39 protein-coding genes and 1 pseudogene are annotated in these 53,010 nt (G+C 59.8%); 17 read left to right on the plus strand and 23 right to left on the minus strand.

The annotated features are described in order from the left end of the window. Positions 1 to 175: 175 nt before the first annotated feature. Positions 176 to 1,747: a DHA2 family efflux MFS transporter permease subunit gene (locus HMPREF2749_RS00985; RefSeq protein WP_070593072.1), complete on the minus strand. Its 1,572-nt coding sequence runs from the start codon at positions 1,745 to 1,747 to the stop codon at positions 176 to 178. A gap of 287 nt (positions 1,748 to 2,034) precedes the next feature. On the opposite strand from HMPREF2749_RS00985, the gene HMPREF2749_RS00990 reads away from it, so the two are divergent. After that, positions 2,035 to 2,352, plus strand: coding sequence for an acylphosphatase (locus HMPREF2749_RS00990; protein WP_049334014.1), 318 nt, complete (start codon positions 2,035 to 2,037; stop codon positions 2,350 to 2,352). A 36-nt stretch (positions 2,353 to 2,388) separates the two neighbouring features. Here the strand turns inward: HMPREF2749_RS00990 and HMPREF2749_RS00995 are convergent, their stop codons facing one another. Beyond that, positions 2,389 to 3,039 (minus strand): GNAT family N-acetyltransferase, encoded by a 651-nt coding sequence (locus HMPREF2749_RS00995; protein ID WP_070593074.1) that lies wholly within the window; start codon positions 3,037 to 3,039, stop codon positions 2,389 to 2,391. Positions 3,040 to 3,304: 265 nt separating this feature from the next. Between HMPREF2749_RS00995 and HMPREF2749_RS01000 the strand changes: the two genes are divergently transcribed. From HMPREF2749_RS01000 to HMPREF2749_RS01010, 3 genes are all read left to right on the plus strand, one after another. After that, positions 3,305 to 3,886: a peroxiredoxin gene (locus tag HMPREF2749_RS01000; RefSeq protein ID WP_049346562.1), complete on the plus strand. Its 582-nt coding sequence runs from the start codon at positions 3,305 to 3,307 to the stop codon at positions 3,884 to 3,886. A 3-nt stretch (positions 3,887 to 3,889) separates the two neighbouring features. Further along, positions 3,890 to 4,420 carry an alkylhydroperoxidase, AhpD family gene (locus HMPREF2749_RS01005; RefSeq protein ID WP_049346559.1) on the plus strand — a complete coding sequence of 177 codons (531 nt, stop codon included), beginning with the start codon at positions 3,890 to 3,892 and terminating at the stop codon, positions 4,418 to 4,420. A gap of 157 nt (positions 4,421 to 4,577) precedes the next feature. Next, positions 4,578 to 5,018 (plus strand): GNAT family N-acetyltransferase, encoded by a 441-nt coding sequence (locus tag HMPREF2749_RS01010; protein ID WP_049346711.1) that lies wholly within the window; start codon positions 4,578 to 4,580, stop codon positions 5,016 to 5,018. A 129-nt stretch (positions 5,019 to 5,147) separates the two neighbouring features. Here the strand turns inward: HMPREF2749_RS01010 and HMPREF2749_RS01015 are convergent, their stop codons facing one another. Continuing rightward, on the minus strand, positions 5,148 to 5,798 hold the full coding sequence (locus HMPREF2749_RS01015) for an L-alanine-DL-glutamate epimerase (RefSeq protein WP_070593076.1): 651 nt from the start codon (positions 5,796 to 5,798) through the stop codon (positions 5,148 to 5,150). A gap of 42 nt (positions 5,799 to 5,840) precedes the next feature. After that, positions 5,841 to 6,014, minus strand: a complete 174-nt coding sequence (locus tag HMPREF2749_RS09270) for a hypothetical protein (RefSeq protein ID WP_168162422.1) — start codon at positions 6,012 to 6,014, stop codon at positions 5,841 to 5,843. Between the two features lie 271 nt (positions 6,015 to 6,285). On the opposite strand from HMPREF2749_RS09270, the gene HMPREF2749_RS01020 reads away from it, so the two are divergent. Further along, positions 6,286 to 7,077 (plus strand): trimeric intracellular cation channel family protein, encoded by a 792-nt coding sequence (locus HMPREF2749_RS01020; RefSeq protein WP_070593079.1) that lies wholly within the window; start codon positions 6,286 to 6,288, stop codon positions 7,075 to 7,077. A gap of 100 nt (positions 7,078 to 7,177) precedes the next feature. Here HMPREF2749_RS01020 and HMPREF2749_RS01025 read toward each other — a convergent pair whose 3' ends face one another. From HMPREF2749_RS01025 to HMPREF2749_RS01060, 8 genes are all read right to left on the minus strand, one after another. Continuing rightward, a complete protein-coding gene (locus HMPREF2749_RS01025) occupies positions 7,178 to 7,927 on the minus strand; it encodes an amino acid ABC transporter ATP-binding protein (protein ID WP_005507268.1) in 750 nt (249 codons plus the stop codon). After that, a complete protein-coding gene (locus HMPREF2749_RS01030; protein ID WP_070541738.1) occupies positions 7,920 to 8,594 on the minus strand; it encodes an amino acid ABC transporter permease in 675 nt (224 codons plus the stop codon). The genes HMPREF2749_RS01025 and HMPREF2749_RS01030 overlap by 8 nt, the downstream gene beginning before the upstream one ends. 28 nt (positions 8,595 to 8,622) lie before the next feature. Beyond that, positions 8,623 to 9,441: a transporter substrate-binding domain-containing protein gene (locus tag HMPREF2749_RS01035; RefSeq protein WP_049346550.1), complete on the minus strand. Its 819-nt coding sequence runs from the start codon at positions 9,439 to 9,441 to the stop codon at positions 8,623 to 8,625. A 258-nt stretch (positions 9,442 to 9,699) separates the two neighbouring features. Continuing rightward, positions 9,700 to 10,545 carry a transporter substrate-binding domain-containing protein gene (locus HMPREF2749_RS01040; RefSeq protein WP_070593081.1) on the minus strand — a complete coding sequence of 282 codons (846 nt, stop codon included), beginning with the start codon at positions 10,543 to 10,545 and terminating at the stop codon, positions 9,700 to 9,702. Positions 10,546 to 10,643: 98 nt separating this feature from the next. Then, positions 10,644 to 11,804: a trans-sulfuration enzyme family protein gene (locus HMPREF2749_RS01045; protein WP_070593083.1), complete on the minus strand. Its 1,161-nt coding sequence runs from the start codon at positions 11,802 to 11,804 to the stop codon at positions 10,644 to 10,646. Positions 11,805 to 12,113: 309 nt separating this feature from the next. Next, positions 12,114 to 13,265, minus strand: coding sequence for a trans-sulfuration enzyme family protein (locus HMPREF2749_RS01050; protein ID WP_012904272.1), 1,152 nt, complete (start codon positions 13,263 to 13,265; stop codon positions 12,114 to 12,116). 493 nt (positions 13,266 to 13,758) lie between these two features. Further along, a complete protein-coding gene (locus HMPREF2749_RS01055) occupies positions 13,759 to 14,265 on the minus strand; it encodes a CoA-binding protein (protein ID WP_005509183.1) in 507 nt (168 codons plus the stop codon). Further along, positions 14,265 to 15,725 carry an O-acetylhomoserine aminocarboxypropyltransferase/cysteine synthase family protein gene (locus HMPREF2749_RS01060; RefSeq protein WP_070593085.1) on the minus strand — a complete coding sequence of 487 codons (1,461 nt, stop codon included), beginning with the start codon at positions 15,723 to 15,725 and terminating at the stop codon, positions 14,265 to 14,267. Before HMPREF2749_RS01060 ends, HMPREF2749_RS01055 begins: the two co-directional genes overlap by 1 nt. A 364-nt stretch (positions 15,726 to 16,089) precedes the next feature. Here HMPREF2749_RS01060 and HMPREF2749_RS01065 point away from each other — a divergent pair, with 364 nt between their 5' ends. Continuing rightward, complete coding sequence (locus tag HMPREF2749_RS01065) at positions 16,090 to 17,691, plus strand: ATP-binding protein (protein ID WP_070593087.1); 1,602 nt, start codon at positions 16,090 to 16,092, stop codon at positions 17,689 to 17,691. A 93-nt stretch (positions 17,692 to 17,784) separates the two neighbouring features. Here the strand turns inward: HMPREF2749_RS01065 and HMPREF2749_RS01070 are convergent, their stop codons facing one another. Both HMPREF2749_RS01070 and HMPREF2749_RS01075 read right to left on the minus strand, forming a co-directional pair. Next, positions 17,785 to 18,705, minus strand: coding sequence for a YwqG family protein (locus HMPREF2749_RS01070; RefSeq protein WP_070593089.1), 921 nt, complete (start codon positions 18,703 to 18,705; stop codon positions 17,785 to 17,787). Between the two features lie 266 nt (positions 18,706 to 18,971). Next, positions 18,972 to 19,991: an ABC transporter substrate-binding protein gene (locus HMPREF2749_RS01075; protein WP_070593126.1), complete on the minus strand. Its 1,020-nt coding sequence runs from the start codon at positions 19,989 to 19,991 to the stop codon at positions 18,972 to 18,974. 123 nt (positions 19,992 to 20,114) lie between these two features. On the opposite strand from HMPREF2749_RS01075, the gene HMPREF2749_RS01080 reads away from it, so the two are divergent. The 3 genes from HMPREF2749_RS01080 (at position 20,115) to HMPREF2749_RS01090 (ending at position 23,405) form a co-directional block, all read left to right on the plus strand. Next, complete coding sequence (locus tag HMPREF2749_RS01080) at positions 20,115 to 21,386, plus strand: FecCD family ABC transporter permease (RefSeq protein WP_070593092.1); 1,272 nt, start codon at positions 20,115 to 20,117, stop codon at positions 21,384 to 21,386. A gap of 25 nt (positions 21,387 to 21,411) precedes the next feature. Further along, positions 21,412 to 22,449, plus strand: coding sequence for a FecCD family ABC transporter permease (locus HMPREF2749_RS01085; RefSeq protein ID WP_083301074.1), 1,038 nt, complete (start codon positions 21,412 to 21,414; stop codon positions 22,447 to 22,449). 272 nt (positions 22,450 to 22,721) lie between these two features. Beyond that, entirely contained in the window at positions 22,722 to 23,405 is a 684-nt protein-coding gene (locus tag HMPREF2749_RS01090; protein WP_049350446.1) for a hypothetical protein, read from the plus strand. Positions 23,406 to 23,471: 66 nt separating this feature from the next. On the opposite strand, the gene HMPREF2749_RS01095 is transcribed toward HMPREF2749_RS01090, so the two are convergent. From HMPREF2749_RS01095 to HMPREF2749_RS01110, 4 genes are all read right to left on the minus strand, one after another. After that, positions 23,472 to 24,497 carry a magnesium and cobalt transport protein CorA gene (locus HMPREF2749_RS01095; protein WP_012904285.1) on the minus strand — a complete coding sequence of 342 codons (1,026 nt, stop codon included), beginning with the start codon at positions 24,495 to 24,497 and terminating at the stop codon, positions 23,472 to 23,474. Positions 24,498 to 24,666: 169 nt separating this feature from the next. Continuing rightward, positions 24,667 to 25,959: an adenylosuccinate synthase gene (locus tag HMPREF2749_RS01100; protein WP_012904286.1), complete on the minus strand. Its 1,293-nt coding sequence runs from the start codon at positions 25,957 to 25,959 to the stop codon at positions 24,667 to 24,669. Between the two features lie 235 nt (positions 25,960 to 26,194). Further along, positions 26,195 to 26,665 (minus strand): DUF4870 domain-containing protein, encoded by a 471-nt coding sequence (locus HMPREF2749_RS01105; RefSeq protein ID WP_012904287.1) that lies wholly within the window; start codon positions 26,663 to 26,665, stop codon positions 26,195 to 26,197. Positions 26,666 to 26,947: 282 nt separating this feature from the next. Beyond that, entirely contained in the window at positions 26,948 to 28,117 is a 1,170-nt protein-coding gene (locus HMPREF2749_RS01110; RefSeq protein WP_049350445.1) for a hypothetical protein, read from the minus strand. Positions 28,118 to 28,521: 404 nt separating this feature from the next. Between HMPREF2749_RS01110 and HMPREF2749_RS01115 the strand changes: the two genes are divergently transcribed. From HMPREF2749_RS01115 to HMPREF2749_RS09275, 4 genes are all read left to right on the plus strand, one after another. Then, entirely contained in the window at positions 28,522 to 32,469 is a 3,948-nt protein-coding gene (locus HMPREF2749_RS01115) for a S8 family serine peptidase (RefSeq protein WP_141747347.1), read from the plus strand. Between the two features lie 245 nt (positions 32,470 to 32,714). Further along, on the plus strand, positions 32,715 to 36,701 hold the full coding sequence (locus HMPREF2749_RS01120; RefSeq protein WP_070593096.1) for a S8 family serine peptidase: 3,987 nt from the start codon (positions 32,715 to 32,717) through the stop codon (positions 36,699 to 36,701). Positions 36,702 to 37,118: 417 nt separating this feature from the next. Further along, positions 37,119 to 41,159: a S8 family serine peptidase gene (locus HMPREF2749_RS01125; protein ID WP_070593098.1), complete on the plus strand. Its 4,041-nt coding sequence runs from the start codon at positions 37,119 to 37,121 to the stop codon at positions 41,157 to 41,159. Positions 41,160 to 41,254: 95 nt separating this feature from the next. Next, positions 41,255 to 41,395 carry a hypothetical protein gene (locus tag HMPREF2749_RS09275; RefSeq protein ID WP_168162423.1) on the plus strand — a complete coding sequence of 47 codons (141 nt, stop codon included), beginning with the start codon at positions 41,255 to 41,257 and terminating at the stop codon, positions 41,393 to 41,395. 130 nt (positions 41,396 to 41,525) lie between these two features. On the opposite strand, the gene HMPREF2749_RS01130 is transcribed toward HMPREF2749_RS09275, so the two are convergent. Both HMPREF2749_RS01130 and HMPREF2749_RS01135 read right to left on the minus strand, forming a co-directional pair. Continuing rightward, a complete protein-coding gene (locus HMPREF2749_RS01130) occupies positions 41,526 to 42,695 on the minus strand; it encodes a GmrSD restriction endonuclease domain-containing protein (RefSeq protein WP_049356098.1) in 1,170 nt (389 codons plus the stop codon). Next, positions 42,685 to 43,929: an adenine-specific methyltransferase EcoRI family protein gene (locus tag HMPREF2749_RS01135; RefSeq protein ID WP_065425405.1), complete on the minus strand. Its 1,245-nt coding sequence runs from the start codon at positions 43,927 to 43,929 to the stop codon at positions 42,685 to 42,687. The genes HMPREF2749_RS01130 and HMPREF2749_RS01135 overlap by 11 nt, the downstream gene beginning before the upstream one ends. A gap of 361 nt (positions 43,930 to 44,290) precedes the next feature. On the opposite strand from HMPREF2749_RS01135, the gene nadE reads away from it, so the two are divergent. Then, complete coding sequence (nadE, locus tag HMPREF2749_RS01140) at positions 44,291 to 45,124, plus strand: ammonia-dependent NAD(+) synthetase (RefSeq protein WP_049343527.1); 834 nt, start codon at positions 44,291 to 44,293, stop codon at positions 45,122 to 45,124. 101 nt (positions 45,125 to 45,225) lie between these two features. Here the strand turns inward: nadE and HMPREF2749_RS01145 are convergent, their stop codons facing one another. Further along, positions 45,226 to 46,746 (minus strand): MATE family efflux transporter, encoded by a 1,521-nt coding sequence (locus HMPREF2749_RS01145; RefSeq protein ID WP_070593103.1) that lies wholly within the window; start codon positions 46,744 to 46,746, stop codon positions 45,226 to 45,228. A gap of 196 nt (positions 46,747 to 46,942) precedes the next feature. Continuing rightward, the gene (locus HMPREF2749_RS01150) at positions 46,943 to 48,583 is read right to left on the minus strand and encodes a Na+/H+ antiporter (RefSeq protein ID WP_005507297.1); all 1,641 of its coding nucleotides are present in this window, start codon (positions 48,581 to 48,583) and stop codon (positions 46,943 to 46,945) included. Positions 48,584 to 49,018: 435 nt separating this feature from the next. On the opposite strand from HMPREF2749_RS01150, the gene pdxS reads away from it, so the two are divergent. Continuing rightward, positions 49,019 to 49,924: a pyridoxal 5'-phosphate synthase lyase subunit PdxS gene (pdxS, locus tag HMPREF2749_RS01155; protein WP_005507298.1), complete on the plus strand. Its 906-nt coding sequence runs from the start codon at positions 49,019 to 49,021 to the stop codon at positions 49,922 to 49,924. Between the two features lie 107 nt (positions 49,925 to 50,031). Then, the gene (pdxT, locus tag HMPREF2749_RS01160) at positions 50,032 to 50,670 is read left to right on the plus strand and encodes a pyridoxal 5'-phosphate synthase glutaminase subunit PdxT (protein ID WP_049346512.1); all 639 of its coding nucleotides are present in this window, start codon (positions 50,032 to 50,034) and stop codon (positions 50,668 to 50,670) included. A 110-nt stretch (positions 50,671 to 50,780) separates the two neighbouring features. Here pdxT and HMPREF2749_RS01165 read toward each other — a convergent pair whose 3' ends face one another. Continuing rightward, a complete protein-coding gene (locus HMPREF2749_RS01165) occupies positions 50,781 to 51,446 on the minus strand; it encodes a hypothetical protein (protein WP_070593105.1) in 666 nt (221 codons plus the stop codon). 1,206 nt (positions 51,447 to 52,652) lie between these two features. On the opposite strand from HMPREF2749_RS01165, the pseudogene HMPREF2749_RS01175 reads away from it, so the two are divergent. Next, a pseudogene (locus HMPREF2749_RS01175) lies at positions 52,653 to 53,010 on the plus strand (hypothetical protein); the annotation flags it as partial.

The raw sequence follows: 53,010 nt of genomic DNA on the forward strand, positions 1-53,010 counted from the left end.
ATCTCCACGAAGATGTCCTTCTACAGCGGGTTATTGCGCTCTCACGAGGTTTCAACACCTCAGGGCAACAATAACCCGCTTCATCATACACAGAGTGCATATAGATTTTCTCCGGTATAGCACCATATCTCAGGTTTATGCACCGAATATGACGTAAAACTGTTCTAGCAAGTCTCTATTTGGCGTTTTCTGCCCCAGCGTTCTGTGCGGCGGCTTTTGCCTCGGAGGTCTTCTTGGAGGCATAGAACAGGCACACGACCGCGCCCACCGCCGCGGCAACCAGGGGCAGCATCATGGAATCAGCCATTGCCGCCGCGTAGGGTTCACGCAGGACCTGCGGAAGCACGCCTCCAGCAGCGCTGCCGTGAGAGCTACCGCCCGCTGCGGCAGCCGGACCCAACGCGGACAGGTGCGAGGTAATCGCAGAAGCCATAATCGTCGTAATCGCAGCCGAACCCAGCACCGACGCCATCTGGCGGGTCTCGTTGTACACGCCCGAACCCGCACCGGCACGCTGCGGCGGCAGGTTACGGGTCGCAGACACCGACAGCGGACCCCAAATGCAGGCGTTCGCCGCACCCAGAATAATCATCGGACCAACCATCAGCCACAGGTTGCCGTCCGCAACCATCGTCGGGCGGAGCAGAGCAAAACCAATAACCAGCAACGTAAAGCCAATCACGGCAATCCACTTCGGGTCGTTACGGTTCAGACGCGCACCCACCACCGGCGCCAACGCGCCCGAGAACAACGCCATCGGGGCGGTCATCAGCGCAGCCTGGGTCGGGTCCAGGCCCTCCACCTGCTGCAGGTACAGGGTCAGCGGGAACGCCATGCTGATAGCGACCACACCCATAGCGGAAATAGCCACATTCGACACAGAGAAGTTACGGTCACTGAACAGGCTCAACGGAACCAGCGGCTCACGCGGGTTAATGGCCTGCCAACCGATGAACAGGCCCAGCACCAGAATGCCGGCAATAATCAGGCCCCACACGCTCACCGGAACACCGGTGCCCATGAACGAGTCAGTGATGGTGCCCCAGTCGTAGGTGGCACCTTCCTGGATACCGAAAACTAGCAGGAACAGACCGACCGCCGAAAGCACCACGCCCAACCAGTCGAAGCTGTGCTTCTTCTGCTCGAACACCGGCACGTTACGCCACGCCAAGAACAGGCCGACCAGGCCAACCGGAATGTTGATGAAGAAGATCCAGCCCCAGCCGAGGGTATCCACCAGCACGCCGCCCAGAATCGGGCCGACCAGCGAGGCGACACCCGCAGTCGCACCCCAAATGCTCATGGCGACACCGCGCGCATTCGGCGGGAACATCAGCGTAATCAGAGACATGGTCTGCGGGGTCATCAGCGACGCGCCCAGGCCCTGCACCACGCGGGCGGTAATCAGCGACTCAACATTCGGCGACAGACCACACCACAGGGAGGCAAGCGTAAAAATAGCCATACCGATCATGTACAGGTTCTTCTGACCGAAGCGGTCACCCATACGGCCGGTAATGAGCAGCGGCACCGCATACGCCAGCAGGTAGGCGCTCGTCACCCACATGCCCGCCGACAGCGACGCATCCAAATCCTGCAGCATGTGCGGCAGGGCGATGGTGACAATATTGCCGTCCACCAGAATCATGAAGAAGCCAACAACCAGGGACCAGAGAGCAGGCCAGGGCTTGTACGGTGCCTTCGCCGGGTTACCGACGAGAGGCGCTTTTTTAGGGCGTGAACTCAATGATCCTCCAGGGGATGGGTTGTATGCGGGTAGATGTCTGTGTGTTCAGTATTGCCGCTAAGTGAATGCCCCTAATGTTACTCCTTTTCAGGCCGCGGCTTCGGTTGCTCTACCCTAATTCAGCTGTTCACGACGCGTGCGCGAGGCAACCAGGCAACAGGCGCCCTGATGCCACCCCGAAGCACTCTGAACCCACTAGACTGAAGCTATAGAAACTGACAGGGCGCCGCCAATGCTGGCGCGCCCCCCATCAGACCACCCTCAACGAGACGACCACGGGAGGACCCATGGGTTTCTTTGATTTCTTCACCGACCGCACCCCGGCAGAACCCGCCGAAATCCGCCTCGTCGCTTTCGTAAGCGGCAAAGTGCAGGGCGTGGGCTTCCGCTGGTGGTGCGCCGGAACCGCCAAGCCCATGGGGCTGACCGGCTACGCCGAAAACCTCGACGACGGGCGCGTGAAAGTCGTTGCGGAAGGTACCGCCGTCTCCTGCGCTCGCCTGGTAGATATTCTGCGCGGCGGCGACACCGCGGGCCGCGTGGATGAGGTGCTCGTCGAGTGGGAGGAGCCGTCCGGCTCGTTCCGCGGCTTCGGCATCAGGTAGCGCGGACTAAAGTAGCGCGGTTTAGCTAGCCCAGAGCTAGTCAGACCAGAGCGCCGCGAACTGGGCGCGGGTCATATCGGCGCGGCGCACCCGATGCTGCACCGGGTGGCCGTTCTCGTCGGGGCGGCCGGAGCTCGGGTCAATATCGTCGTAGATGCCGGTGAAACCCGCCTTAACCGCCACCCGTTCCGAGGGCTCGTTACCCGCCAGGGCGGTCCAGCGCACACTCTCAAGACCCAAGCCAAGCGGGTCGAAAGCGTAGCCGAGGACGGCACGCAGCGCCTCGGTCATGTAGCCCTTGCCGCGCACTTTCGGGGCGGTGTAATAGCCCAGTTCGGCGCGGGTTCCGGGGCTTTCGGGGGTGCCGTCAGGTAGGCGCAGCTCGATACTCCCCGCGAACACACCGGAGGCGTCAATCGCCCAGCGCTGAATCTGCCCGGCGGCAATCTGGCGGGCGGTGGTGAGCAGGTAGTCCTCGGCGTCCGCGCGCGTGTAGTTCAGCGGAATACGGGTGTAGCGGAGGGTTTCTTCGTCACGGCAGGATTCTACGATGTCGGGGATATCCGCCTCGCGCAGGTGGCGCAGGGTGAGGCGTTCGGTAATGAGTTCGGGCTGGTTGGGCTCTACATATTCGCTGTGTTCTGAGAAGTCACTGCGTTCTGAGAAGTCGCTGTGTTCGGGGGTCATGATTCGAGCTTAACCCCTGGGGTTTGTAGGTGGGATTTGCGCATGGAAATTTGCACGTGGAGATTTGTGCGGGGAAGAGCTTTTTGAACACCTCGGAATGTTCAGTGATGCATATCATAGTTAAACCTTCGGGTTTTAATCCAACATCACTTGATTATTATGAATTATTCATAATAAAATAGTTATCGAGCCCGCCCAATGGGCACCACTTAGAACAAGCGCCGCGCAACGAATCCGCGCGGCACAAAGCAGAAAGAAGAACACTATGGCAGTTCTGACCATCGGCGACCAGTTCCCCGCATACGAGCTCACCGGCGTTGTCCCCGGTAAGCTGGCTGACATCGAAGCAACCAAGCCCGAAGACTACTTCACCACCGTCTCCTCCGAGGGTCTGGACGAAGACACCTGGCGCGTCGTCTTCTTCTGGCCGAAGGACTTCACCTTCGTTTGCCCCACCGAGATTGCTGCATTCGGCAAGCTCGCTGACGAGTTCGAGGCACGCGACACCCAGGTGATCGGTGTTTCCGTTGACAACGAGTACACCCACTACGCATGGCGCCGCTCCCACGAAGAGCTCCTGGACCTGCCCATCGTCATGGCATCCGACCTCAAGCGCGAACTGACCGCAGCGCTGGGCATCCTGAACAAGGACGGCGTTGCAGACCGCGCAACCTTCATCATCGACCCCCACAACACCATCCAGTCGGTCTCCATTACCGCTGACTCCGTCGGCCGTAACACCGACGAGGTACTCCGCCAGCTGGACGCGCTGCAGTCCGACGAGCTGTGCGCATGCAACTGGAAGAAGGGTGCAGCAACCATCGACGCATTCAAGGAGATGAAGTAATCCATGAGCATCGATAACCTGCGTTCGGCTCTGCCTTCCTACGCGAAGGACATGAACCTCAACCTGTCCTCCCTGCCCCGCATTAGCTCTCTCACCGAGCAGCAGCTTTGGGGCGCGATCCTCGCAACCGCAGCAGCAACCAAGGTTGACTCTGTTGTTGTTGAGATTGCTGCAGAGGCTAAGGAGCACCTGAGCGACACCGCTTACGAGGCTGCTCTGGGCGCTGCAACCATCATGGGCATGAACAACATCTTCTACCGCACCCGTGGCTTCCTGAACGGCGCCTACGATGACCAGCGCGCAAACCTGCGCATGCAGATCATCGGTAAGAACGGTGGCATTGAGAAGCTGGACTTCGAGATGTTCGCACTGGCAGTGTCCGCAGTCAACGGCTGCTCCCACTGCGTTGAGGCTCACGAGCACACCCTGCGCGAAGAGGGCGCAACCAAGGAGCAGGTCAACGACCTGATTCGTATTGCTGCAACCCTCGGTGGCGTGGCACAGGGCATTCAGCTGGCTGAGGCACTGGGCTAAACCCACTCAGCGTTAGAGCACACACAGAAGCGGCGCATCCACCCCTTTACGGGTCGGATGCGCCGCTTCCTTTATGCACAGATTATGCCCTGCAGTAGCTAAAAACGCGTTGGACGGCTTTCCTAGCTCCCTCGATTTGGCGCTATACAATGCCTGTATGCGGTACTGTATTTTGGACTCCACCAGCCCTCTTCCCAGCGTAGAAGAACTTACTGAGCTTTACGATTCTGTGGGCTGGAGCGCCTATACCAAAACGCCCGAACGTCTCATCCCGATGTTGGAAGGGTCGCGGTATCTATACACCGCACGAGAGGCAACCACGGACGGAACGGGACGACTCGTCGGGCTAGTCCGCGCCGTCGGGGACGGACAATCTATCGCCTACATTCAGGACCTCCTAGTGCATCCACACGCCCAGCGTCAGGGCGTTGGCTCTGCGCTTCTAAAGCGTGTCATTGATGACTTTGACCGAGAAGACATTCGACAGCGACTCATTACTACCGACGTCGCTAGTGAACACGCCGTTGCGCTCTACAAATGCTACGGTTACGCCCCCGTAGAGGTAGCAGGATGCATCACCCTTGCATGCTATCGATGAGGCAATATCTCATACGGCTCGACTCGTTCAAACTGGCTGAGGCACTGGACTAAACCCACTCAGCGTTAGAGCACACACAGAAGCGGCGCATCCACCCCATCACGGGTCGGATGCGCCGCTTTGTTTTAACTACTTTTGGCTGTCCGCAGCGCCAATGCGCAGGGCTGCATCCCAGCTACTCGCCAGGCGCGTCGCCGCGGCCACCAGAGCCACCAGATCCTCGGCGTACACCGGGGTCGAGCGCACGCCCGCACACCAGTCAATCGTGCCCAAACCCAGCCAGGGCTTACCGGGGAAGAACTCGCGCCGCAGCGCCACACGGCGCTTACCCAGGGCGCGGCGACCGGGCACGTACCCGCCGCGGCTGATGAACAGCGTCTCGCGGCCCTCGAACTCCACCAGCGCCTCCAGGGCCCTCAGCGCAGGAACCCAGCTCGGCTCCCCCACGCTCGCCAGGTCGGCCAGTTCGGGATACTCGCTCTCGTGCTCCGCCACGCTCACGCCCAGGATGTACTGGTAGCGCACCTGCCCGAGCTCCTGCGGCAGGCCGCGGTCAGCGGTCTGAATCGTGCCGCACAGGTGCCGAACGACCGGCTCACCTTCGGCGTTCACGCCGGTCAGGGGCTCGCCGTCCCGGTAGATTGCGGGGCCGTCCAGATAGAGCCCCACCGCGCCGGTACCCGTAATGTTGGGGCGCACCGACCAGCCGGGAAGCGCCTCCTCCAGACGGGGTACGATTCCCTGCAGGACCCCGAAAACTTCGTCGCGAGATACCGCCACAGCGGCTCCTTTCACCTTACGCAGATTTCGTCTAGTCCCAGCTTAGCGAGCGTTCCGGCTACGCGAAGGCAACCACACCATGAGCGCCGACAGCGCCGTGCCGGCAAACATCATGACCGCCATGGACTCCACCGCATTCAGGGGGCTCAACGCCAACAGTAGCGAAGAAATGATGCCGTTACCGTACTGGAAAGAACCCAGCGCAAAAACAATCATGACAGAACATTGGGGGTGGAGATTCACTCATTCTACGCCCATCTTTTAGCGCGTCCACAAGCTTCTTGGTTCCGTCTCAGAGCTCGTCATGAGCACCTTTCAAATAGGAGCAGGAGCGGCGGCGGGTCTACAATGAATCGGTGCCATATCAGGTGCGAGCACAGGCTGACAGAGCCGGATGCGGTGATAACGTCGTCACCCGACCCCCCCCGTTGCGCGCTCCTCCCCTTGTCGGCACCCCACAGCACACATTACGCACGCAGGAGAGCCCATGCACGAGTTCTTTGACCCCGACCAGGTATTCCGCATCGTCGACATTGCCGCCGTTGTCGCCAACGGCCTGCTCGGCGGTGCCGTGGCGCGCGCCTTCCGATTCGACATCGTGGGCTTCCTGCTGCTCGCGGTCGCCTGCGGCATGGGCGGCGGTATGATCCGTGACATCCTGCTGAATTCGGGTCTGCCCGTGGCGCTCACCGACGGCGGCTACTGGGTGGGCGCTATCGGCTCCTCGATTCTGGCGTACAGCATCGACTTGAGTGCCCGCTGGGCGACCCGAACCATGCTCATCATTGACTTCATCGGTATGGGTGCGTGGGCGGCAACCGGCACCATTAAGTCCCTGAACTTGGGCCTGCACTGGCTGCCCGCTATTGCACTGGGTGTGACCACCGCGGTTGGTGGCGGCGTTATCCGTGACATTATGGTCAACCGCATTCCGGCGATTTTTGGCGGTAACTCGCTGTACGCGACGGTCGCGTTTGTGGGTGCGACCGAGACGGCGATTGTGTCTGGTTTCTTCCACCGCCCGAACCTGGCGATGGGTCTGTCTATTCTCCTGTGCCTGGTGTTTGGTGTGCTCTCCCATATGAAGAATTGGCAGCTGCCGACTACCCCGGCTGAGCTGCGTGTGCCTCGCCCGCGTCTCTTCACTTTTGGTAAGCAGGAGGACCGTGCCGTTGCTAATGAGGGCTGGGCCCCTGGTGCTCCGCTCACTGAACAGCTTGAGGTGATTAATGCTGAGCAACTGGAGGAGTACCGCCGCTCTAAGGGTCTTTCAGAGTAAAAACCAATATATGCTGAATATAGAATATGGGATGGTTTCCGCTCGTCAGATGATTATCTGACCGGCAGAAACCAGCCCATATTTACTATGTGCAGTACGGCTAAATCGTGTACTCGGTGCTGTCGTACACCGTCAAGAACTTACGGATACGCTCATCATCCGAAGCAAAGAAACCGGTCGGCTCACCGTTATAGCGCAGGGTACCGTTCTCCAGGAACACGATACGATCCGCAACCTTCTTCGCAAACGCCATATTGTGCGTCACGATGACCAGGGAGCGCCCCTCCTTCGCCAGCTGCATCAGCACGCGGATCACCTCCGCCTCCAGCTCGGGATCCAGCGCACTCGTCGGCTCATCAAAGAGCAGGTAGGAGGGTTCCAACGCCAAGGCGCGGGCAATCGCCACACGCTGCTGCTGGCCACCAGAGAGAGCGTCCGGGTAGGAATCAACCTTGTCGGCAAGACCCACCTTAGCCAGCAGCTCACGGGCACGCTCCTGCGCCTGCTGAGCATTCAGGGTGCCGTTGAGGGTCGGGGCGAGCGCCACGTTCTTCAACGCCGTGTAGTTCGGGAACAGGTTAAACTGCTGGAACACCATCGCCGAACGGGAACGAATATCACGCACCTGCGCGTCGGTGAGCTTCTGACTGTAGTCCACCTGCGCGTCGTCAATGGTGAGCGTGCCGGACTGCGGGGTTTCCAGCAGGTTCAGGCAACGCAACAGAGTCGACTTGCCGCTACCAGACGGGCCCAGAATCACCGTGGTCTCACCGTCGGGGATGTCCAGGCTGATGTTCTTGAGCACCTGCGTGTCGCCAAAGCTCTTCGACAGGGAATCAACGCTAAGCATTGTTGCTCCTTACGTAACGGTTACTGTACTTCTCCAGGGCCGACTGCGCGGCGGTCAGCAGAGTGAAAATCACCAGGTAAATGATGGCGACCTCGGAGTACATTGCCAGCGGCTCGAAAGTACGCGACGCGATCTGCTTACCGGTCTGGAACAGGTCAACCATCGAAATAACCGACACCAGCGAAGTGCCCTTAATCAGGTCGATAAAGTTGTTGCCCAGGTTCGGCAGAGCAATACGCACCGCCTGCGGAATGACCACGTGGCGCAGGGTCTGCATGCGGGTGAAGTTCAGGGTTGCCGCCGCCTCAAACTGGCCGCGCGGAATAGCCGCCACCGCGGAACGGAACGTCTCCGCCACGTACGCGCCGGTGTGCAGGCTCATCGTGATGATCGCGGCACTCCACACGTCCAGGGCAATACCGACCTTCGGCAGGCCGTAAAAGACGATGAACAGCTGCACCAGCAGCGGGGTGCCGCGGAAAACCCAGATATACAGCCAGGCCAGCCAGTTCACCGGGGCGAAGCGGCTCGTGCGCGCGCCGGCGGAGATGATGCCCACCAGCAGCGCCAGCGCGAAGGAGATGAGCGATAGCGGAATGGTCACTGCCAGGGTCGAGCCCAGCAGCTGCGGCAGTGATTCTGCCCAGAGGTTGAGGTAGCGTTCCATGCGCGGAACTCAGCTCCTTATGAGAGTGTTAGTTCTTCGGGGAGAGGTCTTCGCCCACGTACTTCTCGTAAATCGCCTTGATGTCACCGTTGCCCAGGTGCTTCTTCAGCGACTCGTCGATAGCGTTACGCAGAGCATCCTGGCCCTTAGGCAGCAGGATGGAGGAGTTGCTGCCGGTGCCCAGGTCACCGGAGAGCAGGCGCAGGTTAGCGTCCGGGTGCTCCTTCAAGTACTCGGCGAAGGACACGGAGTCGTTCGCGGTCATCTCTGCACGGCCCGAGAGGACCTGCTCGATAGCCTCGTCGAAACCGGAAACAACCACGATCGAGGCGCCCTTCGCCTCCACCATCTTGCGGAAGTTCGAGGTCTCAGACTGCGCCGAGGAGTGACCGGAAATCTCGCTCACGTTCTGCAGGGAAGAATCCTTCTTCACGGCGACCTTCGGCTCGGAGTACAGGTAGGGTACGGAGAAGTCGTACTTCTGCTTACGCTCGTCGGTTGCAGAAACGTTGTTGATGACGATGTCGTAGCGGTCAGCGTCCACGCCGGCGATCAGCGAATCCCAGGGGGTTTCGGTGAACTCTGCAGTCACGCCCAGGTCCTTAGCGACCAGGTCGATGATTTCCTTCTCGAAACCGACCAGGGCGCCGTTCGAGTCGTGGAAGGAGAAGGGGCGGTAGGTGCCCTCCAAGCCCACACGGATCTTGCCGGCAGACTTGATAGCCTCCAGCTTGTTGGTGCTGGATGCGGTGCTGCTGCTGGACGAACCGCACGCTGCGAGCAGTGCAGCCAGGCCGGTGAAGGCGGTGCCTGCGAGGACTGTGCGGCGGTTAATCATTGCGGACATGTTTCTTCCTTTGCGTCGTAGTCGATGCTCTTGTAGGTGCGGGTTGTCACCTTGCGATAACCCGGGGCATCATGCGGTGTGCCCCTTACTCTGCGGGTACAACGCTGGCTATCGTACAGCTATTCCCGATGGGAAAGAATTCAACGTAACATTCCGTCATATTCTCTCATCAATACGGGAAAAGCGGCTGAGACATCAACCACGACGCAGTGCCGGAAGTCCTAGAAGGCGAACCCCTTCCGAGCCTTTCACGAAAGCTTAGGAGGCGGGGCTCAAGTCCTCGCTCACATGCTTCTCGAAAATTGCTTTGAAGTCGCCGTTGCCCAGGTGCTTCTTGATGGAGGCGTCAATCGCATCCTTCAGCGCGGTCTGGTTCTTGGGCAGCAGAACGGCGACGTTGGTGCCGGGGCCGACCTCACCCTCCAGCAGGCGCAGGTTGGCGTCCGGGTGCTCCTTGAAGTACTCGGCGAAGGACACGGAGTCGTTGGCGGTCAGCTCGGCGCGGCCGGTGAGCACCTGCTCGATGGCCTCGTCGAAGCCGGTGACTTCGATGATGGTGGCGCCGCGTTCCTCCACGAGCTTGCGGTAATTGCTGGTCGCGCTCTGGGCGGCGCTGTGGCCGGAAATCTCGGAAGCGTTCTTCAGGCTCGAGTCCTTCTTCACGCCCACGCGGGCACGGGAGTGCGCGTAGGGCACGGAGAAATCGTACTTCTTCTTACGTTCCTCGGTGGGTGCCACGTTATTGAGTACGATGTCGTAGCGGCCCGCGTCCACGCCGGCGATAAGCGAGTCCCAGGGGGTTTCGATGTACTCGGCAGTCACGCCCAGGTCCTTGGCGAGGGTCTCGGCGATGTCGTACTCAAAGCCGGCGAGCTTACCGGAGGCGTCGTGGTAGGTGTAGGGGCGGTAGGTACCCTCCACGCCGATGCGGATTTTGCCCGCGGACTTGATGGACTCCAGCAGGTTGGAGGAGCTCTGTGCGGAGCCCGAGCTGGAGCCGTTACCGCCGGAGCAGGCGGCGAGCAGGCCGGTGGTTCCGGCGAGGGCCGCGCCCAGTAGCAGGGAGCGTCGGTTCAGCACGGCGGAGGTGTTGAGAACGGTCATTCTTGGTTCCTTAATCTACGTTGATGTGTGGTGTGAAAGTTGAAATCTGCGGTATGGATCGGCGACGTTCGCCAGCGGTATGAACCGGCGGCACGAACCTAGCCGGCGAAGGCGGCCTTCAGACCAATCTCCAGGGCCGCGATGAGGTCCTGAACATCCTCAATGCCGATTGCCAGGCGCACGAGGCGGTCATCCACGCCGAACTCGTCGCGGTGCTCCTGGGCGTATGCGCCGTGCGTGGTGTACGCGGGCAGGCTCACGAGTGATTCGATACCACCCAGGCTCACGGCGTTCACGAAGATGGGCAGGGCACGGGCGAAGGCCTGCGCGTCGCCGCCGTCCTTGAGCAGCAGCGAAAAGACGGAGCCGATGCCGTGGGACTGGCGGGACTGCACCTCCGCCTGTTCCTCGGAGGAGTTGCCGGCGTAGAAAATCTTCTCGACCTCGGGACGCTCGGAGAGGAACTCGATGAGCTCGCGGGCGTTCTGCTGCTGGCGTTCCAGGCGCAGGGCCAGGGTCTTCACGTCCTGCAGCAGGCGGTAGGAGTCAATCGGGGGCAGCAGCGCGCCGCTAACGAGCTGACCGCGGTGCAGCAGAATAGCCAGGTCGGGGTCGTTCGTGGCCGCGACACCGGCGAGCAGGTCGGCGTGGCCGGCCAGGAACTTGGTGGCAGATTGCACGGTGATGTCAGCGCCGAGTTCCAGGGGACGCTGCAGGTAGGGCGTCATGAAGGTGTTGTCCACGATCAGTAGGGCGCCGTGGCGGTGCGCCAGCTCCGCAACCGCGGCAATGTCGGTGACCTGCAAGGTAGGGTTCGTGGGGGTCTCAAGGAAGACGACCTTCACGTCCGGGGTGAAGTCCTCATCGCTCAGGGCCGTGAAGTCGCTGATAAAGCGGGTCTTCACAGCACGTTTAGTCAGCTCGGTGGTCGCGAAGCGGTAGGTGCCGCCGTAGGTCGGCATGCCCAGCAGCAGGGTGTCGCCCGCCTCCAGAACGCCGAGGGCCGCCGCGGTGGCCGCCATGCCGGAGGGGTACGCGTAAGCGTGCTCGGCCCCCTCGAGCGCGGCGAGGGTCGCCTGCAGGTTATCGCGGGTGGGGTTCGCGCCGCGCTGGTACATGTAGGTGGTGTCCTCACCTGCGGTACCGAAGGTGCTAGCCAGGTAGACCGGCGGCACGGACGCATCGTAGCGGGCATCGTGCACGGCGTGGATGGTGCGGGTCGTGAAACCGGTCGGTTCGAGCTGGTTCTGGTGGCTCATGGTGGTTCTCCTCCGTTCGGGCTACCCCGAACGCGGGCGTAGCTGGTATTCGTCGTGTATCTGAGATTTACCCTACCCGCATTTTTTATGCCGTTCTAGCTAAACTTCACGGGGGTTAATATGTTCACGCAACGTCATATAAAAATGCGGTGAGGGTACACAAAATACCCGAATCAAAAACATTCTTTTACATTGAAAGAAATACGTTAATCCGGGTATTTTGAGTAATTATTATGGGTGACATTACACCGCGTATTTGGGGCACCTCGAATCACGCGATACGGTCGTGCGGTGCCTCATGTTCAGGGACTATGCCTGATGCGCCAGGGCTGCGGTCAGGCCGCGCTCCAGGTCCTCGATGATGTCCTCAATCTCCTCAATACCGATCGCCAGGCGGATGAGGTTGTCGCTCACGCCGTACTCGTCGCGGTGCGCCTGCGTGTAGGCAGCCTGCACCATGAGCGCGGGGCGAACCACCAGCGACTCGATACCGCCCAGGCTCACCGCGTGGGTGAAAATCTTCAGGGCTTCGAGGAAGGCGGGCAGGTCTGCGCCGTCCACCAGCTCCATGGAGATGAGCGCGCCCAGGCCGTTCGCCTGGCGGGCGTGCACCTGCGCCTCGTACTCGCTGTGCGAACCCGCGTAGAGCACGCGCTTCACGGCGGGGTGCGCCTCCAGGTAGTTGATGACCTCGATGGTGTTCTTCTGCTGCTGGGTCAGGCGCAGCTTGAGGGTCTTGACCTCCTGCAGCAGGCGGTAGGAGTCGGTGGGCGAAAGCATTGCGCCGGTAATCATCTGCAGGTGCCAGAGGCGCTCAGCGAGCGCGTCGTCGTTGGTTGCGGCGACGCCTCCGAGCAGGTCGGCGTGGCCGCCCAGGTACTTGGTGGCGGACTGCACGCTGATGTCCGCGCCCAGGTCGAGGGGCTTCTGCAGTAGCGGGGTCATGAAGGTGTTGTCGACAACCACGATTGCACCGTTGCGGTGGGCGATTTCTGCGATGGCGGCAATATCACTCACGCGCAGGAGCGGGTTGGAGGGGCTCTCCAGGAACACCATGGTCACGTTGTCGGCGAAGTCCTCGTCGGTGAGGGCCGTGAAGTCGCCGATGAAGCGGGTCTTGACGCCGCGGGCGGGCAGTTCGATGGTTGCGAAGCGGTAGGTGCCGCCGTAGGAGGGCATGCCCAGCAGCAGGGTTTCGCCTTCCTTGAGGATGCCGAGGGCGGCAGCGGTGGCGCCCATTCCGGAGGGGTAGGCGAAGGCGTGCTTGGCGCCTTCGAGGGTTGCGAGCGTGGTTTCGAGGGCTCCGCGGGTGGGGTTGCCGCCGCGCTGGTAGTCGTAGGGGCCTTCGGTGCCGTCACAGGGCTGGGCGTAGGTGGTGGTCGTGTAGATCGGAGGCAGGATGGAGCCGTACGGGTTGTCGCGGTCCGTGGTGTGAATTGCCTTCGTGGTGAATCCGGTCATGCTGTCCTCGGCTAAGGGTTATGCATAAAATGCGGGGATAAATATATTGTTAGCTTAGGGCTCTTTTTGAGAGCTGACTAGTTTTTTCTTTTCTGTGACCGAGTGACTTTTTATGACTGAAAAACGGCGTTATATTTCGACATTTTAGACATATATTTCGTCATATTTCGGGCGTGAAAAGACCCGGCGGTCGGTACACGTGTGTGCTGAGTACCGGCCGCCGGGCTCCACACTAGGATACCGGCTCAGCACCCCAGAACATAAGGGTAGGTTTACCTTAAAGCTGAACTGCCCTCCACTAGGGGCGATGCTGCGCCCTCAATCTCGCCCAAACGCGCCGGATGCCCTGCCGGGTATTACACGGGTATTACACCGGGCATAGAAGGAGGGGCGCACCCGGGAAACACCCCGGGCACGCCCCCCTCTTTCAAACGCTCACAAGCGCCTAATTTTTGTAATTACAAGCTACAGCGGCTTATACAGCACAGGCTGCTTACTTCGACAGCACCTGACGCTTCGAAGAAATCACGCCCGTGTTGAAACCAGCCAGGTGCAGGCCACCGTGGAAACGCGCATGCTCAATCTTCACGCACTTATCCATCACCACGTTCAGGCCGGCAGCCTCACCAATCGCGGCAGCCTCCTCGCTCCAGGAGCCCAGCTGCATCCACACGGTCTTCGCGCCCAGATCCACAGCCTCCTGAACCACGCCCGGCAGGTCCTCATTACGGCGGAAAATCTCCACCAGATCCGGGACCTCCGGCAGGTCCTGCAGCGACGGGTACACCGGCTGACCCAGTACAAGCTTGCCCTTCGCCGCCAGAATCGGGTTCACAAAATACAGCTTGTACGGCGACGCCGACTGCAGGTACGTTGCCACAAAGTACGAGGCACGCGAAATCTTATCGCTCATACCCACAATCGCGATCGTGCGGGTATTACGCAGAATGTTCAGACGCTCAGGGGCGGAAGGACCCACCCAGGTACGCTTCTCAGTCATTACTTCTCCTCCTGAGTGGTAGTAGGCAGGGAGCAGGATGCGCCAGCAGCAGCCTCAGCGGCGGCGGCGTCCTCGGCGGCCTTAGCGGCGGCAACCGCCTCCTCAGCCTCCACAATCTTGTCTGCGCTGGACTCACCCACACGCTCACCGGCGTGGTTCAGACCGGTTGCGTAGGTCAGCGCCTGGTCCAGGTCCCAAATGATGTCTTCAATGTCTTCCAGGCCCACCGAAATGCGAATCAGGTCCTCACCCACGCCGGCAGCCTCAAGCTGCTCACGCGACAGCTGCTGGTGCGTGGTCGAACCCGGGTGCAGCACGAGAGTGCGGGAGTCACCAATGTTTGCCAGGTGGCTTGCCAGCTGCAGGGCGCCAATGAACTCGCCACCGACCAGACGGCCGGACGCCTTCTCGGTGCCCTTCACACCGAAGGAGAACACGGAACCGACACCCAGCGGCAGAAGCTTCTTCGCACGCTCGTGGTGCGGGTGGTCTTCCAGGCCGGCGTAGTTCACGTAGGCGATACGCTGATCCTCAACCAGCCAGGAGACAACCTGCTTAGCGTTCGCCAGGTGCGCATCCATACGCTGCGGCAGGGTCTCAACACCCTGCAGCAGGTTGAACGCGGACTGCGGGCTCAGCGACGGACCGAAGTCACGCAGCTGCTCAGAACGCAGCTTAGTCAGGAAACCGAACTCACCGAAGTTACCCCACCAGGACACGCCATTGTAGGAGGGAACCGGCTCGGTCATGGACGGGAAGTTGCCGTTACCCCAGTTGAAACGACCGGACTCGACGACGATACCGCCGAGGGTGGTGCCGTGACCGCCCAGGAACTTGGTGACCGAGTGAATGACGATGTCCGCGCCGTGCTCGATGGGGCGGATCAGGTAGGGGGTGGACAGGGTTGCGTCCACGACCAGGGGGATGCCCGCCTCGTGGGCGACCTCTGCGAGGCCTTCCAGGTCGGCAACCTCACCGGAGGGGTTCGCCACGATCTCGGTGTAGATTGCCTTGGTGTTCTCGGTCAGTGCCGCCTTGTAGTCGGCGGGGTCGGTGCCGGGCACGAAGGTGGTTTCAATGCCGAAGCGGCGCAGGGACACGTCCAGCTGGGTGACGGTGCCGCCGTACAGCTGCGAAGAAGCAACAATGTGGTCACCCTGCTGGCACAGAGCCGCGAAGGTGATGAACTCGGCAGCCATGCCGGAGGCGGTCGCTACCGCACCGATACCGCCTTCGAGGGAGGCGATGCGCTCCTCCAGCGCGGCAACAGTGGGGTTGGATAGGCGCGAGTAGATGTTGCCGTACTTCTGCAGGGAGAAGAGGTTCGCGGCGTCGTCAGCGTCTTTGAAGACGAAGGAGGTGGTCTGGTAGATGGGGACCGCGCGGGCACCGTGTTCAGCGTCGGGGGTGCCGCCCGCGTGTAGTGCGCGGGTGCGGAAGCCGAAAGTATGTTCAGCCATTGGTTTGCTCCTGTGTATCTGCCCGCCTGTGTGCGGGGAGTCGATAGTGGCTCGACTTTATACTGTGCCACCGGCGGCGGGGCGCACCAAGTGCGGGTACCTATATGTCGTTTATTGCGGATTATGACGGGGCATCATATCAGCCGTCATAACAGAAGTTGTTATGACGGCTGATATGATGCGCGATTAATGAGACTGATAAAAATACCCGGTTTTAGCCTGCAATTCCGGGATTTTCAAGATTCTATGAGTGATGAAGATACCGCATCATATCAACATCATCACAGGATCATAACAACATCATCGCAGAAATTGTTATGATGCTGTTATGACGTTCACCAAGAAGTAACCACCGGGAGCATACATGGAAACAAACACCGCCGAACTCATCGATAACCTACGCCGTAGCCAGGCTGAAAACGGGCGAGTAGAAGTCAAAGCTGCAGCTGGCGGGTTCCCCAAGTCCGTTCTTGAAACCGTTAGTGCCTTCGCCAATGGAGACGGTGGCACCATTCTTCTTGGCCTCACCGACCCGGCAGAAGGTCTACAGCCAGTTGAAGGTTTCAACGCACAGGCAGTCCACGACGCATCCGTTGAGGCAATCCGTTCCAAGATCACACCTCGACCCCCGGTAGATATTCAGATTGAGGCGACAGACGAGCAGCACCGTATCGTGCGCATCGATGTGCTCCCCGGCGACCCGACGCAGAAGCCCTACTACATCGAAGCACACGGCATGTATAACGGCTCCTACCAGCGCGTCGGCGAGGCCGATATTCGCCTCACCAAGTACGAGATTGACCGTCTCCTAGAGAACCGCAGTCAGCCCCGTTATGACGAGGAGCTGATTAGTGAGGCAAGCTTCAAAGACCTCTCCCCCACCCTTGTGAGTGCCTATGTCGCTCGCCTGCGCGAGGAGCAGCCTCGTGTTTTTGCGGCGCTTTCTGACCGTGAGGTTCTTCTGCAGGCACGCATTCTACGCATCGATTCTGAGGGCCGAGAAGTACCCACTCTTGGAGCGCTTCTCGCCATGGGCTCATACCCGCAGGCGTTCTTCCCGCAGCTGATGATGAGCGTTGTTGTTCTTCCCGGTGAAGAGCTTGGTGAGGTTACTGAGGACGGTCGACGCTTCCTGGACAATCACAGCTGTACCGGCCCTATCCCCTCCATGTTGGATGAAGCTATGGGCGTTTTAGTTCGCAATATGCGCAAAACGTCCACGATGGAGGGCCTCAACAGCAGCGGTATCGGGCGGGTTGAGCGCTACGAGTATCCGCTGGAGGCTATCCGCGAGCTCCTGGTCAACGCCCTCATGCACCGCGACTACTCGCCGGGTGCGCGCGGCTCGCAGGTGCAGGTTGAGCTCTACACCAACCGCCTGGTGGTGCGTAGCCCGGGCGGTATCTACGGTGCTGTGACTATCCGAGATTTCGGTCAGCCCGGTGTTTCTTCAACCCGCAACAGCTACTTGGCAAGCATTCTGACTGATCTGCCCGATCCGGGTACGGGGCGTTTGATTGCAGAGAATAGGGCTTCCGGTATTCCCACGGTTCTGCGCGCGCTGAAGGAGGCGGGTCTGCCCGCTCCCCAGTTTGCTGACCGTCTGATGTACGTGCAGGTTACTCTGATGCAGCCCCCGCAGGGTACGTCTTCTATGGAGCAGAAGACAGCGCCTGAGTATAAGACTCAGCACGCAACCCATTCCACGGGCAAACATTCAGCCGACACCGTCGAACCGGCAGGCGCCGATGCGTCGCTTGACGGCCTTAACGAACGCCAGGCTGGTATTGTGCGCGGCCTGCGTGCACAGGGCGAGGCTGTTTCCACGGCGTATATCCAAGAGCATTGGGGGCGGGGCGCTTCACGTACCTCCATTACGAATGATCTGCGCCGTCTTGTGGAGGCGAAGCTGATTATCCCGACGGCTCCACCGCGTAGTAAGAACCGTAAGTATCGCGCTGCTTAGACGTGCCCGATAAAAGGTAGACAAAAAGGGGAGGGAAATAGAGCGGTTATTCTCTATTTCCCTCCCCCTTCGACTATTCAGCCAAAACCACGTTTAGCCGCAGGCCCATTCAAAGACGACCTGCGAGAAGTCGCGGGCGGCAAGCGCCTCCGGGGTAATTAGCCAGTTCGCCGCACCGGCATCACCCCACATGATCTCAATCTCCTCGTCTTCGTTCTCCTCGTTCTCCGATTCGGAGACGATAGTCAGCAGGTTCACCGTGTGGCCGCGCAGCTCCTTGAACTCGTCACGCGGGTCATTCTGCACGAAGTACGGATATCCGCCCACGTGGGAGTACTCTTCCTCCGATTCGAAAGGCTCCGTCAACTCGTAGAGAGCTTCGCGGCGAGGCTGGTTCTTATACGGGTTCTCGTGCGCTTCGGGCAGCAACTCATCCGGGTAGGTTTCATCCCACTTCGCACCAAAAACGTCGTAGTAGTCGTAGCCGGAGGCAGTCACACCCTGCTCACGCACCTCAAAGGTCATGCCGTACTCAATTTCGAGCGGGCCGCTCTCACAGTCGAACCCACCGATGGGCCAACCGCCCTCGTCCCAGTCCACGTTCGGGAACGGGGCATCCGGGTTCGGCTCACCCAACGTCTCGTAGTAGACAACGCGGTGATTCTTCTGCGAAAGAGGGTTCTCGTAGTCAAAGCCCCACAAGCACTCTTCATCGTTCGGGTTAATCCAGAACTGCAACATACCGGTCGCCGGGTAAATGTCGTTTTCGGGCAGCTCGGCACAGTTAATCTGCGCGATCATGCCCAGCGGCTCACCCTTCTCATTGGTCGGCGCAGACTCGCCCGCGGGCAGGTACGGGCGGCCGCCAAACTTGGATGCGGTCTGCGGCAGCGGCGCGTCCGGGCTGCTGACCTTCAGGCGAATCGCCTGCTTACGCGCGCCACGCTCGTTGAGCGCGTCGATGACGCGGCGTGCCTGCGCCAGGGTCTCTTCGGAGGGGTTATTCATCGGCATGATGTGCTCGTTTCGTCGGTGAATTAATCGGTGTGAAAGGTTCGGTGTGAAGGCGCGAGGCAACGGTACCGCGGCGCCTTCTACCCCCATTAGACCCTATTTCGGGCAGGCGCGCACCGGTTTCGGTCACGAGTGCATCCGGCAGGCAGAAACGCTGGTGCAGAGCGTGCAGAAAGCCCCGCCTCCTCACCCTCACGCGCAGGACGTGAAAGATACAGATGCGGGGCTTCCAGCGAAAACGAATCTCTACACGAGACGAGAAAGGCTTAGAGCGCCTTCTCGATGGTCTCCAGAACACCAAGCGCGGCAGCCGGGCCAGCGTTCAGGAAGAACATGTCAGCATCCACGCTGTGCGCGTGCTTCTCGGTAACAGCCTTGAGGGTGCTCCACAGCGCCTCACCGGTCAGCTTGGACTCGTCGCCGCCCTGCACACCGTAGAACAGGTAGTCGCCGTCAGCCTGGTCAAGCTGCTCGGAGCTCAAGTCGATGGAGGTCTTCTCAACCTGCGCAGCTGCGGGACGTGCCAGGGACGCATCCGCGCAGATGGAGCCCACGAACGAGGACTTCGCGAAGATGCGGGTGCGGTCAGCGGAAGCGTACAGGAAGGAGAAGGTCTTCTCACTGCCAGCCTTCTGACCGACCGACTTCGCCTTGGTGTTGTACTCCTCCATGAGCTTCTCAGCCTTCTCGGTGGTGCCCAGCGCGGCGGCAATCAGCAGGAAGTCCTGCTTCCAGTTGATGCCGGTTCCCTCGGTGACCACGGTCGGCGCGATCTTGGCGAGGGACTCGTACAGCTCGTCCTTCTTGTTGGTGTTGTTAATGAGGATCAGGTCGGGTTTGAGGTTTGCGATGGCCTCAACGTCCGGGTCGGTGCGCTTACCGACCTTGGCAATCTTGTCGAGCTCTGCGGACTTATTGGAGAACTTGGTCTTCAGGTAGGTGGGGACCAGGTCGGCGTCGCCTGCGGTTGCCGCGCCGACGGGCACGACGCCCAGGGAGAGCACGCCGTCGAGCTGACCGGTGGAGAGAATCACGACCTTGGAGGGTGCGGATTTGATGGTGGTTTCACCGCGGAAGTGCTTGACGGTGCGGGGGAATTCGCCGTCAACGGTGGTGGTGCCCATGCCGGAGGGCAGGGCGGAGGGTGCCACCTTCTTACCGGTCGCAGAAGCAGACGCGGAGGAAGAGCCGGAAGTGTTGGAGGAGCCGCATGCCGCCAGGGCGAGGGCACCGAAGGAACCGAGTGCGAGTGCGCCGAAGGAGCGGCGGGTGATCTTGTTCGTCATATTTGCCATATTATTAGGATAACCTCATATATGCATATGCGATACTTAATACTTATCTATTGATACGTTAAGCATCCTCCGTCCGCACGGGAGCACACCGCTCCCCCACCACCTCCAAAGCCTATGACACCACAGACCTCCCCCTCTTCCGGACCCGCCGTTAGCGCTGCTTCCCTGGCGAAAATTCGTGCCCTCTCCGCTTCTTCGGACGCCGTATCTGGCGCCTCCTCTGGCGGTCAGGGTGGCAAGTCTATCTCGCGTCTGGCGGTTGCGCTCATTATTGGCGGCGTTCTGCTAGTGCTGCTTTGCGCCCTGTCGTTTACGGTGGGTTCGCGCCTGTTCACCCTGGACCGCTCCATTGACGGTTTCCTCCACCCGGAGGCGAACACCATCGAGTCGAAGCTGATTTGGGCGAAGCGTGCCCCGCGTACCGCCGCGGCGTTGCTGGTGGGTGCCGCGTTGGCGGTGTCGGGTGTGCTCATGCAGGCGTTGAGCCGTAACCCGCTGGCTGAGCCGGGTCTGCTGGGTGTGAACTCGGGTGCTGCCGCCTCCGTGGTGGTCGGTGTGGGCGTTTTTGGGGTGTCGTCCCCGTTCGTTCAGCTCTGGCTGGCGCTGGCCGGTTCGGGTCTGGCGGCGGCGCTGGTGTTCGTCATGGGCCTGGTGGATTCTAAACCGAACCTGGATTCGACGGCGCGTCTGGTGCTGACGGGTGTGGCGGTGAATGCCTGCCTGGGCACGATTACCGGCATTATCACGATGTTTAATTCGAAGGCTTTTGATTCGCACCGTTTCTGGGTGGTGGGTTCGCTGGAGAACCGCACCTTTGAGCAGGTGCTGTCTGCGCTGCCCTTTGTGGCGTTGGGTTTGGTGCTGTCGTTCATGCTGATTGGTCCTCTGCGTGCCCTGGCACTTGGAGAGGATGCGGCAGCCGGCCTGGGTGTGCCGGTGACAATGGTGCGTGGCGCGACGATTATTGCGATCATGGCACTGTGTGGTGCGGCGACTGCGGTTGCGGGCCCGATTGGTTTTGTGGGCCTGGTCGTGCCGCATGTGGTGCGTCTGCTGGTGGGTTCCGATATTGCGCGTGTGCTGCCGCTGTCGCTGGTGTACGGCCCGGTGTTGGTACTTGCCTCCGATATTTTGGGTCGCGTTCTGGTGATGCCGAGTGAGCTTGAGGTGGGTATTGTGACCGCCTTTATTGGTGCCCCGGTGCTAATGGTTCTGGTGCTGCGATTGAGTACGGGTGCGCGCGGTGCGAAGAAGGGCCGCATGGGTGCGAAGGCGCAGGCGCACGATGAATCGGGTCCAGCTCATGTGTCGGAGCACGGTCCGCATCGTGCTCAGCGCCCTGTTGCGCGTGGTTCGTCTGGTTCATCTGGCGCGTTTGGTTCGTAGGTCCCGGTTTCTGAGAGGTTTTATTGTGAGCGTTGTGTCTCGTTCTGTAGCCGGGTCTGTGCGTATCCCGGGGCGTTACCGCACCCCTATTCCGCGTACCCTGCTGGTGGTGGCGGTGCTTGTGGTGGCGGCGGTCGCCTCCCTGGTGTTTGGTAGTTATCAGATGAGCCCTGATCAGGTGTTTCGCCTGATTTTTCAGGGTGAGGGCACGGAGATTGAGCGTCAGCTGGTGTTGAATCAGCGTCTGCCGCGTATGCTTGCCGCCGTGGTGGTGGGTGCGGCTTTGGGCTTATCGGGCGCTATTTTTCAGTCGGTTTCCCGTAATGCTCTGGGTTCGCCGGATATTATCGGTTTCACGGTGGGTTCGGCGACCGGTGCCCTGTCTGTGGTGCTGATTGGGTCGTTGAGTTCTACCGGCGTGGGTATGGGCATGGGCGCTATTATTGGCGGTTTTGCGACGGCGGCCGTGGTGATGCTTCTGGCGGGTGTGCGCGGTGGCGCGACGATGGGTCAGAAGATGGTGCTGATTGGTATTGCGGTGAGTGCGATGCTCAGTTCCGTGAACGATTACCTAATCACACGCGGTGATTTGGAGAAGGCGGAGGCGGCGAAGACCTGGCAACACGGTTCGCTAAATGCGCTGTCGTGGAATCAGGTGTCGGTGCAGGCGGTGCTGCTGCTGGTGGCGATTCCGCTGGTGCTGATGCTGACGCATCGCCTGCGCGTCTTGGAGCTCGGCGACGATTTGGCGGCGGGTTTGGGCCTGCCGGTGAAGAGGACCGTGAACCTGCTGGTGGCGGCTGCCGTGCTCCTGGTGGCTGTGGCGATTTCTGTTGCGGGCCCAATTGGTTTCTTGGCGCTGGTTGCCCCGCAGATTGCGCGCCGCCTGTGGAACACTCCGGGTATGGCGATGTGGCATTCGGCGCTGCTGGGTTCGGTGATTTTGGTGCTGGCTGATTTTGTGTCGGCTCGTGCGTTGGCGCCGTTCCAGATTCCGGTGGGTCTGGTGACGGGCGCGTTGGGTGGCGTGTACATGCTGTGGTTGCTGCACCGTCAGCGCTAGTTGCGCCGTCTTATTCCGTATGAGTGACCGGGTGTTCCCAACTGGGGGCACCCGGTTTTCTCTGTTTCACGGGGTTTCGCTAGGTTTCACGGGTGGTTTCAGAATTTTTCAGAATTTTCCCAGTTTTACCCCGGGGTAGATTAAAAACTGCTTATCGTGTCAGGGGTCGCTCATAGAGTGTAGGTGTTGGAAGGGACGATCCTTCCGACCGGGCACACCGTCTCCTGCGGTGTTGCCGCTAGGTTGATTCAGCATCTACGGAAGGAACGGTCATGGACAACACCACTCACGAGAGCCAGTACGCAAACGCAGAGATTTCCTGCACCGCCGATGAGCAGCTGTGCCGTGATGCAGAGTTCAACCTGCTGATGCAGGCGGGCACCATCGTCCGTATGGAGCGTTTCAACGTGGAGGAGCTCCGCGGCGTTCTGGAGCAGCTGGTAGCTGACGGTTCGTGCTTCCGCACCGCGCCGGCCTCTTCGACGATGGGCCGCGTGATGCGTCACCTGACTCAGGGTGCTTCCGGTTACGAGGCGAACTTGACTGAGCTGCGTGCGGCGGCACAGAACGCTCTGCTGTTCGTGTTCCCCCTGGAGAAGGACCTGGAGATGTGCCTGCGCTTTGAGCGTGTGCAGGGTACCGGCTTGGCGTTGACTCGTCTGGGCGTGAGCCCGGTCAATGGTGACCTGTGGACTCAGCACTGGGCGATGCGCGCGCTGGAGTGCACCGGCGGCGTGTTTGCGGTGGAGTCCGCTCCGGGTGCCTGCAATTTTGAGCTGCGCCGCGAGATGTTCTACGCGATGCTGTCGCTGGTTGAGCTGTCGACTTTGGGTCTGTCGGCTGAGCCGGAGGACTTCTACATGTTTGCCGATTCGGAGGCTGTGTGTAAGAAGTTCAAGCGTGAGCGTCGTGATTGCCGCCGCGCAATGCGTGCCCAGTACGACCGCGCCGCGTAAGGCATGTGTGTATGCCCTGCGCGGCATACGCGTTTAAAGGCCTAGCCAGTGCCGTTTTGTGGACTGTTAGAGCCACTTATTCTTCTTGAAGAACCAGTAGAGGAGCAGACAGGAGACCAGCATCAGCAGCAGGGCCGCCGGGTAGCCGAACTCCCACTTGAGCTCGGGCATGACCTCAAAGTTCATGCCGTACACGGAGCCAACGATGGTGGGCACCATGAGTAGCGCCGCGTAGGCGGAGATTTTCTTGGTGTCGTCGTTCTGCTGCTGACCGAGCAGGGTGTCGTGCACGCGCAGGGCGTTTTCGAGGGAGGTGCGGAGGTCCTCCAAACGTTCCTTCGTGTGGACCACATGGTCGAGCACATTACGGAACTGGCGGGCAAGTTCCACGGCCTCGTCTTCGACTTCGCCTCGGCTCGCGCCCGGGTAGGGGGACGGGTCGAGCGCGCCGGTGCGTAGGCCTTCAATGATGCGACCCATCATCGGTTCGAGGGGTCGGCAGGCTCGCTGAAAGTCAATCACCTGGTTGAGTAGCTCGTATATGCGCTGCGCCAGGGAGTTGGCGTCTTGGCGGTCGTGCGCGGAGAACAGGATGTCTTCAATCTCGTCGTTGTCGTTCTCGAGTCCCTCGAGCACGGGGGCGTACCTGTCGACGGTGCTGTCGAGGATGCGGTGCAGCAGTCGGGCGGGGGATGCATCGGGGGTGGCGTAGAGCAGGTTGAACTTGTCGTTGATGCGCTGTTCGTCGCGAACGAGTGCGAGGGTGTAGCGGGGGCCGGTGAAGAGGTGCAGTTCGCTGAGGCGCACTTCTTCTTCTTTGTCGAGGTAGATGGCGGGGCGGATGACGGTGAAGAGGGAGTCGCCGTATCGTTCTAGTTTGGCGCGCTGGTGGCCTCGTCCGGCGTCTTCGATGGCGAGTTCGTGCAGGTTGAAGGTTTTTTGCAGGGCGTGTAGTTCGTGGATGTCGGGGTTGGCGTATCCGAGGGCTACGGCGGTGTTCTCGTCCGCGTAGGCGCGGAGGGTTTCTTCCTCGGTGGCACCCAGCTGAGGGCGGTCCGAGCTCGGGTAGATAGCTCCGGTGATATAGGACATCGTTTTTCTCCTCTGAACGCTTTGGCGCCACGTGTGTGGGCGCTCTTTCCAGCATACGGCACACGCCCCGCCTGGTCATGTGCACCGCGTGTGCACCTGGCATGGAAAAGCCCCCGGAAGGCACCTGTAAGGCACCCTCCGGGGGCTTTCACGTATTGAGCTTATTAGCTTAGTCTTCGTTGATGAGGTCGCGGACCACGATGGTCTGGTCGCGGTCCGGGCCCACACCAATCGCAGAAATACGGCAGCCAGAAATCTCTTCCAGCTTCAGCACGTACTTGCGGGCGTTTTCGGGCAGCTCATCCAGGCTCTTCGCATCCGAAATGTTCTCGGTCCAGCCATCGTAGTACTCGAAAATCGGCTTAGCGTGGTGGAACTCGGTCTGAGTCATCGGCATCTCGTCGTGGCGCACACCGTCAACGTCGTAAGCCACGCAGACCGGGATCTTATCCAGGCCAGTCAGCACGTCCAGCTTGGTGATGAACAGGTCGGTGAAACCGTTGATGCGCACAGCCTGACGCGCCAGCACGGCGTCGTACCAGCCGCAACGACGCGGGCGGCCAGTGTTCACGCCGAACTCGCCGCCGGTGGTGCGCAGGAACTCGCCCATCTCATCGAACAGCTCAGTCGGGAAGGGGCCAGCACCCACGCGAGTGGTGTACGCCTTCTGAATACCAATCACACGGGAGATGCGGGTCGGGCCCACCCCCGAACCGACGCACGCGCCGCCGGAGGTCGGGTTGGAGGAGGTCACGAACGGGTAGGTGCCGTGGTCAACGTCCAGGAAGGTTGCCTGGCCGCCCTCCATCAGCAGGGTCTTACCCTCGTCCAGTGCCTTGTTCAGCAGCTGGGTGGTGTCCACAATCATCGGCTTCAGACGCTCAGCGTAAGACATGAAGTACTCAACGATCTCGTCAACCTCAACGTGGCGGCGGTTGTAGACCTTCACCAGCAGTTCGTTCTTCTGGCGCAGTGCGCCTTCAACCTTCTGACGCAGGATCGACTCGTCCAGGATGTCCTGAACACGGATGCCGAGGCGGCCAACCTTATCCATATAGGTCGGGCCGATACCGCGGCCGGTGGTGCCGATAGCGCGCTTGCCGAGGAAACGCTCAGTCACCTTGTCCATGGTCTGGTGGTAGGGTGCGACCAGGTGTGCGTTAGCGGAAATCTTCAGGCGGGAGGTGTCAGCACCGCGGGCCTCAAGGCCGTCAATCTCAGCGAAAAGAGCCTCGGGGTTAACAACCACGCCGTTACCAATCACGGGGACGGCGTTATCACTCAGAATACCCGCGGGCAGCAGCTTCAGCTCAAACTTCTGGCCGTTCACCACCACGGTGTGACCGGCGTTGTTACCGCCGTTGGGCTTGACCACGTAGTCTACGCGGGGGCCGAGCAGGTCGGTTGCCTTACCCTTACCCTCATCGCCCCACTGGGCGCCCACAATCACGACAGCTGACATTTTGTGCTCCTTGAAAGCCTTGAAGATACGCACCGGATTTCACGGCGCGGCGGCGACCTACCGCCTCATGATCCGGGTAGGCACACCTCTTCTAATGATACCGTGCCCGTCCCTTTAAGTCCCGTGTGACGGGGCGGTAGGCGTGCCAGATCCGGTGCCGGTGAGCCTCACCGGGCACGGCAACGCCCCCATCCGATATTCGGACGGGGGCGCTACCGGCATGAGCTTATGAAGACTACTTGATGATCTCGATGAAGGTCATCGGGTAGGTGTACTGCTCACCGCGGTTTGCGGCCAGAGCAGCCAGGCTGTGGAAGATAACCATCAGGATAGCCACAACCATCGGGACGACCCACAGGATGATGCCCAGGATGCCGAAGGTCAGAATAATCAGCAGCCAGGAAGCCATGCTGATGACCCACAGGGAGAAGTTGAAGTTGAACGCGCGGCGGGATGCTTCCTTAGTGAAGGAGTAACCGGGCTTGTCCTTGTAGATGAACCACATGACCAGCGGCGCGAGAATACTTGCGGATGCGAAGGACAGCAGAGACAGAATTGCAGAAGCCAGGTGCGCGAGCATCGCCATGTTCTGGTCGTCCTTGGAGGAGACTACGTAACCGTTGGGCTGCTGACCCGGCGCCTGCGAGTAGGAGGGTGCCTGCTGGGAGTACTGGTTGTACTGTTCAGGGTTCGGGTTCTGGGACATCGTTCTTTTCCTAATCTATCGATGAGTGGATACAGCTAATCGTTGAGGTGCGGCGGCAGGCTAACTCGCCGTTCTCGGAGGGTGCCCGCCTCGCTCTACTTGGTCGCAACGCTCGTGATGGTTTCACCCTATCAAGGCAAAGTAAATGGAATATTAACCCTCGCCGGACAACAGACGAAGAAACCCGAATATGACACAAAAAGACGCCCCTGCCCCTCCACGCGGTGTTACGTACGTGGAGGGGCAGGTTGTTATACAGTTCGGGGCTGTGTGGTTTGGTCGCTAGCCCTGTTTCTCTTCATCGGCGAGCGCAGGATGCGCAGCGGACTTCTGTAGTGCGGAGGCCTCGCGCGGTGCTACAGCCTCGTGTAGCTTTGCGTGTTCTTGCTTTTTCAGAAACTCGTACACCGAGAAAGAATCCTCTTCTTCCTTCGTGAAGCCATTGACGCCTGTGTAGCCGTCCGGCAGGCGGTTGTACACGAGGTAGTACCAGAACTCGGCATGTGCCGTCTCTATTTTCTGGAGGAGTTCCCTCAGCTGATTCTTACGCTTCACCGCCTGAACAATACCCACAATCCATAGGATCGGCACCACAAACAACGATCCCACGCCGATAGTGATGAAGAAGAGCAGCATCGACATGCCAGCACTACTATCGAACATACTCACCAGAGGAACCAGCACAAACGGGTTCAGTATCAGCAGGACAATAAGCACGGTCTTCCAGAATGTGCGCTGACTCTCGATCTCTTCAATGTTGGAGCCAGCAAACGGATTATTGATGGGAACGTAGCCTACCGGCTGGATCATTGCTGCCCGCGATATGGGGTTCTCCTCAACCTTGACCGGGTTCAGGTGGGCAGCGCACGCCTGCATGGGTGCGGACTCGTCGTGGGAGCGGTCCAGTAGGCGCATTTCGATGAGTTTTGAGTCGGGGGTGCCGAAGAGCGGGTCGGGGATGACCGGCAGAATAGCGCCCGGTTGCAGACCGAGGTGTTCCAGCCGAACGTACTCGCCGTAGGCGTGCGTTGCCTGAGCCTGCTCTTGCTGAGCCTGTTCAGTGGAGGCGAGCGCTACCGGGTGGTTCGCCTCGTCGTCCTTGCGAGATTCGTGAGTATCTTCCGGGGTGTCTTCTGAGGTATCTTCTGAGGTGTCTTCCGGCTCGTCGATTTTGTCGGTGTCATGAGAGTCTTCGGGTTCGTCTTCTGAGTCTTTCCGCGCGGAGTCGTAGCGCTTGGGGGCACCCGGGTAGACGTATTCATAATCGGGGTCGGGGTGTTCTAGCTCTTCGTCGTCGGATTCTTCATATAGCTCAGCGTCTTCATTTTTCTGCGTCTGCTCGCCCATGAGTAGCGTCATGTATTCCGGGACGGACTGGTCGGTGTCCCAGAGGGGCTGGTACGCCTCGTCCTTCTTTGCAGTTTCCTTCTTTTCAGTGGGGCGGTCTGCCATGGTCGTCTCCTTCGCTTACCAGACATACTCCTAGTGGCACCACCGTACCAGCGGGCGCTGGGCAGTCCCTTGAAACCTGCCTGATAAAAGCTGAGAAAAAGCCCCCGACAGAGCTGGCACCGCAGAATCGGATGCAAATGAACCACATGAAAGACAGTGCTGACGAACATGTCCACATTTTGATGCATTTAGGAGTAATAAACGCTTCACAAGCCATTTTGAGGTGTATCCTAGTTCACATCTAGTGTGTTCAAGCTCAGCTGGAACCCACCAGAAAAACACACCAGCCTCCCAGAAACACCCCGGGAGCCAAGCAAAGGAGCACCGTGCAACACACCGCCTCCCCAAACCCCCGCGGCCGGTCGCATCGACGCCGAATCGGCAGCGGGCTACTCACCCTCAGCATGGCGCTGAGCCCCCTCGCAGCCCTGGGCACCACCGCCCACGCCGCGGAAGACCCCGACGCCGTCAAGCAGGTACTCAGCGAAAGCATGAAGAACGCCAGCGGCACCGTCACCGCCTTCGTCCGCTTCAAGGGTAAGGGCGCCTTTGAACAGACCCAGCCCGCAGGCGTACGCGCCGGCGTGCAGGCACCCGTCAACACCAGCTCGCAGGTGCAGGCAATCGCCTCCCAGGTGCAGAGCCAGGCACAGCAGGTCAGCAGCCAGTCCGGCGCGCAGGTCCTCTACACCACCCACAACGCAGTACGCGGCGTGGCAGTGCGCGGTGACGCCGAGTCCATCAAGGCACTCGCCAACCGCTCCGACGTAGAGAAGATCTCGCCCATCCTGCCCAAGTACCGCCAGAACGCGGGCGCCGCCATTGACGCAGGCTCCCTCGCCACCTGGACCGGCACCACCAACCCCGCTGGCGCGGGCGGATACACCGGCAAGGGCGTGAAGATCGCCGTCATCGACTCCGGCATCGACTACACCCACACCGACTTCGGCGGTAGCGGCAAGCTCGAAGACTACGAGAAGGCATCCAAACTCACCGAGCTGCCCTCCGCAGACTCCGGGCTCATCAACCGCACCAAGGTTGCTGGCGGCTACGACCTCGTTGGTGACGCCTACGACGGCAGCAACACCGCTGTTCCCGACGGCAACCCGCTCGACTGCACCACCGGCGGCCACGGCACCCACGTGGCGGGCACCGCGGCAGGCTACGGCGTGAACGCCGATGGCACCACCTTCACCGGCGACTACAGCAAGCTCACCGCAGAGCAGCTCAAGACCATGAAGATTGGCCCCGGCGTCGCCCCCGACGCTGAAATCTACGCCTTCCGCGTCTTCGGCTGCAGCGGTAGCACCAACGTCGTTATCGAGGCGCTCGACCGCACTCTTGACCCCAACGGTGACGGCGACTTCTCCGACCGCGTGAACGTGGTCAACATGTCCCTCGGCGGCGAATTCTCCCCGCAGGACGACCCCGAAGCCTACGCCGTTGACGCGCTCACCCGCGCCGGCGTGCTCTCCGTGATCTCCGCGGGTAACGCCAACGACTACAGCCTGCGCGGCGACACCTACTCCAACTCCGGTCACCCCGCCACCGCAGCCAGCGCAATCACCGTAGCGAACGCCTACGGCTCCACCCGCGCCGTCGATGCGGCAGAGCTGACCGACCCCGCCACCGGCACCACCCGCAAGGTACGCGGCGACTACAGCGTCTCCTACCCCTGGGCACAGGCGGGCACCAAGGAATTCACCGGTGAACTCACCGCAATCTCCGAGAACAACCGCTACGCCTGCAACGCCCTCAGCGCCACCGAAGCGGCAGCTGTAAAGGGCAAGTGGGTGCTCATCGACTGGGCTAAAGATGACGGTGAACTCGCCTGCGGCTCCAAGGTGCGCTTCGACAACCTGGAGGCGGCAGGCGCCAAGGGCGTACTGCTTGCAGGCCATGACGAAGAGCCCGGCCTGGGTATTGCCGGTAACGACACCCTGCCCGGTTTCCGCCTGGCAGCATCCGCCGCTAAGGACCTGCGTGCACAGATCACCGCAGCAGAAGCGGCAGGTAAGCCCCTGACCGTGCGCCTCGGCAACGAGCTGAAGTCCTCCCTGCGCGTGGACACCGACAAGCTGGATCAGCTGAACCCCATGAGTGCCCGCGGCTTCCACGGCAGCTACGGCTACACCAAGCCCGACATTGCGGCACCCGGCTCGTACATCACCTCCGCGGCGGTGGCAACCGGTAACAACTCTGTGACCTTCAGCGGCACCTCCATGGCGGCACCCTACGTGACCGGCTCCGCCGCCCTGGTCATGCAGAGCCACCCGACCTACACCCCCGCACAGGTCAAGTCCGCCCTCATGAACACCGCAACCCACGATGTGCGCACCGAATCCGGTGCCGCATACGCGGTGGACCGTGTGGGCGCCGGACGAGTCGACACCCTCGCTGCCGTGCAGTCGAAGTCCCTCGTCTACAACGCTGACAAGAGCGGCACCGTGTCCCTGAGCTTCGGCGTGCTCGAGTACGCACCGGATGCTGGCGTTCAGACCCTCACCCGCGAGGTGACGGTCGAGAACACCGACTCCGTGGCACACACCTACGCCCTGTCCTACGCTGAAAGCACTAATATTCCCGGCGTGGAATACTCCTTCCCCTCCGCGGTCACCCTCGCACCCGGTGAAACTAAGAAGTTCGAAGTCACCGTGCGCATCGACCCGTCCAAGCTGGAGAAGACCCGCGACCCGGCAATGGACGTAACCCAGAACGCAACTGACTACTACACCGGCAAGGAAACCGTTCCCGCACAGTACCGTCAGTACATTGCGAGCGCATCCGGCCGACTCGTCCTCACCGAAGACGGCACCAAGGCACTGCGTCTGCCCGTTCACGTGGCACCCAAGCCCGTGAGCACCATGCACGCTGCCGAAGACACCGTCACCTTCACCCAGAAGCCCTCCAGCGACGAGGCTCAGAAGGCAGACACCGGCTGGACCAAGTCCCAGATTTCGCTGCGCGGCACCGAGGTCAACCAGGGCGGCTACCGCTCCCTGCTCGGCGCGTTCGAGTACGGTGCGAGCGTGGACCGTGTGGCTCCCACCTCCCTGTCGCTGAACAGCAACGTTAAGGCGAACCTGCAGTACGTCGGTGCTTCCTCGGATGCGCCCGCACTGAAGGCAGCCGGCGGCAACGCCGATGACGGCACCCTGCGCTTCGGTATCTCCACCTGGGCGAACTGGGATGTTGTCTCCTACGAGAACACCTTTACCGTAGAAATCGACACTGACGGCAACAACCGCGCCGACTACAAGCTGGTCACCGACCGCGCTAAGGGCCTGGACTACCCGCTGGTTCGCCTCTACGGCTACAAGAATGGCAACCTCGTCGAGCTCGGCTACTACCCGCTCAACGGCGCCTGGGGTGATGTGGACACCAACATGATGGACACCAACACCCTCATCATGAGTGCACCCCTCAAGGACCTGGGCCTGACCAGCGCAAACAACCCGGACATCCAGTACCGAGTCAGCGCAACCACCCAGTACGAGTGGGGTAACGTCAGCGAAACCGGATGGATCAAGTACCGCCCCTTCAGCCCCAAGCTGTGGTTCAGCGGCGACTCCTCCGCCGTGGCTGGCCTCCACCCGGATGCCTCCAGCACCACCCTGACGGCGCACCGCTCCGCTGACGCAATCCCCGCGCTCGGCGAATCCGGTACCCCCGCCAAGGCGCTGTTGCTGCACCTGCACAACGGCACCGGCGACCTCTCCGGCACCAACGGCGCCAAGGGCAACCGCGCCGAGGTGCTGAACATCAAGGAGCAGCAGACCGAGTACATCACTCCGTCCCGCTTCACCGATGTGAAGAACGGCGACCAGTTCTACACCGAGATTTCTTGGTTGGCTCAGCGCGGCATCACCACCGGCTACCCGGACGGCACCTACCGCCCGCTGGAGTCCGTGGAACGTGGCGCAATGGCGGCGTTCTTCTACCGCATGCAGGGTTCCCCGCAGTTCACTGCCCCCTCCACTCCGAGCTTCAAGGACGTGCCCACCACGCACCCCTTCTACAAGGAGATTGAGTGGATGAAGGCTCAGGGCATCACCACCGGCTACTCGGACGGCACGTTCCGCCCCTCCGCACCGGTGAACCGTGACGCCATGGCTGCGTTCTTCTACCGTGCAGCGGGTTCCCCGCACGTGGACCTGCCCGCGACCAGCCACTTCAGCGATGTTTCCACCGATAACCAGTTCTACCGTGAAATCACGTGGCTGGCTTCGAAGGGCATCAGCACCGGCTGGCCGGACGGCACCTACCGCCCGGTGACCCCCATTGCCCGCGACGCAATGGCGGCGTTCATCTACCGCTACACCGAGAAGGTCGCTAACCAGGCCGGCCGCTAGACGGTAGCTAAACGGTAGCGAACGGTTCGGGTCCCCTCCCGTCCCCTGCATGGGGTGGGAGGGGTACCCGGAACCGGCAGGGTCCGGGGCCTGAAAACCGCGGAACCTCTCAAGTTTTGGTGGCGGTTTCACCGGCGGATGCACTCACTCGTCGTCTGCCGGTGGGGCCGCCTCCGCACATCACCGATACACAACCACAGAGCACACAGCATTACCGAAAAATAGAAAATCCGAAGGAGGATTCCATGACAACGCCTCATGCGCCACGCCGCAGAATGAAGGCTGTCGGTGCGACCGGTTTGAGTGCGGCTCTTGCCCTGACTCTCGGCGTTCCCGCCACTTTCTCTGCAGCTCACGCTCAGAGCCCCCAGCAGGTCGAAGGAAGCACTGCGAGCGCATCCGGTGACGCTGCCTCGCGTATCAGCCCGGGCCTGCAGAAGGCTGAAGGCCAAATCACCGTGTATGTGCAGTTCAAGGGCAAGGGCGCGTATGAGCAGACCCAGTCCGCGGCTGTTCTGGCACGTAAGGAGGCGCCGGCGAACCGTCAGGCGCAGGTGCAGGCTATTGCAGCCCAGGTGCAGTCGCAGGCTCAGTCTGTGGCGGCTGCTTCTGGCGCGAAGCTGATGTACACCACGCATAATGCGATGCGTGGTGCGGCGATTACTGGTGATGCTGCGCAGATTCGTGCGTTGGCGGAGCGCCCGGATGTGGAGCGTATTTCGCCGATTATCGCGAAGGAGCGCATGAACTCCGGTAGCGAGATTGATACGAAGACTCTTGCCACGTGGACTCGTGAGAATACGGGGTACACGGGTAAGGGCGTGAAGATTGCGATTGTTGACTCCGGTGTTGACTATACGCACGCTGATTTTGGTGGCCCCGGTACGGTGGATTCGTACCTGAAGGCTAAGGCGATGACGGAGCTTCCGTCCGCTGATTCGGGTCTGATTGATCGTAATAAGTTCATTGGCGGCATTGACTTGGTCGGTGATGACTACAATGCGTCGGTGGCTGAGAAGTCGACTCCGCAGCCGGATAATAACCCGTTGGATTGCCGCCCGGATGGTTTCGGTTCTGGCGGTCACGGCACGCACGTGGCGGGTACTGCCGCCGGTTATGGTGTGACGGCGAACGGTACGACTTACCGTGGAGATTACAAGAACCTGACGGAGGAGCAGCTGAAGGGCATGTCTATTGGCCCCGGTACTGCTCCTGAGGCTCAGATTCTGGCGATTCGCGTGTTCGGTTGCTACGGCAATTCGAGTGTTGTGATGAAGGCGCTTGATACCGTGATGGACCCGAATGGTGACGGTGATTTCTCTGACCGCGCCGACATTGTGAACCTGTCTCTCGGTGGCGAGTTCGCCCCGGCTGACGACCCTGAGTCGTACATGATTAATACGATGGCGCGCCAGGGTGTGTTCACTGTGGCCGCTGCCGGTAACGCCAATAACTACAACGGTGTGGGTGACACCTACTCCGATTCGGGTAGCCCCGCGAATGCGGCTGCGGCGCTGTCTGTGGCGAATGCTTACGGTTCGACTCAGCCGATTGACCGTGTCCGCGCGACCACGAAGACTGGTTTGGAGTGGTTGCAGGGTGATTACTCGGTGAACTTTGATTATTCGAAGGCGTCCGCTGATCAGCTGCGCGGCGAGGTTGTTGCCGCACCGAAGCGTAACCGTTACGCTTGCGAGGCTTTCACCGCTGAAGAGGCGAAGGCTTTGAAGGGTAAGTGGGTTTACTTCGAGTGGGATCAGGACGATTTGACGTTCCCGTGCGGTTCGAAGGTGCGTTTCGATAACGTTCAGGCTGCCGGCGGTGTTGGCGTGGTGATGGCCGGTAAGGCTGAGCGCTACACAATCGGCATTGGTGGTAATGCGACCATTCCGGGTCTGCGTCTGACTGCTTCTTCGACGAAGGACCTGGAGAAGGCTCTGGCAGCCGGTCCGGTGACCGTTGAGATGAACCTGGACTACAAGGCTTCGGGCCGCGGTCCTCACTCGCACGCTTTTGATTTGAATTCCTCGAGCGCTCGCGGTCAGCACGGTTCTGATGGCTTCATTAAGCCTGACCTTGCGGCACCGGGTACTGAGATTGTCTCTGCCGCTGTGGGCACGGGTAATAAGGGTGTTTCCTTCACCGGTACCTCGATGGCAACCCCGCATGTGACCGGTATTGCTGCCCTGGTGATGCAGGCGCATCAGGATTACAACCCGCAGATGATTAAGGCTGCGCTGATGAACGGTGCGTCCACCCCGATTAAGAATGAGCAGGGTGCGCAGTACGCGGTGGATCGTGTGGGTACGGGCATGGTGAATGCTCGCGCCGCCGTGGACGCGAAGGTTATCGCGTACGATGCGAAGACCCCCGAGCGTGTTTCGACCGCGTTTGGTGTGCTGGAGTACACCCCCGATTCGGGTATTCAGACTGTTCAGCGTGAAATCGTGCTGGACAACACCGATTCGCAGGCTCACACCTACACTCTGAGCTACGAGGCAAGCACGACCATCCCGGGTGTGGAGTACTCCTACCCGCAGCAGGTGAGCGTGGGTGCCGGTGAGCGTAAGAACGTAACCGTGACCGTGCGTATTGACCCGTCCAAGCTGGAGAAGACCATGGACCCGGCGATGAGCGCCGACCAGGTTGCTCAGGACTGGACGAGCGGTAAGACTCTGGCTGCTGGTAAGCGCCAGTACATTGCGAGCGCTTCTGGTCGCCTGATTTTCTCGGAGAATGGCCGCGAGGCTATCCGCCAGTCGATTCACGTGGCACCGAAGCCCGTCTCGAAGATGCGTGTGGATGCGTCCCGTATTGATTACAAGGGCGTCTCCGATAAGGAGTCCACGGTGACTCTGCGCGGTACGACCCTGAACCAGGGTGGTTACCGTTCGCTTCTGGGTGCGTTTGAGCTGGGTGCGATCAGTGACCGTATTCCGTCCGGTCAGCTGAAGCTGCCGTCGAACCAGTCTGTTGACCTGCAGTATGTGGGTGCCGCTTCGGACGCTCCGGCGTTGAAGGCTGCCGGCAAGAACCCGAACGATGGTTCTCTGTTCTTCGGTATTTCGACCTGGGGCACCTGGGATAGCATGCACTGGGGCCGTCAGGTACAGGTGCAGATTGATACCAACAACGACTCCACCGCCGACTACGTTCTGGAAGTGACCCGCGAGAAGGGTCTGGACTACCCGCTGGTGAAGGTCTGGTCCATCTCCGGTAACGCATCCACCGTGGTGGCACGCTACCCGCTGAACAACGCCTGGGGCGATACCGACACCAACATCATGGACACCAACACCATGATTCTGGGTGTGCCGCTGAAGGACCTGGGCCTGACCGCTGAGAAGGCTCAGAGCATCAAGTACACGGTGCAGACCGACACCTGGCACAACGATGGCAACCCCTACGTGGACACCACCTCGGCTATCGAGTACTCCCCCTTCAACCCCGGTGTTTGGTTCACCGGTGAGGAGTCGGGCGTGCCCGGCCTGTTCGTGGACCGTGACGGCGGTCAGCTGACCGTTCACCGCAAGAACAACAACAAGGAGCGTCAGGCTCTGTTCCTGCACATGCACAACGCGACCGGTGACCTGAGCGGCCGTAAGACCGCTAACGGTGTTGCCGCTGGCGACCGTGCGCAGGTCGTGAAGGTGGCTCGTACCATCCACGATGCACGCTTCACCGACGTTCCGGCGGATAACCAGTTCTACCGTGAAATCACGTGGATTGCTGCCCGTCAGATTGACCGCGGCTACCAGGACGGCACCTTCCGCCCGCTGAACAACATGGACCGCGCAACCATGGCTGCGTACTTCTACCGTATGAGCGGCTCGCCGCAGTACACCGCACCGTCCACCCCGAGCTTCTCGGATGTCCCGCTCAACCACCCCTACTACAAGGAAATTGAGTGGATGAAGGCTCAGGGCATCACGACCGGCTGGCCTGATGGCACCTACCGCCCGGAGGGTTCGGTGAACCGTGACGCGATGGCTGCGTTCTTCTACCGTTACGCAGGTTCGCCCGAGTACACTGCCCCCGCGCAGGCTCGTTTCACGGACGTTCCGACCGACAAGCAGTTCTACCGCGAGATCTCGTGGCTGGCTGAGCAGGGCGTGACCACCGGCTGGCCCGATGGTTCGTTCCGCCCCGTGGAGCCGGTGCACCGCGACGCTATGGCGGCGTTCGTGTACCGCTACAGCACGGGTGTGCTGAAGGAAAGCCCTGAAATTTAGGGGCACAGGATCTAAAAACCCTGAATTCTAGGGTTCATAAGGTTCTACCGCTGTAGGTGCTACCTCAGCAGGTTCTACCGAGGGAGCCGTACCGTTGCAGTTTATCTGCAGCGGTGCGGCTCCCTTTTTCTGCGGTTGGGTGAGTTTGTATTCCGCGTCATGTTCCGTAATACGAGTCTGACTAGGTTATATAAAGAATCGTTGAGACAATAAGTGAAGGTTTCTTCACCATCGGCATGAACCTTGACGCTCACGCCGCATGGGCACACTGGAGGCGCACTGGAAACACAGTGCAGACGCACCGTAGCACTCTCGGTGCAGAACCCTTGCCGTACAGCTCTCCGAGCAGAACTCTCGGCACAGAACCTCGGTGCAGAAACCGCTAAGAAACACACCATCACTAAAAAGGAGCATTCAGTGGCAACCTTCCCTGAAGCTACCCCCGCGCGAGCCGCTCGGCACACACAGCCGGGCCGCCTCAAGCAGCTGGCACGCAGCTGCGGCGCACTCACCCTGGGGCTCACCCTCGGGCTGACCGCCCTGCCGTTCGGTACCGCCGCCTACGCGGCACCGGGCGTAGTACGCGGCGCAGACCGGGACGCACCCCACCAGAACACCGGCACCGGCGAGAACAACAACGAAGTTCTCTCCCCCAGCCTGGACGGCGCCACCGGCGAACGCGCCGTATTCGTCCGATTCAAGGGTCAGGGTGCGTACGCCCAGACCCAGCCGGACGCTGTCCGCTCCCGCGCGCAGGCACCCGTCAACGCGCAGGCACAGGTGCAGGCAATCCGCGCCAGCGTGCAGCAGCAGGGCGCCTCCGCGGCGAAGGAGTCCGGCGCGCAGGTCCTGTACACCACCCACAACACGATGCGCGGCGTGGCGCTCTACGGTAACGTCGAGCAGATTCGTGCGCTCGCGAACCGTGACGATGTGGAACGCATCAGCATCATTGAGGACATGGCACCGCAGAACAGCGGCACCCTCATCGACACCGACACGCTCTCCGTGTGGGCGAAGAGCCAGCAGAATCCCGCCTCCACCGGCTACACCGGTAAGGGCGTGAAGATTGTCGTGCTCGATACCGGTATCGACTACACTCACGCCGATTTGGGTGGCCCCGGCACCCAGGAAGCCTACGAGAAGGCGAAGGCATCCGACACGATCCCCGAGGGCTCCTACGATCCGAAGAAGTTCCTTGGCGGCTACGACCTGGTCGGTGACGACTACAACTCCGGTAAGAAGGAAACCTCCACTCCCCACCCGGATAACAACCCGCTCGACTGCGGCGGCCACGGTAGTCACGTGGCGGGCACCGCGGCAGGTTACGGCGTGAACGCGGACGGCAGCACCTTCCACGGCGACTACTCCAAGCTCACCGAAGAGCAGCTCAACAACATGAAGATTGGCCCCGGCTCCGCACCGGACGCCCAGCTGATTGGCCTGCGCATTTTCGGTTGTAAGGGCACCACCGCGTTCGTCCCCAAGGGCCTGGACCGCGTGCTCGACCCCAACGACGACGGCGACTTCTCCGACCGCGCCGACATCGCGAACCTGTCGCTCGGCAACGAGTTCGGCGTGTTCGATGAGACCGTGAACTACGCGGTCGGCTCCCTCTACCGCGAGGGCATCCTCTCCGTGGTTGCAGCGGGTAACGCCAACAACTACAACGCCGTGGGCGACACCTACTCCAACTCGGGCGGCCCCGGCACCAGCGCCTACGGCCTGACCGTGGCGAACTCCATCGGCTCGACCCAGCTGGTGGACCGCGTGAAGATTCTCGCCCCCGCGAACGAGGCGGACACCTACGGTGACTACTCGGTGAGCTTCGACTATTCGAAGGCAACCAAAGAGCAGCTGCGCGGTACCGTGGTGCGTGCCGCCTCCCGCAACCGCTACGCCTGCGAGGCATTCACCGAAGAGGAAGCCGCAGCGCTGAAGGGCAAGTGGGCTCTCATCGACTGGGCGGACGCTGACGGCACCGCACCCTGCGGCTCGAAGGTACGCTTCGACAACCTGCAGGCGGCTGGCGCGACCGGCGTGGTGCTCACCTCGAACACTGAGGTCGGTGACACCGCTATCGGCGGCAACTCCTCCATTCCGGGCGTGCGCCTGTCAAAGAGCCAGGTGGAGCGCCTTTCCGCGCAGATTGATTCCGGTGAGCTGACCCTGCAGCTCGGCGAGAACCTGCGCGACTCAATCCGCGTGCCCAACGGCAAGCTGGATCAGGCGAACACCTCCACCGCGCGCGGCATGCACGGTTCGCACGGCATCACCAAGCCGGACGTTGCGGCACCGGGCACGAACATTTCCTCCATCCTGGTCGGTGGCGGCACTGAGGCGACCGTGAAGACCGGTACGTCCATGTCCACGCCGTTTGTTGCCGGTGTTGCGGCGCTGATTATGCAGGCGCACCCGGAGTACGGTCCGCGCATGATTAAGACCGCCATCATGAACACCGCCGACCACCGCATGCAGGACGCCTGGGGTAACCCGTACGCGGTGGACCGCGTGGGTACCGGCCGCATCAACACGCGTGCGGCGGTGGCTGACCGCGTGATGCTGTTCAACGCGGCACGCCCCGAACAGGTTTCGGACACTTTCGGTGTGCTCGAGTACGCCCCGAACGCCGGTGTGCAGACCCTGCAGCATCGCGTGAGCGTCGAGAACACCGACTCGGTGGCGCACACCTACACCCTGAACTATGAGGGCAGCACGAGCATCCCGGGTGTGGAGTTCTCCTACCCGCAGTCCGTGTCTGTGGGTGCTGGCCAGAAGGCAACGTTCACCGTGACGGTGCGCATTGACCCGTCGAAGCTGGAGAAGACCCGCGACCCGTCCATGTACCCGACCCAGGATTCGGTGAACTACTCGACCGGTACGGTGACCATTTCGGGTGCCCGCCAGTACATTGCGAGCGCTTCGGGCCGCCTGATCCTGACCGATACTGATTCCTCGGCTGCGGTGAAGACCCTGCGCATGCCGCTGCACGTGGCACCGAAGCCTGTCTCCGCGATGCGTGTGGCTGGCTCCGATATCGCCTTCGATGCTGAGGGTTCCGGCGCGACCGAGCAGACCCTGACCCTGCAGGGTACCGCGGTGGATCAGGGCGGTTACCGCTCCCTGCTGGGTGCTTTTGAGCTGGGCGCTTCGAGCCCGCGCATCCCGACCGCGAAGCTGGGTGTGGGTTCGGATTCCCGCATGGACCTGCAGTACGTGGGTGCCGCCTCGGACGTGGCGGCATTGAAGGCTGCCGGTGCGGATACCTCCGAGGCGCGCCTGTCCTTCGGTATTTCCACCTGGGGTAACTGGCAGGAGGTGACCCCGCGCGGCACCTACTACGTGTTCGTTGACACCGACAAGGACGGCACGAGCGACTACCGCCTGCAGACGGTGCGTGAGAAGGGTCTGGACTACCCGCTGGTGAAGGTTTCTAAGCGCAGCAACGGCAAGTGGCAGGCTATCGAGAACGCCCTGTACCCGCTGAACGGCACCTGGGGTGATACGGACACCAACATCATGGATTCGAACACTCTGGTGATGACTGTTCCGCTGAGCGTTCTGGGCCTGGACCCCGAGGCTGAGTCGACCGAGATTTCGTACTCGGTGACCACTTCGAGCGCGTTCTCCGCTACGACTGTGGTTGATACGACTGATTCGGTGGTGTTCAACTATGCGGCACCGAAGCTGTGGTTCAGTGGCGATTCGGCGGGCGTGCCGAACCTGTTCGTGGATGCGCCGGAGACTCAGCTGGTGGCGCACCGTAACGGCGACGCGAAGAACGTTTCTGCACTGTTCCTGCACATGCACAATGCGACCGGCGACCTGTCCGGCGTGAACGGTGCTGCGGGTGAGCGTGCGCAGGTTCTGCGTGTCTCGTCGAACTCTGAGGCTACCGCCGCGAGCGCGCACTTTACGGATGTTCCGGCAGATTACCCGTTCGTGAATGACATTAACTGGCTGGCTCAGCGTCGTATTACGACCGGCTACCCGGACGGCACGTTCCGCCCGAACGGTTCGGTGGAGCGCGGCGCGATGGCGGCGTTCTTCTACCGTATGGCGGGTTCGCCGCAGTTCACTGCACCGTCCACTCCGAGCTTTAAGGATGTGCCGCGTGATCACCCGTTCTTCAAGGAGATTGAGTGGATGCGTGCCCGCGGTATTACGACCGGCTGGTCGGATGGTACGTTCCGTCCGAATGCTGCGGTGAATCGTGATGCTATGGCGGCGTTCTTCTACCGTTTTGCGGGTTCGCCGGCATATTCGGCTCCGGTGGCTTCGCCGTTTAGTGACGTGTCGGCCGGTAGCCAGTTCTATCGTGAGATTTCGTGGTTGGCTGATCAGCGTATTACGACTGGTTGGGCTGATGGTTCGTTCCGTCCGGTTCAGCCGATTGAGCGTGGCGCGATGGCGGCGTTCTTGCACCGCTATAACGTGCGTGTGCTGAATAACCGCTAGTCGGATGCGGACGTGAGGGCCGTGTCGGGGTGGAGTTTCCTGCCCCGGCACGGCCTTTTCTGTGGGCTGTTATGTCTGCGGCGTAGACTTAACTTATGCGTGAGTTACAGGTTCAGAACGGCGAGGATGAGACGCTGTCAGCTATCCAGGATGCCCCCAATCAGGAGGAGCTTCTGAACGCGGCGGCGGACTTCGTTGACCGCTATGAGAGCGTCTTTGAAAATCTAAGCCACTGATATTCCTTTGAAAAAGAAAGGGGCTGTTAGACTAACGTGTTGGTTTTGAATCAAATAAGGGGTGCCCACCGGTTACGTGCCGGTGGGCACCCCTTATTTTATCTGGTTGGGTTACCTCTGGTTATGCAAGTCAGAGGAGCGCATCGAGGAGCCAATCGGTCCAGCCAGCGGCCTTCTCGCTTGCGGAGGTCTGCGCGCCCTTCTTGAGGTTACATTCCTTGCAGAGCATCTGGCAGTTCTCCGGAACGGTCTTGCCACCCTTGGACCACGGGATGATGTGGTCACCGTCCATCTTATTGAATTCGAACGTCTTGCCACATGTGGGGCACTTATGCCTTTGTTTCTCGTAGGCTGCGAGTTTAGTCGCACGGTCGAACTGACGGATGGAAAGGTTCTTCACGTCACCGGTCAGTAGGAACGGGAAGATGCCGCGTTTGTTCGTCACATCCTCGTCCCCCATGAGTTTGGCCGTGGCTTCTTCCAGCTTCTTGGGGTCAAGGTCGGTTCGGTCCTTGTTCTCGTTGTAGTAGATGCCCCACGGCAAGCCCTTCATCTCCCTGTAGTATTTGGTGGAGAAGGTCGCGGGAATCCAGTCAATGACGGAGCGGAAGTAGTTCCAAAGAGCTACTGCGTTCGTGTCGTACTGGTGCTGGGCCATGTACTGTTCGATGTTGACGTTCTCGGCTTTCGCGGCCCAGCTAATCGCGGTTTGGAGGTAGTCCTGACGGATAGCGTCACCCTTCAGGTAATCACCAGCGATTTTGTATGCGGGACCGCTGCTCTTACTAAAGTAGCGTTTAGCGTCGCTGACCCATGGGCCGGCATACACCGCGTTGCGTAGTTCCTGGTCGGTGAGTTGCTCACCCGCGATGTTGATGATTCTGAACCAGTCGAGCTTCTCGCTGTCCGTGCCATCGCACACGTACACGAATAACTCGTAGTTGAGTATCTCGTCCTTCAAATCCTGCGGGAGGTTGTCGAAGTACTTGTCATCCACGGAGTAGCTGCCGTCCACGTATTCGCAGAGGCTGATGGTGCGCTGCTGGCCATCCAGCACCTCGTAGGTCTCCTTGTCATCCTCGTTCTTGCCGGTCTTGCACCAGTACATCACGTTCAACGGAAGGCCTTTAAGGACCGTGCGAATCACCTCGTCACGCTGCTTGTCCTTATACACGAACTCGCGCTGGTACGGAGGACGGATGTCGAGCCGGTCGTGATAGCCTTTGACGCCTTCCTCGTCGTTGTTGAGATAGTCGTCGGTCACGTCACGAACGGTGATGGTGCGCTGCTCAATCTGCATTCAACGCTCCTTTGTCGGTCTCATTCGGGTTAAGCGGGAAGCAGTCAAAAGCGCCCCGTGGATGCTTGTTGCGGATTAGAATACGTGCATAAACCTGCACGAATATGTCATCGTCGATGCGATAGTAGGTGCTGTTCTCTGGTGGCTCCTTTACCTTCAAGGCCGGACCATCATTAAGCTTCGTCACCAACGATTCTTTACCCGTTTTGCTGATTTGAACCTGCCGAGGGTATATTTTCGTCCGGAGGGTCATGTCACCAGCGCCGGCCTTAGCGATGCCAACGATGTCGAATTGGTCAGGACTGTACTTATCGAGGAATGTGATTGGAACACCCATAAGACCTGCATAGTCCTCTGGTATGTCGGATGTCTTACTTACATCGATAGCGTCATAGTTGTCGTACTTCGGGTAATCCGACTCATGCCCTTCATATTTTCGGACAAGAATCATCTCCTCGTGCCGCTTCTTAATGTCAAGGTTCGTGAACCATGTGACGTTTCTAAAATGGACAAGGCCCTTTTCCGGGTCATACACCCCGTTAGCGAAAGCACGTGCATTTTCTGGGGGAATCTTGAAATACGAGTTGCCGTTAGCAAATCCATACCCCAGCCATAGCTTTACGTTCATGATGTATGGGAAGATTTCTTTGTAGGTAATCGCATTCTTGCTGCCGATGATGATGAACTTCTTATCGTGTTTCATGAGTTGGGCCACGTACTCGCGAAACAGTGAGAATGGTGGGTTCGTTACCACGATGTCGGCCTCATCCATCAACGCAACGCATTCCTTCGACCGGAAGTCCCCATTCCCTTCAAGCTCGGTGAGCTGGTTCTCCCCGTTCTTGAAAAGATTCTTCACGTCCAGCATATCGATGCCACCGTTACCGGTCGTATCGTGAACCGTGGTGACCACGGCCTTGTAGGGTTTGCCTCGTTTCCCTTCATCCTGAACTGCATCGAGTCCGAGAACGTCAAATAGAGATAGCTGCTGATTTGCTATCGGTGAACCGTCGTAGCATGTCGCAATGAGCTTCTTCAGCTTTAGCTTGTTGAAGTTCAGCACGAAGTATTTGAAGAAGTTGCTCTCAAACGGATCGTCGCAGTTGCAGAACACAGTTTTGCCTTTGAAATGCGCACGATAGTGCCGCATCTCATTCTCGATGTCGCTGAGCTGCGTGTAGAACTCATCCTCTTTGGCCTTCGCCGCGCGGCTAAGCACGCTTTTCCCGGCCATCACTTATCACCTTCTTTGGTGATAGTGGTGGGCTTTCTGGTCGGGGTCAGCAGGCCATTAGCGCTGGCCCCCCCCGCTTGCTTATCATCATGGGGAGCCTACTCCTTCTATCGGTTGCTCTCGTCGGTTTTGTCCGGCTTGATGCTCATGTCGATGGGCAATCCCTCTCATCCTAGCAAACAGGGAGGGTTGAACAAGGATTGCAACCTGTGAGTACGCTACGTATTTGCGGAACTGGAGGAAGGCTAGAGCAGCACTGAACCCGCCGCGTACGCCGCGCTGAACGCACCGTGTGGAACACTACCTCGCCTCCCTCGGCGGTTCACCGCGCTGGCTATAAGGTGGAGCGTACACTTAAGTCATGCGTGAATTACAGGCACAGATCATCCGTGAAATGGGCGTCAAGCCCAACATGACCGAAGAGCAGGCACGCGAAGAAGTGGAGCGCCGCATCCAGTTCATCTGCGACTACCTGGAAGCCACCGGAAGCCGCGGCTTGGTACTGGGCATCAGCGGCGGCATCGACTCCACCCTGGCAGGTCGCCTCTGCCAGCTGGCGGTCGACCGCCTCAACGAGCGCGGCCGCACCACCGAGTTTGTGGCGGTGCGCCTGCCCTACCGTGTGCAGCACGACGAAGAGGACGCGCAGGAGGCGCTGCGTTTCATCCAGCCCACCCGCTCCCTGACCTTCAACATTGCCGAAGCCGTGGACGGTTTCGACAGCGCCTACACTGAGGCGACCGGCGAGCAGATCAGCGACTTCAACAAGGGTAATGTGAAGGCGCGCGCCCGCATGATCGCCCAGTACGCGGTTGCTGGCGGCCCCGGCTACCTGGTGGTGGGTACCGACCATGCGGCGGAGTCCATTACGGGTTTCTTCACGAAGTTCGGTGACGGCGGCGCGGATCTGCTGCCGCTGTACGGCCTGAATAAGCGCCAGAACCAGTTGCTGCTGCGTGTTTTGGGTGCGTCTGAGCGTCTGTGGGCTAAGCCGCCGACGGCTGACCTGCTGGACGGCGTACCCGGCCGCACCGATGAGGATGAGCTGGGTCTGACCTACCCGCAGATTGATGACTACCTGGAGGGTAAGGAAATCGACGAGGCGGCAGCTGCGAAGCTGGAGCAGATTTACCTGCGTAGCCGCCATAAGCGCACTACCCCGGTGACGATTTTTGATTCCTGGTGGAAGAACTAGGCGGAAGAACTAGCGCCTCCACTAGCATAGAAACCAACGTAAAAGCTCCGGCTCCCATGGTGGGAGTCCGGGGCTTTTACTATGCTTTTGCAGACCGAGGACTATGCCTTCTGTTCGGGCTGTGCGCCAGAAACCTGGGCAGCCTGAACGTCCGAATCCTCAGAACCTTCAGCCTCAACCTCAGCTTCAGCGGGCGGTACCTTCGCGCCACCCGTGGCGAGGAACAGCACCAGGCCCAACGCGCAGGCGAGCACCTGGGTGAAGGGGAACGCCCAGGTCAGGCCCTTAAATCCGAACCACATGTTGCCGAAGTACACGGCTGGGAAGAACAGCAGCGCAATACCGATGGTCATCAGCATTGCCGGGCGACCCTTACCGGACGCCTGGAACCAGGAGACGAACACGATGCTGACCGCGTTGAACACGGCGGCGAGCATGAGTGCGATCATGACCTCTTCACCGGTGTCGATGAGGCTTGCATCGCCAACCACGGCGAGCAGTTCACGGCGGAAAATCAGCACCGGAATGGTGATGATCGCGGAGGTCGCCACGGACAGGATCGTTGCGGTGCGCAGCGCCTCCTTCACGCGAGCGCCGTTGCGGGCACCGTACGCGTAGGCGTACAGCGGGATACCGCCCATGCACAGGCCCATGCAGAGCATTTCGGGCACCATGTTCAGGCGCATTGCCAGGCCGAACGCCGCGACGGTGTCGTCACCGTAGGAGGCGGCGAGGTTGTTCAGCAGCAGGGCGGCGAAGATCAGGTTGAGGCTCTGAATGAGCTCGGCGGCACCGACCGCGACCACGGGCTTGATAATGGCGGGGTCGAGGGAGAAGTCGCGGATGTTTGCGGAGAAGTTCTCGCTCTGACGCATCAGGAACAGCAGGTAGTACAGCATGGATGCGCCGTTCGCCAGCAGCATCGCCCAACCGGCACCGGCGACGCCCATGCCCATGATGGCGATGAACAGCACGTCGAAGATGCAGGTGACGACGGTGCCAACGATGATGCCGTACATGGACTGCTTGGCGTAGCCTTCGGATCGGACGAGCTGTTCGAGGGTGAACATGCCGATAGCGAGGGGCGCGCCGAGGAACATGAGGTGCACGTAGATGCGGGTCGGTTCGTAGGAGCCGCCGGATGCACCCATGATGCTGGTGATCGGGTCGGCGAGGATGAAGCCGATAGCCGCCGCGACGATACCGGCACCGAGCGCCGAGTAGAGGGCGAAGGAGGTGACGCGGTGAATTTCGTGGGCGGGCTGGCCTTCACCGAGCTTGCGGGAGGCGAGGGTTGAGGAGCCCAGGCCGAACAGGCCTGCGATCGCCATGATGACGCCGAAGACGGGCACGCCGTAGCTGGTGGCGGCGAGGTCTTCGGTGCCGCCGTAGTGGCCGACGAAGTAGGAGTTCACCACGTTGTAGATGCTGGTGATGGCGAGGCCGAGCGCCATGGGCACGCCGAGGGAGAGGAGCGCCTTGAGGATGGGGGCGTCTTTGAGCAGGTAGATGTTCTGCGGGTCTTCGCTTGCGCCGTGCGGGCGGTGTCCTGCGGCGGGTGCGCTATTTTTGGGTGCTGCGCTATTTTTGGGCGCGTTGTTTTCAGTCTGGTGGGACGTCATAGGTTCCTGTGGTTCTAGTCTGTGTTGTGTCCGGTGCGCGGTAAGAAGCGTGGTCCGCACAAAAAACGGGCTAGTGTATTGTACCGTTTCCACGTAGTGGTTGGGCTAGGGGTTTAGACAAAAAAGTAACGAGGCGCCCCTCCCCGTTTAGGGGTGGGGCGCCTCGCCTCATACGTATCGCATGTAGGAGTGTGAGCTATTCGAGTTCAACCGGACCAAGCACGCGAACCTCCTCAATATCCAGGATTTCCTGAATCGCGTGGAGCACATTCGTGTCGATTATGCGCTCATTACGCAGGCGCTTGAGCACGCTGCGTTGCTTCTCCAAATGCCGCAGGCGCAGCTCTTTCTCAAGGTCGCCCGCTTCAATAATGCGGCGGGCTTCTTCCGGCGCATTCGCACCGTCTTTACGAACGGCGTGCAGGTTGCGGTGTATACTCGCGTTGTACATCTGTTCGTCGGCAATGCGGTCGATAATCCACTGTGGTGCACCAATTTCCTGGCCGATCTCAGCCACAGAGTCGAAGGACTCGGCAATGATCGTGCGGATTGCTTCATTAATCTCATCTTCTTCGGTGGTATCAACCGGAATTTTCGCCCACCTAATAACGAGCGGCAGGAGCATCCCCTGAACCACCATCGACAGCAGAACCACGCCCGCAACAACAAAGATAATAAAGTCACGCGCGGGAACATCAGTCGGCACGGAGAGAGCCACCGCGAGGGAAACACCGCCGCGCAGTCCCGCAAAGGTACTCACTACACGGCCACGGAAAGTTGTGCGCAGCTGCTTCTGCTTTTCTGAACGGTCAAGGGCACGAATAATACCGATCGAGACGTGCAGGAAAATAAAACGCGCCGCAATGGAAACAAGCCATGCCACCACAATCACGGCGAACGTCAAAGCCCACGCATAGTTGTATTCACGAAGAACATCATCCACAGGCGCTGTGGCGCTGGGCAGCTGAACACCCACGAGCACGAAGAGCGCACCGTTCATGACATAGGAGACAAACGACCAGATGGGCAGACCGTAGAAACGGTTTTGGGGTTTGATGGTATCCGGTCCGCGATAGGTCAGGTAGAAAGCGGCGACCACCACAGCCACCACTCCGGAACCTTTCATGCCCTCAAAAGGCTCGATCTCTTCAGCCAGGAAGAAAGCAATAAACGGCACGGTAAACATGAACACGCTGAAGTTCATGGGGTTGCCGATGTGCGCACGCAGCTTATCTACACCCCATCCGACGGCCAGGCCAACGAGAGTTCCAATCAGGAACGAGAAGAAGAACATTCCGGATGCAGTCCCCAGGGTAAGTTCATGACCACCCGCAAGCTGCAGGGCGAGTGCGAAAAGAACTAGGGTGGTGCCGTCGTTAATGAGTGCTTCCGCTTTAAGGGTGGTGATGGAAGATTTGGGGAGTTTGCCGTTGAGCGTTGCCACGGCCACAGCATCGGTGGGGGCGAGCGCCACACCGATAATCAGCGCCACAGGCCAGATGAAGACGCCCATAAATGTGTGAAGCACCCAGGCGATAACGAACGCCGTGAAAATTACGAGCACCGTGCCCGAGAGCAGAATGCCGCGCAGACGAGCGCGCGCCTCACGCCAGGAGGTGTTTCGGGTCTCCCAGAACAGCATCACGGGCAGGAAGATTTCGAGAATCACGTGCGGTGGCAGCCCGACCTCGCGCACCTCGTGCATGGCGTGAACGGGGATGAGCGCCAGCACAAGCCCCAGGAAAATGAGCAGAATGGCGGGGGTTATCCGTATTTTATGGGCGAGGATATTACCCAGAAGAATTGCCAGCGATAGGGCAATGATGACTTCAAGCAATTTGGTGTGTTCCTTTTGGATGTGGCGGCTGGTTCATGGTGTGCGTCTGATAGACGGCTGATGTCCGCGAGTGTGCGGGTGCCAGGGTGCCCAAAATGTTTTGCTCGTTCCCTGGGCCGTGAGGCTTCCGCGTGGGGACGAGTGCGGGCGTAGCTTCTGTATTTTACCGTTGTTCAGTGCGGGTGGGTGGATGTTTACCCTGAGCAAAACCTTGCCTTATGGCCGCTCGGGATGTGAGTTTATGGGAGGCGACCTGCGTGCATCCGGCGGGTCTGCTCAGCCGGGCCTGCTCAGCCCATGAACCGCCCTACTCTAACCGCTTTTCATGACGTTTTGTGTCGTTCTGACGTGAACTTGGGGTCGTACTGTGTCAGAGAACAGAAAATCCGCCCCTGTGAGTGCGCGCGAACACTCAGAACGTGAGAAGATAAGGTCATGACTGATAACAACACCGTAACCGGCAGCCCGCTTGTTAAGCGCGGCCTGGCCGACATGCTCAAGGGCGGCGTCATCATGGACGTCGTCACCCCCGAACAGGCTAAGATCGCTGAAGATGCTGGCGCTGTTGCCGTCATGGCTCTCGAGCGCGTTCCCGCGGATATTCGTGCGCAGGGCGGCGTGGCTCGTATGTCTGACCCGGACATGATTGAGGGCATCATTGATGCTGTTTCGATTCCGGTCATGGCGAAGGCACGCATCGGCCACTTCGTTGAGGCTCAGATTCTGGAGACCCTGAAGGTCGACTACATTGACGAGTCTGAGGTTCTTTCTCCCGCTGACTACGTGAACCACATTGATAAGCACCAGTTCAAGGTGCCTTTCGTGTGCGGTGCTACCAACCTGGGTGAGGCTCTGCGCCGTATCACCGAGGGTGCCGCTATGATCCGTTCGAAGGGCGAGGCTGGCACCGGTGACGTCTCTGAGGCGACTAAGCACATCCGCACCATTAAGCGTCAGATTGCTGAGCTACAGGGCCTGTACAACACCATGCCCGATGAGCTGTACGTGAAGGCTAAGGAACTGGCTGCACCGTACGAGCTGGTTCGTGAGGTTGCTCAGACCGGTAAGCTGCCCGTGGTGATGTTCACCGCTGGTGGTGTGGCTACCCCCGCTGACGCTGCGATGATGATGCAGCTGGGTGCTGACGGCGTGTTCGTTGGCTCCGGTATTTTCAAGTCGGGCGACCCGGTTGCTCGTGCGAAGGCTATCGTGAAGGCTACCGCGTTCTACAACGACCCGGAGAAGGTTGCTGAGGCTTCTCGCGGCCTGGGTGAGGCTATGGTCGGCATTAACGTTGCTGACATTCCGGCACCGCACCGCCTGGCGGAGCGCGGCTGGTAATTCGTGCGCGCACCCCGTCTGTGGGGTGAGTGTTTGATGAGGGGGTGGGGTTCGCTGAGGCGGGTCCCACCCCTTCTTGTTTTGTTGTTTTTGTGAAGGGAGCGGTGATGGTTGAGAAGGTTCAGCCTACCGGTGTTTTGCCGGGTGAGGGTTTGACGGTTGGTGTTTTGGCGTTGCAGGGCGGCGTGAGTGAGCATGCGGAGATGCTGGAGTCTTTGGGCGCTCAGGTGCGTTGGGTGCGTACTGGTGAGCAGCTTGAGGGTCTGGATGCGTTGGTTTTGCCGGGTGGTGAGTCGTCGACGATTGACCGTTTGACCCGTATTTTTGGTGTGCGTGAGCCGCTGATTGAGGCGATTTCTTCGGGTCTGCCGACTCTGGGTACCTGTGCTGGCCTGATTATGTTGTCGGAGCGTATTGATGATCCGGCGCCGGGTCAGCAGTCGCTGGGTGTTTTGGATGTTTCCGTGGGTCGTAATGCGTTTGGTTCGCAGGTTGATTCTGCGGAGGTGCGCCTGCCGTGGCTGACCCCTGCCGGTGATGAGGTGGTTATTGATACGGCGTTTATTCGTGCGCCGATTGTAACTGGCACTGGTGAGGGTGTGCAGGTGACGGCTCGTCATGAGGGGAAGATTGTGGGTGTGCGTTCGGGCAACCTGATTGGTATTTCTTTCCACCCGGAGGTTACGGGCGATACGACGGTGCATGAGGAGCTACTGGCTCTGGCACGCGAGGTGAAGGGCAAGTAGCCCCTCCCCCAAAAAATAAGCCCGGTAATGACCGTTTAAAGAGTTGTGGCGATGACCGTTGTTCGGTCACCGCCACAACTGTTTTTGCGTGGGCTTATGCGTGAGTGGGTTTATGCGCGGGAGCTGCTGGGGATTTGGGGCTGGGCCTTCCATTGCTGGTAGGCGCTCGTGGCGAGGAATCGTGCACGGTTCGCGTCGCTGAGCGTCTTGATGTCTGCGGGGGCTGCCTCGTACCACTTTTCGTAGAGACGAATAATCATTTCGGGGTAGGCGGCTTCTTCCAGGTCGGCGCGGTGAGGGATGAATTCGTTGCGGTCCTTGATGTCTCGGTACTCGCTACCGGCGAAGGGGTCGGAGAGTCCAACGCTGGGGCGAGCGTTGTAGGCATCGATGTTTTGAACGTATTCGGGGAAGGTGCTCCGCCCTGCTTTGAGTGCGGCGTGGCACTTGCTGTCGATTTCGCTGGGCTCAATCATGTGGGCGCCGTCTGCGAGGATGTGCCGGTACTGGATGTACGCGGGGTATTGTTCATCGGTGCGCGGGACGGGCTTGGCGGCTTCTGCTGATGCGAGATCTTCAGCGGAGTATGAGGAGCAGCTGACGGTGGGCGTGGTGCTTGCCGTTGCTGAGGCGCTCGCCGTGGAGGGTGAGGGGGTGCTGCTTGCCGCGGTGTTTGCACCACCGCAGGCGGCAAGGAACAGGGGCAGGGTTAAGAGAGCGGCACCGTATCGCAGTGCGCTATAGCGGGGGTTGGGGGTCCTAGAATTCAGGGTCATGATGTTACCTCATTGTGGGCTGGAACATACCGAATTGACCCTCACTATACGGGCAGTTTTGATACGTGGTCAAGAGAAAATTATGTTTATTTTTTAAAAGCCAACAGCTCGAAAGAAAATCGACAAACAAGCTTATTCAGCGTCTTGACTTGCGCAAACACGGAAGCCACCGGGCTCTTGAAGCAAATACGGCACAAAGACACCAGCATCAGATATTGTTATTTGCCCGATAATCAGCAGAAGCCAACATATCCAGAGGGGCACGGTTGGAGCGCCCTTTATGCAACCTCGAACTCCGTAAAAGCCTGCACCTCAACGGCCCAACGCTACTGCAGGAGGAAATAGATAAGTCCCCTAACGTATTCCCAGAGCAGCACCGAGAGGACGCACTGCGCAACAAATGCGGCTACAGCTGCGAGGGTTGGTATCCAGTAGCTACGCTTAGAACATGCAATAAAAACTGCTATAAAAATAACGCATGAGACAATATCGGGACCCAATAGAATGAATGCCTGTAGATCATATGGCCACAATATTCCATGCATATATTCTGTAGGAACTTTACATGAACTTAAGATATTGCCTTTTAAAATTTCATAAGTCCCATACATTTTAAAAACTAAATATAGCGACGCAATCCAAAAAATGCCTATGCGAAGCTTTACACCCAGCCATATACTAAAGATCTGCCACAAGCTAGCTAATACAACTCCCACCACGAAGAAGGGTATATAGTCGAAATATGCACTTTGCCACCTATCACATGGCGAGACAAATCCATTGAACTCTATATACAGGCTAGTTGGGAAAATATAGAAAAATTGCAATACAATGAGAAACAAGATATATAAAATTATTTTCTCATTTACGGCAAACATCTTATAAGTAGAATTCATGATGCCATTTCCTTTCAGTAGCATAAAACGCTAGTAGCGGAACACCGAATACATAGCCTCAATGTTGTTTTTCTTATCTACTAAGCCCCAAAACCAAAGCTAAAACAGTAAGTGACCCGCAAAATCTCCGCACTCTTACCCTATCTACCTCATGTTTAAGCAGGTCAGAACCTTAAGACTACTGGGTAGCACACCTTGTGTCTAGAGTGTTGGTTTTAAACTAAGATGGTATTTTCCATTGACCACATATCAAATATTTGGGTATGTTTAGACGCAATATATCGTTCCATCCCTCTTGTGAGGTGGTCTCATGACCCACACCCCTGTTTTTCTTTCGTTCCGTTCCAGCGGTCTACGACGCAGTGCCGCGCTGGCGATTCTCCCCCTGCTTCTTGCCTCCTGCGGTAGCTCCACCAGCACGGCATCAAACACTCCCGCACCCTCGAACACAACCGTGGCTTCATCCCCGTCAGCTTCAAGCGCCGCCGGGTCCGCTTCCTCTTCCGCGGCGAAGAAGACCTCCACCCCCTGCCTTGAACCTGACGAAGCCGCGAAAGCTCAAGCCCTCAAGCAGCAGGAAGCCATCAGCGCCGACCGCGGTACGGCACTGCCCTCCTACGTCTCCGCGCGGCATGTTGTGCGCAACCAGGCGAACTTCCCCCCCCCCC

Source organism: Rothia sp. HMSC075F09 (assembly GCF_001810515.1).
Taxonomy (GTDB): domain Bacteria; phylum Actinomycetota; class Actinomycetes; order Actinomycetales; family Micrococcaceae; genus Rothia.

What these genes read in the sequence shown, in the direction of transcription:
- pdxT (WP_049346512.1), top strand. Translation starts at nt 50,032, where the DNA reads ATGGTTGAGAAGGTTCAGCCTACCGGTGTTTTGCCGGGTGAGGGTTTG.
- HMPREF2749_RS01145 (WP_070593103.1), bottom strand. Translation starts at nt 46,746, where the DNA reads ATGACGTCCCACCAGACTGAAAACAACGCGCCCAAAAATAGCGCAGCA.
- HMPREF2749_RS01095 (WP_012904285.1), bottom strand. Translation starts at nt 24,497, where the DNA reads ATGTCCTATATCACCGGAGCTATCTACCCGAGCTCGGACCGCCCTCAG.
- HMPREF2749_RS01025 (WP_005507268.1), bottom strand. Translation starts at nt 7,927, where the DNA reads ATGCTTAGCGTTGATTCCCTGTCGAAGAGCTTTGGCGACACGCAGGTG.
- HMPREF2749_RS01070 (WP_070593089.1), bottom strand. Translation starts at nt 18,705, where the DNA reads ATGCCGATGAATAACCCCTCCGAAGAGACCCTGGCGCAGGCACGCCGC.
- HMPREF2749_RS01055 (WP_005509183.1), bottom strand. Translation starts at nt 14,265, where the DNA reads ATGACTGAGAAGCGTACCTGGGTGGGTCCTTCCGCCCCTGAGCGTCTG.
- HMPREF2749_RS01020 (WP_070593079.1), top strand. Translation starts at nt 6,286, where the DNA reads ATGCACGAGTTCTTTGACCCCGACCAGGTATTCCGCATCGTCGACATT.
- HMPREF2749_RS01120 (WP_070593096.1), top strand. Translation starts at nt 32,715, where the DNA reads ATGACAACGCCTCATGCGCCACGCCGCAGAATGAAGGCTGTCGGTGCG.
- HMPREF2749_RS01075 (WP_070593126.1), bottom strand. Translation starts at nt 19,991, where the DNA reads ATGACGAACAAGATCACCCGCCGCTCCTTCGGCGCACTCGCACTCGGT.
- HMPREF2749_RS01050 (WP_012904272.1), bottom strand. Translation starts at nt 13,265, where the DNA reads ATGACCGGATTCACCACGAAGGCAATTCACACCACGGACCGCGACAAC.
- HMPREF2749_RS01100 (WP_012904286.1), bottom strand. Translation starts at nt 25,959, where the DNA reads ATGTCAGCTGTCGTGATTGTGGGCGCCCAGTGGGGCGATGAGGGTAAG.
- HMPREF2749_RS01065 (WP_070593087.1), top strand. Translation starts at nt 16,090, where the DNA reads ATGGAAACAAACACCGCCGAACTCATCGATAACCTACGCCGTAGCCAG.
- HMPREF2749_RS01090 (WP_049350446.1), top strand. Translation starts at nt 22,722, where the DNA reads ATGGACAACACCACTCACGAGAGCCAGTACGCAAACGCAGAGATTTCC.
- HMPREF2749_RS01060 (WP_070593085.1), bottom strand. Translation starts at nt 15,725, where the DNA reads ATGGCTGAACATACTTTCGGCTTCCGCACCCGCGCACTACACGCGGGC.
- HMPREF2749_RS01010 (WP_049346711.1), top strand. Translation starts at nt 4,578, where the DNA reads ATGCGGTACTGTATTTTGGACTCCACCAGCCCTCTTCCCAGCGTAGAA.
- HMPREF2749_RS09275 (WP_168162423.1), top strand. Translation starts at nt 41,255, where the DNA reads ATGCGTGAGTTACAGGTTCAGAACGGCGAGGATGAGACGCTGTCAGCT.
- HMPREF2749_RS01110 (WP_049350445.1), bottom strand. Translation starts at nt 28,117, where the DNA reads ATGGCAGACCGCCCCACTGAAAAGAAGGAAACTGCAAAGAAGGACGAG.
- HMPREF2749_RS01040 (WP_070593081.1), bottom strand. Translation starts at nt 10,545, where the DNA reads ATGACCGTTCTCAACACCTCCGCCGTGCTGAACCGACGCTCCCTGCTA.
- HMPREF2749_RS01115 (WP_141747347.1), top strand. Translation starts at nt 28,522, where the DNA reads ATGGCGCTGAGCCCCCTCGCAGCCCTGGGCACCACCGCCCACGCCGCG.
- HMPREF2749_RS01045 (WP_070593083.1), bottom strand. Translation starts at nt 11,804, where the DNA reads ATGAGCCACCAGAACCAGCTCGAACCGACCGGTTTCACGACCCGCACC.
- HMPREF2749_RS01005 (WP_049346559.1), top strand. Translation starts at nt 3,890, where the DNA reads ATGAGCATCGATAACCTGCGTTCGGCTCTGCCTTCCTACGCGAAGGAC.
- nadE (WP_049343527.1), top strand. Translation starts at nt 44,291, where the DNA reads ATGCGTGAATTACAGGCACAGATCATCCGTGAAATGGGCGTCAAGCCC.
- HMPREF2749_RS01165 (WP_070593105.1), bottom strand. Translation starts at nt 51,446, where the DNA reads ATGACCCTGAATTCTAGGACCCCCAACCCCCGCTATAGCGCACTGCGA.
- HMPREF2749_RS01030 (WP_070541738.1), bottom strand. Translation starts at nt 8,594, where the DNA reads ATGGAACGCTACCTCAACCTCTGGGCAGAATCACTGCCGCAGCTGCTG.
- HMPREF2749_RS01105 (WP_012904287.1), bottom strand. Translation starts at nt 26,665, where the DNA reads ATGTCCCAGAACCCGAACCCTGAACAGTACAACCAGTACTCCCAGCAG.
- HMPREF2749_RS01035 (WP_049346550.1), bottom strand. Translation starts at nt 9,441, where the DNA reads ATGTCCGCAATGATTAACCGCCGCACAGTCCTCGCAGGCACCGCCTTC.
- HMPREF2749_RS09270 (WP_168162422.1), bottom strand. Translation starts at nt 6,014, where the DNA reads ATGATTGTTTTTGCGCTGGGTTCTTTCCAGTACGGTAACGGCATCATT.
- pdxS (WP_005507298.1), top strand. Translation starts at nt 49,019, where the DNA reads ATGACTGATAACAACACCGTAACCGGCAGCCCGCTTGTTAAGCGCGGC.
- HMPREF2749_RS00995 (WP_070593074.1), bottom strand. Translation starts at nt 3,039, where the DNA reads ATGACCCCCGAACACAGCGACTTCTCAGAACGCAGTGACTTCTCAGAA.
- HMPREF2749_RS01000 (WP_049346562.1), top strand. Translation starts at nt 3,305, where the DNA reads ATGGCAGTTCTGACCATCGGCGACCAGTTCCCCGCATACGAGCTCACC.
- HMPREF2749_RS01135 (WP_065425405.1), bottom strand. Translation starts at nt 43,929, where the DNA reads ATGGCCGGGAAAAGCGTGCTTAGCCGCGCGGCGAAGGCCAAAGAGGAT.
- HMPREF2749_RS01080 (WP_070593092.1), top strand. Translation starts at nt 20,115, where the DNA reads ATGACACCACAGACCTCCCCCTCTTCCGGACCCGCCGTTAGCGCTGCT.
- HMPREF2749_RS01130 (WP_049356098.1), bottom strand. Translation starts at nt 42,695, where the DNA reads ATGCAGATTGAGCAGCGCACCATCACCGTTCGTGACGTGACCGACGAC.
- HMPREF2749_RS00990 (WP_049334014.1), top strand. Translation starts at nt 2,035, where the DNA reads ATGGGTTTCTTTGATTTCTTCACCGACCGCACCCCGGCAGAACCCGCC.